The organism is Aneurinibacillus sp. REN35, from assembly GCF_041379945.2.
GTDB lineage: Bacteria > Bacillota > Bacilli > Aneurinibacillales > Aneurinibacillaceae > Aneurinibacillus.
On sequence record NZ_JBFTXJ020000012.1, the window covers coordinates 57,672 to 115,342 of the forward strand.

General features: G+C 43.9%; 57 protein-coding genes (1 of these 57 only partly in view). 6 read left to right on the forward strand and 51 right to left on the reverse strand.

Going from position 1 to position 57,671, the window contains the following annotated elements:
- Positions 1–33: 33 nt before the first annotated feature.
- The 18 genes from fliS to tpx all read right to left on the reverse strand — a co-directional run bounded on the left by fliS (position 34) and on the right by tpx (position 15,942).
- Complete coding sequence (gene fliS / locus AB3351_RS18530) at positions 34–426, reverse strand: flagellar export chaperone FliS (RefSeq protein ID WP_371148638.1); 393 nt, start codon at positions 424–426, stop codon at positions 34–36.
- Positions 427–581: 155 nt separating this feature from the next.
- Positions 582–1,691, reverse strand: a complete 1,110-nt coding sequence (locus AB3351_RS18535) for a DegT/DnrJ/EryC1/StrS family aminotransferase (RefSeq protein ID WP_371148639.1) — start codon at positions 1,689–1,691, stop codon at positions 582–584.
- A 15-nt stretch (positions 1,692–1,706) separates the two neighbouring features.
- Complete coding sequence (locus tag AB3351_RS18540; RefSeq protein ID WP_371148640.1) at positions 1,707–2,291, reverse strand: acyltransferase; 585 nt, start codon at positions 2,289–2,291, stop codon at positions 1,707–1,709.
- A gap of 1 nt (position 2,292) precedes the next feature.
- Positions 2,293–3,243: a Gfo/Idh/MocA family protein gene (locus AB3351_RS18545; RefSeq protein ID WP_371148641.1), complete on the reverse strand. Its 951-nt coding sequence runs from the start codon at positions 3,241–3,243 to the stop codon at positions 2,293–2,295.
- 17 nt (positions 3,244–3,260) lie between these two features.
- The gene (locus tag AB3351_RS18550; RefSeq protein ID WP_371148642.1) at positions 3,261–4,598 is read right to left on the reverse strand and encodes a nucleotide sugar dehydrogenase; all 1,338 of its coding nucleotides are present in this window, start codon (positions 4,596–4,598) and stop codon (positions 3,261–3,263) included.
- An 85-nt stretch (positions 4,599–4,683) separates the two neighbouring features.
- Positions 4,684–6,048, reverse strand: a complete 1,365-nt coding sequence (locus tag AB3351_RS18555; RefSeq protein WP_371148643.1) for a glycosyltransferase — start codon at positions 6,046–6,048, stop codon at positions 4,684–4,686.
- A gap of 14 nt (positions 6,049–6,062) precedes the next feature.
- Positions 6,063–7,991, reverse strand: a complete 1,929-nt coding sequence (locus AB3351_RS18560) for a glycosyltransferase (protein ID WP_371148644.1) — start codon at positions 7,989–7,991, stop codon at positions 6,063–6,065.
- A complete protein-coding gene (locus AB3351_RS18565) occupies positions 7,976–8,317 on the reverse strand; it encodes a hypothetical protein (RefSeq protein WP_371148645.1) in 342 nt (113 codons plus the stop codon). The genes AB3351_RS18560 and AB3351_RS18565 overlap by 16 nt, the downstream gene beginning before the upstream one ends.
- A 77-nt stretch (positions 8,318–8,394) precedes the next feature.
- A complete protein-coding gene (locus tag AB3351_RS18570; protein ID WP_371148646.1) occupies positions 8,395–9,546 on the reverse strand; it encodes a flagellin N-terminal helical domain-containing protein in 1,152 nt (383 codons plus the stop codon).
- A gap of 252 nt (positions 9,547–9,798) precedes the next feature.
- On the reverse strand, positions 9,799–10,050 hold the full coding sequence (gene csrA, locus AB3351_RS18575; protein WP_371148647.1) for a carbon storage regulator CsrA: 252 nt from the start codon (positions 10,048–10,050) through the stop codon (positions 9,799–9,801).
- Between the two features lie 9 nt (positions 10,051–10,059).
- Positions 10,060–10,521 carry a flagellar assembly protein FliW gene (fliW, locus tag AB3351_RS18580; RefSeq protein WP_371148648.1) on the reverse strand — a complete coding sequence of 154 codons (462 nt, stop codon included), beginning with the start codon at positions 10,519–10,521 and terminating at the stop codon, positions 10,060–10,062.
- A 27-nt stretch (positions 10,522–10,548) separates the two neighbouring features.
- A complete protein-coding gene (locus tag AB3351_RS18585) occupies positions 10,549–11,124 on the reverse strand; it encodes a DUF6470 family protein (protein WP_371148649.1) in 576 nt (191 codons plus the stop codon).
- Positions 11,125–11,136: 12 nt separating this feature from the next.
- Entirely contained in the window at positions 11,137–12,318 is a 1,182-nt protein-coding gene (gene flgL, locus AB3351_RS18590; protein WP_371148650.1) for a flagellar hook-associated protein FlgL, read from the reverse strand.
- Between the two features lie 11 nt (positions 12,319–12,329).
- On the reverse strand, positions 12,330–13,859 hold the full coding sequence (gene flgK / locus AB3351_RS18595) for a flagellar hook-associated protein FlgK (protein ID WP_371148651.1): 1,530 nt from the start codon (positions 13,857–13,859) through the stop codon (positions 12,330–12,332).
- A gap of 47 nt (positions 13,860–13,906) precedes the next feature.
- On the reverse strand, positions 13,907–14,413 hold the full coding sequence (locus AB3351_RS18600) for a flagellar protein FlgN (protein ID WP_371148652.1): 507 nt from the start codon (positions 14,411–14,413) through the stop codon (positions 13,907–13,909).
- Positions 14,414–14,459: 46 nt separating this feature from the next.
- Complete coding sequence (flgM, locus tag AB3351_RS18605) at positions 14,460–14,720, reverse strand: flagellar biosynthesis anti-sigma factor FlgM (RefSeq protein ID WP_371148653.1); 261 nt, start codon at positions 14,718–14,720, stop codon at positions 14,460–14,462.
- A 180-nt stretch (positions 14,721–14,900) separates the two neighbouring features.
- Positions 14,901–15,323: a flagellar protein gene (locus AB3351_RS18610; protein ID WP_371148654.1), complete on the reverse strand. Its 423-nt coding sequence runs from the start codon at positions 15,321–15,323 to the stop codon at positions 14,901–14,903.
- A gap of 97 nt (positions 15,324–15,420) precedes the next feature.
- Complete coding sequence (gene tpx, locus AB3351_RS18615; protein ID WP_371148655.1) at positions 15,421–15,942, reverse strand: thiol peroxidase; 522 nt, start codon at positions 15,940–15,942, stop codon at positions 15,421–15,423.
- Positions 15,943–16,178: 236 nt separating this feature from the next.
- On the opposite strand from tpx, the gene AB3351_RS18620 reads away from it, so the two are divergent.
- On the forward strand, positions 16,179–17,885 hold the full coding sequence (locus AB3351_RS18620; protein WP_371148656.1) for a transglutaminase domain-containing protein: 1,707 nt from the start codon (positions 16,179–16,181) through the stop codon (positions 17,883–17,885).
- A gap of 177 nt (positions 17,886–18,062) precedes the next feature.
- On the opposite strand, the gene AB3351_RS18625 is transcribed toward AB3351_RS18620, so the two are convergent.
- The 3 genes from AB3351_RS18625 to AB3351_RS18635 are packed head-to-tail and all read right to left on the reverse strand — an operon-like array spanning position 18,063 to position 20,659.
- Positions 18,063–18,824 (reverse strand): ComF family protein, encoded by a 762-nt coding sequence (locus AB3351_RS18625; RefSeq protein WP_371148657.1) that lies wholly within the window; start codon positions 18,822–18,824, stop codon positions 18,063–18,065.
- 14 nt (positions 18,825–18,838) lie between these two features.
- Positions 18,839–20,401 carry a helicase-related protein gene (locus AB3351_RS18630; RefSeq protein WP_371148658.1) on the reverse strand — a complete coding sequence of 521 codons (1,563 nt, stop codon included), beginning with the start codon at positions 20,399–20,401 and terminating at the stop codon, positions 18,839–18,841.
- Between the two features lie 3 nt (positions 20,402–20,404).
- The gene (locus tag AB3351_RS18635) at positions 20,405–20,659 is read right to left on the reverse strand and encodes an AbrB/MazE/SpoVT family DNA-binding domain-containing protein (protein ID WP_371148659.1); all 255 of its coding nucleotides are present in this window, start codon (positions 20,657–20,659) and stop codon (positions 20,405–20,407) included.
- 201 nt (positions 20,660–20,860) lie between these two features.
- On the opposite strand from AB3351_RS18635, the gene AB3351_RS18640 reads away from it, so the two are divergent.
- Complete coding sequence (locus AB3351_RS18640; protein ID WP_371148660.1) at positions 20,861–21,322, forward strand: tetratricopeptide repeat protein; 462 nt, start codon at positions 20,861–20,863, stop codon at positions 21,320–21,322.
- A 52-nt stretch (positions 21,323–21,374) separates the two neighbouring features.
- Here AB3351_RS18640 and AB3351_RS18645 read toward each other — a convergent pair whose 3' ends face one another.
- The 4 genes from AB3351_RS18645 to metK all read right to left on the reverse strand — a co-directional run bounded on the left by AB3351_RS18645 (position 21,375) and on the right by metK (position 25,211).
- Positions 21,375–21,758 (reverse strand): hypothetical protein, encoded by a 384-nt coding sequence (locus AB3351_RS18645; protein WP_371148661.1) that lies wholly within the window; start codon positions 21,756–21,758, stop codon positions 21,375–21,377.
- 126 nt (positions 21,759–21,884) lie between these two features.
- A complete protein-coding gene (locus AB3351_RS18650) occupies positions 21,885–22,601 on the reverse strand; it encodes a response regulator (RefSeq protein WP_371148662.1) in 717 nt (238 codons plus the stop codon).
- 15 nt (positions 22,602–22,616) lie between these two features.
- Positions 22,617–23,801: a sensor histidine kinase gene (locus AB3351_RS18655; RefSeq protein ID WP_371148663.1), complete on the reverse strand. Its 1,185-nt coding sequence runs from the start codon at positions 23,799–23,801 to the stop codon at positions 22,617–22,619.
- A 201-nt stretch (positions 23,802–24,002) separates the two neighbouring features.
- The gene (gene metK, locus AB3351_RS18660) at positions 24,003–25,211 is read right to left on the reverse strand and encodes a methionine adenosyltransferase (RefSeq protein WP_371148707.1); all 1,209 of its coding nucleotides are present in this window, start codon (positions 25,209–25,211) and stop codon (positions 24,003–24,005) included.
- 510 nt (positions 25,212–25,721) lie between these two features.
- Here metK and AB3351_RS18665 point away from each other — a divergent pair.
- The 3 genes from AB3351_RS18665 (at position 25,722) to AB3351_RS18675 (ending at position 26,753) form a co-directional block, all read left to right on the forward strand.
- Entirely contained in the window at positions 25,722–25,937 is a 216-nt protein-coding gene (locus AB3351_RS18665) for a hypothetical protein (RefSeq protein WP_371148664.1), read from the forward strand.
- A gap of 227 nt (positions 25,938–26,164) precedes the next feature.
- Entirely contained in the window at positions 26,165–26,296 is a 132-nt protein-coding gene (locus tag AB3351_RS18670; protein WP_371148665.1) for an anti-repressor SinI family protein, read from the forward strand.
- Positions 26,297–26,423: 127 nt separating this feature from the next.
- A complete protein-coding gene (locus AB3351_RS18675) occupies positions 26,424–26,753 on the forward strand; it encodes a helix-turn-helix domain-containing protein (protein ID WP_371148666.1) in 330 nt (109 codons plus the stop codon).
- A gap of 22 nt (positions 26,754–26,775) precedes the next feature.
- On the opposite strand, the gene AB3351_RS18680 is transcribed toward AB3351_RS18675, so the two are convergent.
- From AB3351_RS18680 to AB3351_RS18705, 6 genes are all read right to left on the reverse strand, one after another.
- A complete protein-coding gene (locus AB3351_RS18680) occupies positions 26,776–27,402 on the reverse strand; it encodes a sortase (protein ID WP_371148667.1) in 627 nt (208 codons plus the stop codon).
- A gap of 20 nt (positions 27,403–27,422) precedes the next feature.
- Positions 27,423–28,265 carry a TasA family protein gene (locus AB3351_RS18685; protein WP_371148668.1) on the reverse strand — a complete coding sequence of 281 codons (843 nt, stop codon included), beginning with the start codon at positions 28,263–28,265 and terminating at the stop codon, positions 27,423–27,425.
- Between the two features lie 21 nt (positions 28,266–28,286).
- Entirely contained in the window at positions 28,287–29,384 is a 1,098-nt protein-coding gene (locus tag AB3351_RS18690) for a TasA family protein (RefSeq protein ID WP_371148669.1), read from the reverse strand.
- Positions 29,385–29,527: 143 nt separating this feature from the next.
- Positions 29,528–30,220: a TasA family protein gene (locus tag AB3351_RS18695; RefSeq protein WP_371148670.1), complete on the reverse strand. Its 693-nt coding sequence runs from the start codon at positions 30,218–30,220 to the stop codon at positions 29,528–29,530.
- 104 nt (positions 30,221–30,324) lie between these two features.
- Positions 30,325–30,891 carry a signal peptidase I SipW gene (sipW, locus tag AB3351_RS18700; protein WP_371148671.1) on the reverse strand — a complete coding sequence of 189 codons (567 nt, stop codon included), beginning with the start codon at positions 30,889–30,891 and terminating at the stop codon, positions 30,325–30,327.
- A gap of 23 nt (positions 30,892–30,914) precedes the next feature.
- Positions 30,915–31,991, reverse strand: a complete 1,077-nt coding sequence (locus AB3351_RS18705; RefSeq protein ID WP_371148672.1) for a hypothetical protein — start codon at positions 31,989–31,991, stop codon at positions 30,915–30,917.
- A 273-nt stretch (positions 31,992–32,264) separates the two neighbouring features.
- Here AB3351_RS18705 and AB3351_RS18710 point away from each other — a divergent pair, with 273 nt between their 5' ends.
- On the forward strand, positions 32,265–32,594 hold the full coding sequence (locus AB3351_RS18710) for a helix-turn-helix domain-containing protein (protein WP_371148673.1): 330 nt from the start codon (positions 32,265–32,267) through the stop codon (positions 32,592–32,594).
- A 67-nt stretch (positions 32,595–32,661) separates the two neighbouring features.
- Here AB3351_RS18710 and AB3351_RS18715 read toward each other — a convergent pair whose 3' ends face one another.
- The 20 genes from AB3351_RS18715 to AB3351_RS18810 form a co-directional block, all read right to left on the reverse strand.
- Positions 32,662–33,351, reverse strand: a complete 690-nt coding sequence (locus tag AB3351_RS18715) for a flagellar brake protein (protein ID WP_371148674.1) — start codon at positions 33,349–33,351, stop codon at positions 32,662–32,664.
- A gap of 39 nt (positions 33,352–33,390) precedes the next feature.
- Complete coding sequence (locus AB3351_RS18720; protein WP_371148675.1) at positions 33,391–34,383, reverse strand: HD-GYP domain-containing protein; 993 nt, start codon at positions 34,381–34,383, stop codon at positions 33,391–33,393.
- 162 nt (positions 34,384–34,545) lie between these two features.
- Positions 34,546–36,291 carry a phospho-sugar mutase gene (locus tag AB3351_RS18725; protein WP_371148676.1) on the reverse strand — a complete coding sequence of 582 codons (1,746 nt, stop codon included), beginning with the start codon at positions 36,289–36,291 and terminating at the stop codon, positions 34,546–34,548.
- Between the two features lie 148 nt (positions 36,292–36,439).
- Positions 36,440–36,922 (reverse strand): hypothetical protein, encoded by a 483-nt coding sequence (locus tag AB3351_RS18730; RefSeq protein ID WP_371148677.1) that lies wholly within the window; start codon positions 36,920–36,922, stop codon positions 36,440–36,442.
- Positions 36,923–37,103: 181 nt separating this feature from the next.
- Entirely contained in the window at positions 37,104–38,564 is a 1,461-nt protein-coding gene (locus AB3351_RS18735; RefSeq protein WP_371148678.1) for a S41 family peptidase, read from the reverse strand.
- A gap of 129 nt (positions 38,565–38,693) precedes the next feature.
- Entirely contained in the window at positions 38,694–39,335 is a 642-nt protein-coding gene (locus AB3351_RS18740; RefSeq protein ID WP_371148679.1) for a phosphodiester glycosidase family protein, read from the reverse strand.
- Between the two features lie 141 nt (positions 39,336–39,476).
- On the reverse strand, positions 39,477–41,426 hold the full coding sequence (locus AB3351_RS18745; RefSeq protein ID WP_371148680.1) for an S-layer homology domain-containing protein: 1,950 nt from the start codon (positions 41,424–41,426) through the stop codon (positions 39,477–39,479).
- A 231-nt stretch (positions 41,427–41,657) separates the two neighbouring features.
- On the reverse strand, positions 41,658–42,188 hold the full coding sequence (locus AB3351_RS18750; protein WP_371148681.1) for a sigma-70 family RNA polymerase sigma factor: 531 nt from the start codon (positions 42,186–42,188) through the stop codon (positions 41,658–41,660).
- A gap of 196 nt (positions 42,189–42,384) precedes the next feature.
- Positions 42,385–42,885, reverse strand: coding sequence for a hypothetical protein (locus AB3351_RS18755; protein WP_371148682.1), 501 nt, complete (start codon positions 42,883–42,885; stop codon positions 42,385–42,387).
- A 159-nt stretch (positions 42,886–43,044) separates the two neighbouring features.
- Positions 43,045–44,802 (reverse strand): DUF4855 domain-containing protein, encoded by a 1,758-nt coding sequence (locus AB3351_RS18760; RefSeq protein WP_371148683.1) that lies wholly within the window; start codon positions 44,800–44,802, stop codon positions 43,045–43,047.
- A 143-nt stretch (positions 44,803–44,945) separates the two neighbouring features.
- Complete coding sequence (locus tag AB3351_RS18765; RefSeq protein WP_371148684.1) at positions 44,946–45,863, reverse strand: SLAP domain-containing protein; 918 nt, start codon at positions 45,861–45,863, stop codon at positions 44,946–44,948.
- A gap of 91 nt (positions 45,864–45,954) precedes the next feature.
- Positions 45,955–47,016, reverse strand: a complete 1,062-nt coding sequence (locus tag AB3351_RS18770; RefSeq protein WP_371148685.1) for an acyltransferase — start codon at positions 47,014–47,016, stop codon at positions 45,955–45,957.
- A 121-nt stretch (positions 47,017–47,137) separates the two neighbouring features.
- Complete coding sequence (locus AB3351_RS18775) at positions 47,138–48,217, reverse strand: TolC family protein (RefSeq protein WP_371148686.1); 1,080 nt, start codon at positions 48,215–48,217, stop codon at positions 47,138–47,140.
- Positions 48,218–48,323: 106 nt separating this feature from the next.
- On the reverse strand, positions 48,324–50,519 hold the full coding sequence (locus AB3351_RS18780) for a copper amine oxidase N-terminal domain-containing protein (protein WP_371148687.1): 2,196 nt from the start codon (positions 50,517–50,519) through the stop codon (positions 48,324–48,326).
- A 495-nt stretch (positions 50,520–51,014) separates the two neighbouring features.
- Positions 51,015–52,562 (reverse strand): O-antigen ligase family protein, encoded by a 1,548-nt coding sequence (locus AB3351_RS18785; RefSeq protein WP_371148688.1) that lies wholly within the window; start codon positions 52,560–52,562, stop codon positions 51,015–51,017.
- Positions 52,563–52,587: 25 nt separating this feature from the next.
- Positions 52,588–53,088: a tetratricopeptide repeat protein gene (locus tag AB3351_RS18790; RefSeq protein WP_371148689.1), complete on the reverse strand. Its 501-nt coding sequence runs from the start codon at positions 53,086–53,088 to the stop codon at positions 52,588–52,590.
- A 103-nt stretch (positions 53,089–53,191) separates the two neighbouring features.
- Complete coding sequence (locus tag AB3351_RS18795) at positions 53,192–54,619, reverse strand: sugar transferase (RefSeq protein WP_371148690.1); 1,428 nt, start codon at positions 54,617–54,619, stop codon at positions 53,192–53,194.
- Positions 54,620–54,690: 71 nt separating this feature from the next.
- A complete protein-coding gene (locus AB3351_RS18800; RefSeq protein ID WP_371148691.1) occupies positions 54,691–55,431 on the reverse strand; it encodes an N-acetyltransferase in 741 nt (246 codons plus the stop codon).
- A complete protein-coding gene (locus AB3351_RS18805) occupies positions 55,415–56,683 on the reverse strand; it encodes a glycosyltransferase family 4 protein (RefSeq protein WP_371148692.1) in 1,269 nt (422 codons plus the stop codon). The genes AB3351_RS18800 and AB3351_RS18805 overlap by 17 nt, the downstream gene beginning before the upstream one ends.
- Positions 56,658–57,671: the 3' portion of a glycosyltransferase family 4 protein gene (locus AB3351_RS18810; RefSeq protein ID WP_371148693.1), read on the reverse strand. The gene runs 183 nt beyond the window's last position; the window shows 1,014 of its 1,197 coding nt (coding positions 184–1,197); its start codon lies off the right edge, out of view; its stop codon occupies positions 56,658–56,660. Before AB3351_RS18810 ends, AB3351_RS18805 begins: the two co-directional genes overlap by 26 nt.

Here is a 57,671-nt window from a genome sequence, read left to right on the forward strand (position 1 = left end):
TTATATTCTACTTCATAAAAAAAAAGCAGACTATTACGCCTGCTTTTGCCCTTGCTGTTTTGTTATCATCATGACTTCTTTCCAAACATCTCTAAATTCGATAAAGAAACTTTCTACTTCATCTAAAATCGCTTTATCTTTATTCACATTTGCTTCAATCATTCGATTCATCATGTAATCGTACATTGTAAGAAATTGCTCTGAAATCTCTACCTTAGGATTCAATGTCAAAATCAACTCTTTTAAGATATCTTGAACACGTACGATATGATTATGAGCATACTGAAGATTATTCGCCTCGATCTCTTGTTTCGCTTGTTTAATAAACTTGATCGCTCCATTATAGAGCATAAATGTTAAGTCACCTTGTGTGGCAGTAGTTACCTGATTGGAACGATATGCTTGAGCAGGATTATGAATGGCCATGCTAACTTTCCCCCTGTACTATAATCTCCATCATCTTTCTTGAGCATTGCAAGTAGCAACCTACCCAAAAAGTTTCCCTGGGGCATTCAAACTAATTACTATTATATATATCGGGAGAAGAAGCAAATTTTTTATCGAATTATATATATTTTTTATTACAACACATCTAAAATTTTTTGCAGTTCTTCTACTACAGTTTCTTGCTGTACTCTTTTCATTTCCGGCCAGATAGGCAAACTGATAACTTCTTCTGCCAATTTCTCTGCCACTGGAAGGACGACGGGGAAATCTTGATAGATAGGCAGCCGATGAACCGGTACCGGGTAATATACCATAGAACCAATCCCTTGTAAGGCTAGTTCTTTTTGTATAATATCTCTTTTCCCATTACATATCCGAATCGTATATTGATGATAGACATGTTTGTTTTCCAGCAGTTCTTCAGGTGTTACAATGTTTGGAATTCCTTTTAATAATTTATTATATGTACTAGCAATTACTCTTCGTTTTTCATTCCATCTATCAATATAAGGAAGTTTAACACGAAGAATTGCCGCTTGCAGTTCATCTAATCGAGAGTTGTATCCAAGAATCTCATTGTAATACTTTTTCTTGGATCCATGTGTCCGTAACATCCGTGCTCTTTCTGCAATCTGCTCATCATCTGTTGTAATTAGCCCGCCGTCTCCATAAGCACCTAGGTTTTTTGTTGGAAAAAAAGAAAAACACCCTACATCTCCCACCGCACCCAATTTCTTATGTTTATACTCTCCACCAAATGCTTGTGCCACATCTTCAATTACTTTTAATCCATGTTTCTGAGCACATTCATTAATTTCGTTCATATTTGCTGCTTGTCCATACAAATGAACGGGAAGGATTGCTTTTGTACGTGTCGTAACAGCCCCTTCAATTAGGTTCACATCAATGTTATACGTCTGTTCATTCACATCTACAAATACAGGAATTGCCCCGACTTGGCTAATGGCTTCCGCTGTTGCAAAAAAAGTAAAGGGCGTGGTAATGACTTCATCACCTTTTCCAACTCCGGCGGCAAGCAGCCCAATTACAAGTGCATCGGTTCCTGAATTTACCGCTATCGCATACTTCGCACCTATATAGTTTGCTACTTCCTTTTCAAAAGCCGTTACATTCTCACCCATTATAAATTGTCCGGAACATAATACGTTATCTATTACTTGCATTAGTTCATTATGTAAGGTCTCTACTTGTGATGTTAATTCAAATACAGGAATATGGCTCATAATATTTCCTCCATTCTATTCAATACGTTGAACAGAAGATTTCTCACTCTGTAAGTATTCCCTATCGCATAAAGTACATATGGCCTTATAATCTGTAAATGCTAATGTTTCTCCACACTCGCATACCCAACCAATATGTCGGGCTGGTATCCCTGCCATCAAAGCATATGGGGGCACGTCTTTCGTAACAACTGCTCCTGCCGCAATGAAAGCCCATGAGCCAACTGTAATCCCGCATACTACGGTTGCATTGGCACCAATTGAAGCACCTCGCTTTACGACTGTCAGTGCATAATCTTCTTTCGTATTACGTGGAAAAGCGGAGCGCGGTGTTTTAACATTTGTAAACACCATACTAGGTCCACAGAATACGTCGTCTTCAAGAATAACTCCTTCATAAATCGAAACATTATTTTGCACCTTTACATTTGTTCCGATTTTCACATTTGAGGCCACAAATACATTCTGTCCCAAATTACAGCGCTCTCCAATCTCTGTTCCGCTCATAATATGAGAAAAATGCCAGATGTGCGTCCCTTTTCCAATACATGCTCCCTTATCCACATATGAAGATTCATGCACAAAATACTCTTGTGTCATTCTATATTCTTTCCCTTCTCAGCATACGTGACGCTTCCTCTAAAATACGAATCACATTTAACCCGTTATTACCATCAGAAAAAGGGCGTTGTCTCTCCTGTACACAGGTAAGGAAGTGCTGGCATTCCAATGTCAAAGGTTTAGCTTCACCACGATAAAGAAGGACGCTCCCTTCCTCTTTATTAGAAAGATCGGTATTAATTGCTTTACGATGAAGCACCACCGTTTGTTGTTCCTCATCATAGACGAGCATTCCCTCCGAGCCTGTCACCACAAGGTGCCGGCGTATCTCCGGCCAGTACCAGGATGTATGCAAATGCGCCTGCACGCCGCTCTTAAAATAAAGATGAAGATATACATCGTCTTCTATAGTCGACTGCACAATCGGCTGCCCTGTTACCTGAATCGAAGCAGGCTGCTCATCTGTCAAATATAAAAGCACTGCGATATCATGTACTCCAAAGCTCCATAGTACATTTTCCACTGAGCGGATCCTTCCCAGCTTCAATCGTTCCTGATGCAGCCCTTGTAGCGAACCGATCAGGCCGTCTTCAATTGCTTCTTTTATTTTACGAATAGCCGGCTGGTATAACAACAGGTGGCCAACCATAAGCAGGCGCTCCTGCTTCTCTGCCAAATCAACTAGTTCTTGTGCCTCCTGTGAACAAAGAGTTAACGGTTTTTCGACGAATACATCCTTTCCTGCAAGAAGGGCTGCTTTTGTAATATAAAAATGCGTGGGAGCAGGTGTTGCCACAACCACTGCTGGCGCATCATCTAAAAGTGCAACTTGCACATTCGGATAAAAATGTATCTCTGGGTACACTTCATGCAATTGTTGACGTGTGACCTCATCCTCTTCTACTACACTAGCAAGTGCGCCTAAATCATAAAACGTACGCACCAGGTTTCTACCCCAGTTGCCTGCTCCAATAACAATAACCTGACTCATCTTCTATTCCGCCCTTTTTATAACCGATACAATTTGTGTGCTATAGACATATTCTGCATAGCATTCCGCGTATCAAAAATAAGATGCGCTTTGCGTCCAATCATTTTATAATCAAAATCGGAATGGTCAGTGGTAATAACGATCAAATCAGCGTTTTCCACAGCTTCCTCCGTTAAAGCTACTCTTTCGTACCACTTCCCACGATAGGAAAAGGAAGGAATCCTCGGATCACTAAAAATAAGATTGGCACCTTTTTGTTCAAGAAGTTCAATAATTTCTAGCACAGGTGACTCTCGATAGTCATCAATATCTTTTTTATACGCTACACCAAGCAGATAAATAACAGAGCCCTTAATTGGTTTTGCTTCTTCGTTTAAAATGTGACCAATTCGCTCTACCACAAACTCTGGCATGCTGTTGTTTATTTCACCGGCAATTTCAATTAGCCTGGTATGGTAATTAAATTCTCGTGCTTTCCATGTCAAGTACCACGGATCAATCGGAATACAATGTCCTCCAAGGCCCGGTCCTGGATAGAATGGCATAAAACCATATGGCTTTGTTTTGGCCGCATTAATGACTTCCCAGATATCAATGTTCATGCGATTGCATAAAATCGCCATCTCATTTGCTAGCGCAATATTAATATTACGGAATATGTTTTCGTAAATTTTCTCCATCTCCGCTACTGCAGGGCTAGATACTCGATGGACTGCTCCCTCAAGCACCTGTTCGTATAACGTGGCAGCAACTTCTGTGCAGGCTGGGGTTACACCACCGACTACTTTTGGTGTGTTTTTCGTATTGAATTCCTTGTTCCCCGGATCGACCCGCTCGGGTGAATATGCCAGAAAAAAGTCGATTCCGCATATAAGTCCCGTACTTTCTAGTATAGGTTTTACGACTTCTTCTGTTGTACCAGGATACGTCGTGCTCTCAAGTACGACTAGCATACCCGGGTGAAGGTATTTTGCGATTTCTTCGGCAGATGCTTTGACATAGCTGATATCCGGCTGCTGGTAGTTGTCCAGCGGGGTGGGGACACAAATCGCGATTACATCTACTTCCCGAATGGCAGAATAGTCGGTTGTAGCTCGGATGGTTCCTTTTTCAGCTAAATGGCGAAGCTCGTCTTCGACAACGTCTCCGATATAGTTGATTCCCTGATTGACCATGTCGACACGCTTTTGCTGAATGTCAAAGCCGACGACTTGGAAGCCGACTTTAGCTTTTTCGACTGCGAGTGGAAGGCCAACGTAGCCAAGACCGATAACACCTAGTTCTGCAGAATTTATATAAATTTTTTTAATTAAGCTTTTAGCTTCATTGTTTAATTTTGAAGTGATATTCTCCATAAGAGTGCACCTTCTTAATTTTAGTTAAGAGAAGTATCCGGTTAATTCTTCGCTTATATCTAGCTCTAAAAATTTGCTTAACCTTTCAGCATGTTCTAGAACTAGATTCCTGTAATAAATTCATTATTATATTTAACAAAACTTCATTTTGTTTATCCGATGCATAATTTGTTTCAATAAAAGAACGGTATTCTTTTGACTTGTATTCATCTTCTTCTATTTTTTCAATCGCTTCTTCTAAAGTGTTAAATAAATAATCAGCAGGATAATGATCTTTCAACCCTTCACAATTATGCAAAATTGGTTTAATTCCTGATAACATTGATTCTGCAGCAGCATAACATAAGCCCTCATCAATGCTTGAAATCAATATATAATTAATTTTTTCGAACCATTTTATCTTATTTTCATGATCTTTCCAGCCCTCAAAAACAATATTGTCTTTAAGATTATGTTCATTAACAAAAAATTCAATATAGCGATAAGTTCGCTCGTCTTGAAACTCCCCTGCGAGAAAAAGTTTATAACGCTTATCTTTTGAATAAAGCTTCAAGAAAATATCCAATGTTAAAGGTAGATTTTTTTTAAAGTTAATATAACCTAAGTATCCAATATTAAAACCTCTGTTTTTTTCTTTAAAAGGGTATTTTGAAACTTCGACCCCACAATATACTAAATTTATTTTTGTACTTTTAAGTTTATCTGTATTAATCTTAGCCTTAAAAAGCTTTAAAATATGAGGAGCTACCACAATTAGTTGATCAACTAAGTTCCAATTTACTTTTGTAATATTAGGAGTATATACTTCATAGCCATGTATGCGGCAAATGATTTTCTTTTCTTGAGCAATTTCTATATTGCTAGCATAAATAATTAGCTCATCACACCATTCGAACCAGCATATATCTGCCCATTTCATGGCTTCATTAATCTGCGATAATTCTGTAACCTCAATTTTTATTACTCTATAATCCCGCTCTAATCCTGAAATAACGCTACCTAAAAAACTATCCATTCCTTGTTTTACAAAAAAGGCGATTTTCTTTTTCTGTACTAAAGAAGGCTGTTGTTCTTCAATTCTTTTGCTTGCCTGTCTAGCCTCATCTTTTTTATTCTCATCGTCAAATAACTCTGCTGCATCATAATAAAGTTCATAGGCTTGCTGGTAATTTTGCTGCTGTTCATGTGTATAAGCAAGGTTAAATATCAAATCAGGATGAAATGAAGCCTGTCGCAATCCTTCTGTTAAAATTAGCTTTGCTTCATCAAATTTTTGCTCAAGCAAACAAATAACGGCTTTTAAACTATATACATCTATATCATCAGGGTTTATTTGTTCATACTTGTAAATCGCTTGTCTAGCTTCCTCAAAGTTACCATTATATATGAATTTTTCTATTTTACTTTTTATTGTCTTTAGCTCGTTATAAATTTGTTGATCCTGCTCCATCTCTTTACCATCCTTTATATAACATCTGTAAATACATTTTTATGATGATTTTTCATTAACTCCGCCATATATGGATATACTTGAACAGCATCATAGTAGTGCTTTGTAAAAATACGGATATTTTTTTGTCCAAGTGCCTCATGAGCAAATTTTAAAATAATAAAAAATTTTTCTTCTTGATTGCCTAATGTTTGGTAAGTTAATCTCAGATGATCAATATTATATAAATAATTAATATAATTAATTCCATACTCTATATATAAATCAAAAATTAGTATGCAATCCTCTTTTATATTTGATTTATTTACTCTTGATTCCTCTATCTCACTTAAAAGAATGACTTGAGCTATTGCTATCGCAATTCGATTGCTCTGATAATCATTTTCTCTTATTTTTTCTTCTTTTAACTTTTTAATCAAGTACTCTTTTGCCTCGCTCCATCTATCAATCAATTCTTTTACAAGCATCTTCAATTGGACACTATTTATTTTTTTAAATGTAGGGAACAAATTCATTCCTTCCTGAATCGCCCTGTAAAACACTTCTCCATATAGCCTGATGGGGAGCTTACTTATATCGTTTTTTGTTATAAATTCTCTAATAAGAGGTTGTGGTTCCTCTATTGTTCTGATTTTATTTAACTTCGCATATACATCCTCACCATCAGAAAACACTTTTTCAATTTCCTGTTTTTGGCTGACTTCGATTCTCTCTTTTTCGTTCTCCAAAATATCGATAAATATATTCTTATACTGCAATTCATCCATATTTCGGTAGTAATCATATAAGTTTTCATACTGTTTCAAACAAATACATAATTTGATAAATAAAGGTATCTTTTTATACTCATCTTTAATAAATACAAAATAAGGAAAGGCCTCTCTGCTTTTTTCCTTATCATAAAAGTATTGAATCATTTTATATGCAGCTTCTTCTTGATATTTACTGTTATATGTGTAAATTTCCACCTTATTATATTTAAAATAGTCTACTTTCCCTGCATCATATTTCTCGGTAATTGTAAAGTAAGTTTGAATGGCTTTAAAGCCATTTTCATTTAATCCCAGTTCAAGATATGCACAGCCCATATAATAATAAAAATCAAGATAATCTGGAATAAGGGTAATGCCATGCTCGCATATTTCGATCACCTTCTCAAACCGATTAGAAAAGTAACTTATTCTGGCATACTCGACAAGCACTCCATAATATTTAAGTTGCATCTCTTTATCTTTTCCTGATAATAAGTTATACGCTTCCTGTATTTCTTTTAATGCATCCGCTATGTCTTTATGCATCAAATATGACCTAGCAAGCTGAAAACGATAATAAATGTGATTCGGATCTCTTTTTATTTCACGCTTTAGCATGGTTGCCGTCCGTTGAAACTTAGCTTCCATTAATTCTTTATCTTCATTGTTGTAGCCATAATGAATAATCTGAATCTTGCTGTTTACCAAAACCGGCTCCCAGAATACAGGCTGATTATGAATGGAACCTGTATACTTAAATTTTCCATCGTTTTTAAACAAGCGTTCTGTCAATTGATATGCAAATTGCTGAATAGTAGGCAGCAGCAAGCTTTTAACGGTAACACGTATTGTATTATAATGTTCGTTCTCCTTATTATCTAGCAAAGTTAGTAGGTTTTCAGGGTTTTCTAATTCTTCATCTGCATCTAAAATAAAAATCCATTTTCCCTTTGCATAAGAGATCGATATATTTCTCATATCGGAAAAGTTTCCGTTCCATTCATGAAAATATAAGCGAGCTGGGTACTCTTCAATAATTTTAACTGTGTTATCTGTTGAGCCAGTATCTACGATAATAAGTTCAACGTCTTTTCTGTTAATAATCGGATATAAGCTATCTAAACAGCGACGTAAATTTTTCTCCTCGTTTTTTACAATCATGCAAATACTTAGCATTAATTTTTGATCCATAGAATATCACTCCAATGCTCTAGCAAAGGTTTCAACTCATAATTTAATAAATCAGAGACAAAACTATACTCCTGAATTTCCAGTTTTTCTACGATAAGTTGCACTTTTTCGGTTAATTCTCCAATGTTTAGCTCTACATCTTCATAACTTGATAACGAATGAACTCCATCGGTAAGAGAGGCAAGATCTTCAGTTAAAAATATCATTCTCTTATTTGCTTCGTTTTCCTCCTTACCATATAGTTCTACAATTTCTTCAATACGTGTAACCAAGTTGTTTATCAATTCTCTAAGAGTTCTCTTTAATTCATATACTTCCTCTTGCATTATTCTAACCTCCATATAAGCTAGTAAAGCCGACTTCAAAAGTCGGCTTTACTGCTGTGTTCATTATAAAACTACGATTAACGGAGAAGTTGAAGAACGCCTTGTGGTGCTTGGTTAGCCTGAGCAAGCATAGCTTGAGCAGCTTGAGAAAGAATGCTGTTTTTTGTTTGATTCATCATTTCTTTCGCCATGTCTACATCACGAATGCGTGATTCAGAAGCTTGCAGGTTCTCAGAAGCTGTATCCAGGTTCTTAATAGAGTGTTCTAGACGGTTTTGGAACGAACCCAGTTTTGAACGTTCAGCAGAAACCTGCTCAATCGCACGGTTGATACCTGAAATAGAAGCTTCTGCTGCTTGAGCAGAAGTCACTTTAATTCCTGATACATTCAGAGCAGAAGAGCTCATGCTTCCGATGTCAACGCTCATAGTTTGAGAAGAATTCGCACCAATTTGGTATGTCAGAGACTTATCTTCTAATTTATTTACAGCTTTTCTTTGTGTAAAGGTTACTTCATCCCCGATATTAGCGGTTGTCAGCGCACCAAGCGTAACTTTTGCACTGCCAATAGTAACACTTCCACCTGCTGCCGCCACTGTTGCACTACCAGTTGCTCCCGATTTGTCAGTCCATTTAACAGTGTAACTTGTAGAAGTTCCTGATGTAGCCGCTTTTGTAATTTTTACATTATACGTGTTATCTGTAGCAATGGATGTTGCTGATGTACCAGCAGCAGCAATAGTTTTGTTGAATGAAGAGGTGTTATTTTCTTCAAACTTAACCCACTGAGCTTCCACTTTCACACCTTCACGTTGACCGTCTAACAACTTCTTAGTATTAAACTCCGTAGTGTTAGAAATACGATCAATTTCTTCAATCAACTGATCCATTTCTTTCTGTAGTTCGCCACGGTCTGTATCTGTGTTCGTATCATTCGAAGATTGAACTGCAAGTTCACGCATACGCTGTAGAATAGCATGTGTTTCGTTCAATGCACCTTCTGCTGTTTGAATCAGAGAGATACCATCTTGAGCATTACGAGAAGCTTGGTCTAATCCACGGATTTGGCCGCGCATTTTTTCAGAGATTGCAAGGCCCGCAGCATCATCACCAGCACGGTTAATGCGAAGACCTGAAGAAAGTTTTTCGATTGACTTGGATTGTGCAGCATTGTTGACACCTAGTTGACGATGAGAGTTCATCGCTTGCAGATTGTGATTGATAATCATGATATGTTCCTCCTTGAGTTTTACCCACCCACATCCTTGTGGTTGGAAAAGTTATATAAGAACACCATATGCTTGTGTCGCGCGCCACAATTTTGTATGTTGTTCTCTACACTTATAATATCGGATGCGCAGTTACTTTCTTTAGCCATTTAGATAAAAAAATAATATAAATCATATACTCATTCAAAAAGATGTAACAAAAAACAGTCTCTTCATAAAAAGAGACTGAATAGTAGTTACGTATGATTAGTATCATTTATTTTTTATTTGTAATTCTTGTTTTTTCAGGGTGATTTGCTTCAATACATTAATATCGAGGCTATTCTCACTTGCAAGATGGTTCTCCTGTTGTATAGCCTGATAGATTTCCTGACGATGAATTTCAATATGATGTGGCGCTTCTATTCCAAGCTTTATCTGATCTCCATCAATCCCGACGATTTTAACAATAATATCGTCCGCGATTACAATTGACTGTCCTACTTTTCTTGTTAATACAAGCATAGTAATCGCCTACCTTTTCTGTTCCGATACCGGCTTTACCACTTCTTCTTGCACGAATATAGGCTGACGTACTGAATAATTTACATTTTCTAGTACAAGCTGTGCACCTTGATGAGTATGTGTATTTAGGATAATAGGAGCTACCATATTAGCCCTTGATTCATGGAGTGGCTCACGTAATACTACAACCGAGTAGCATACTACCTGTTCTTCCTCTTCAATAGACAATTCAGTTATGAGATATTCTGGAACTGTAAATTCATAGTTAGGAAACGTAGAAAACGGATTAATCAAGAAGAAGTATTTATCCTCTTCAATCGAGTGTAAAACAGTAAACGGACTATCTTCTATTGTAAGTAGAATAAATTTTTTTAGATTTGAAAACCCTGGGAGCCCCTGTTTAAAATGATATACATCTTGCTCATTATATACAACTTCCCCCAACAAACTTGAAACGATTTTTGAAGACATAGTTATAACTCCTTTATATGCTGGTTATTAATAACCAGCATTTACATTACCGCCGACCATTTGAAAGTGCATCTCATTCTTCTTCTGCATCATATACGTAATTTTCCCTTTTTCATAATGATGCTGGAAGGGTGCGGTATGCACATCAATTGTAGTTCCACCCGTATTCCATTCCATACCCAGATCACCCGGTGTGAAATCCAAGCGCAAAGAAAAATTGCTGGGTACGTTACCATAGGTAAAGCTGTGCTCTGGCAGAAATCTGTTATCCATCGCCAGACTGCGGATCGTATTGCCACCGTGCTCAATCGCCCCCAACTGTTCGCCTTCTAGCGTGACCTTCTCGATATAGGCTAGGGCTTGCTGATGCCCGGCCGCCGCATCTTCAGCGATGCGGCGAAAAGTATGCTTCAAATCCATATCCGCCCAACATTGACTCTGATCAATCGTCAACTGACTTGGCGTACGATGCAGTACCATCTCGGCTGGCTGCTGTTGGATAGAGAGCTCGGCTCTTCCCGGCTCAAATGTGTAGCTAGGAGTCTGTACCTCCCAATCCAACTTCGCAAAGGTCTGCTGTATATCAAGGCGCGGCATGTTCATAAAAGTTCCCTCCTATCGAAGGAAATCAAGCAACGTCGGTTGAATAATGCGGGAGCCAGAAGCCAATGCGGCACGATGTACATTTTCATTGTTCTGTAAATCCATAATGACACGAGCCATGTCAGCATCCTCGCCGTTGGACATCATTGTCTCAAGCCCCATGCTTTGCGTGTCTAAACGGTCTTGAATTAATTGAACTCGGTTAATTCTTGCTCCGACCTGCGCTTGCATCTGCAGGAAGTTATCCATATGGCCCTGAATAATATTGAGATATCCGGTTAATTCCTTACCGTTTTTCGGGACAGCTCCATCTACAGGATCTGATAGTTTCACATAACTAGCATTTGCAGGAAGAGTAGAATCAAACTGAATGATCTTGGTAGGATCGTCTGGTTTGTATCCGATTGCTTTTGTTGGGTCAGTCGGTACATTCTCTAATGGTTTTTGTGCCGGATTTTTTGGGTCATAAAATTGAACCACACCACCTACAACAAGCGGCTCCCCTGTAGTAGCATCAGCAGCAAGCGTCCGGCCGTACTGATCCTGAACATATTCAGATGGTCCCAAATCATTGATAATTTTGCTCATGAGAGCGAAAATATCTGTTTTATATCCGTCCTCTTTTAATTTATCGCCCACTAACGAAGAATTTTGCTGGCCGAATAAAGAGGTGCCATCTACATTGATTGGCAGTTTAATCCCCTCAGACATCTCTAATTGAATATCCGTTTTGTTTTTATTTTGATAAGCATCACCTTGGAACGGAGCCGTGCCCGTATTCGTTCCGCTAAACAAGTACCGCCCATTCAATGTTGTATTCGCTACATTCCCAAGATGGCCGCGTAGTTGAACGATTTCATCTCTAACCTTCTGCCGATCACTTGGATTCAGAGTATCATTTGATGCCTGGGACATTAAATCCTTCAGACGTGTAAGTACACTTCGCCCCTGGTCTATCGCATCTTCCGTAGCTGTCAACCAATCGATTGCATCATCTGAATTACTGCGGTATTGAACATTCTCGGATAGATTTGTACGGTACATCATGCCTCGTGCGGCAATAATCGGATCATGGGACGGCTTTGAAATCTTTTTGCCGGAAGAGAACATATCCTGTAGGCGATCCATTCGATTCAAGCTTTTATTTAAATTACTCATCATTGAATTATTCAGCATGTTTTGTGTAATACGCATGATTATTCCCCCTATCTGCCTACGAGTCCCATGCCGTTGATAATTTTGTCTAGCATTTCATCCACGGCTGTGATCATGCGGGCTGATGCACTGTATGCGTGCTGAAACTTGATCATATTAGACATCTCCTCATCGAGCGAGACACCGGATACGGACTGACGGCGATTCTCCACCTCACCTGCGAGCAGGCTCGTGTTGTCCAGCATACGCTGTGCCTCGCGTGTCTCGATTCCAAGCTTGGCAACAATGCCGCGCGTATATCCATCAAACGAGGTCGTTTCTGAACTGCCAGGTGTTCCGAACTCAATATCGGACTTGTGTTTGAGTGCAGCGATAGCCAGGGCATTTCGATTATCCTCTTCACCCGGTGTTCCCTCGCTTGCATCTTTTTTAGCAGCGATAGCAATCTTTCGTACCGATTGCATAATATCAGGATTCACTTTGAAATCAGAAGCATTCGCAGGTGTGGCCGCTCCGCTTTTGGTTGTAAAGAAATCGACTGGAGTATGCGTACCATTTGCAATGTCATCGAGGTTATATCCCTGTCTATGCAGTTCATTAACCGCTTCAAACATAGATGAGGCTAGATTATTCATTCGTTCAATATAGCTTGGAATAATGTCATCCCGTGAAGCAAGCTGCCCCGCAAGCGCTCCTGTTTTGAATTCTACCTCTGAATATTCATTTGTCTTGTTCTCATCCGTAAATTTCAATTGATACATTCCGTTTGTATCTTTTTCGGCGAAAGCTTGTAAGCTCGATGTTCCTTGCACGAGAGGAATGGAAGAGCTGGTATTTCCCGCAGTCGGCCCTTTTGCGTTTGCAATGATGGATATATTTATCATCCCATTAGTCGATTCAGTAACCGATACGTCTACCAGCTTTGACAGCTTGTCTACGAGCACATCCCTTTGATCGTACAGATCATTCGGCTGATAGCCGTGCGGCACAACATCGCCAATCTGCTTGTTGAGGCTTGCGATCTGCCGAGCATAGGAGTCGATCTCTTGCGCAGTAACATTAACCTCTTCATTCATATTGGTCTGCATCTTCGTCAACGAATCGTGGATAAAGGTGAAATTCTCCGTCATAGCGACCGCATTCTGGCGCAGCGCCTCCCTTGTGGCTTGATCCTTAGGGTTCGATGAAGCTTTCTGCCACGAATTCCAGAATTGATCCATGGAATATTGGAATCCCTTATCGGATGGCTCATTTAGAAGCACTTCAATCTTCTCAAGGGTATCTGTCTTTTTCTCGTAATACCCTACCTTTTTATATTCATCTCGAAATTGCAAATCTAGAAAACGCTCACGCAAGCGCTCCAGGCTTGACACCGTGACGCCAGTTCCCAACTGCCCTGCCTGGCGGGCATTCGTTAAACTTGGATACGGATGCGCTGGTGTAGCTACCATCTCGGCGCGCTGGCGCGAATAGCCCTCCGTGTTAGCATTGGAGATATTATGCCCTGTAACCTGAAGCGCTCCCTGCTGCGCAAAAATACCTCGCTTTCCTATTTCCAATCCAAAAAATGTGGACGGCATGACTTTTCCCTCTTTCCCTGTACGAATTTCTTTACTCTCTTCCTGAGTTACGCCTTGCTGTCAAAAAAACCACGGTTCGCCTGCGTATACGGGTTGGCACGTGCATTCGTCTTCTTATATACATGTTCATCTTCCGGCGGTGCCGTTAATTCTTCAAGCGACATATTTACAAACGCCAGCGACTGTTCAATCAGCTTCTGATTCAGTTCGTTGGCGTGCTTCAATTCGGTAATTACTGTGCCAAGCTTCTGCTGGCAATCGGCGAGTGCTTTCTTCAGCTCCGGATTTCCGGTCATCTCGATCAAGTCGCTTACATAGCATGTTTCCTTACGAACACCCCGCTGCATTAAATAGAGCGAGATTTGCTTCTCTCGCTCTAATTCAAGGGATTGGATGGTGGTGATGCAGCGAGATTCAAATTGCAGGATGCGGGCCAGGTCATTGATGGCGCCCTTGATGAGGACGTCCTTCTTATGCCCGGCAAGCTTCAGCATCCGCTCATGCTCCACAATCAGTTGGTCAAGAATCTCTACAATTGTATATAAATCATTCATTGTGTTTCACCATCCGGTCTTTCTATATATTCTTTACTGTCAGCGATTACAGGCCTTTCTTAAGCAGCGCTTCCGCGATGATCTTCGCGTCTACGTGATACGTGCCATCCTGTACCTGCTTCTTCAAGTCCGCAATTCGCTCAGCACGTTCAGCGGCCGTCTCTTGTGTCCGCTGCAATTCCAGCGCCTCTGTCGATATCTCCAGCTGGTCGCGTTCCTTGCCTTTCGCTTTTGTCTCTTCCTGTTTCATCTCTTGCTGACGATACGGGTTGATTGGCTGAATATGGTTTGGTCTCTCGATTCTCATGTGTGTCACCCCGGCTTTCTTTCCAATTTGCACTGATATCCCTTATTCTTTCCTCATCCTTCATCGGTCTACACCAAATGGATTTCATTACCTCCGGCTGTTTGCGGCTATATAAAAAGAATGCCGACTACTTATTACTTAAGTAATCGGCATTCTTGACAGAACTTTTAACAATTTTCTTTAGTCGATTGGGCCACTTCGATATAATGCCGATCCTTCACGCTTCTTCTGGGCTTCTTCTTCCCGTTTCTGTTCGTCCTCTTTCATGTATCCGGCAAGCTTCTTCAAGTTGCCGGTACAGCTTTCACAGATCGAACCGTTACGGGTTGGCATACCGCAGCTACGACAAGGATAACTCATGTTAGGGTTATTGTCGATGCTAAGCCGCCCTTCTACGATGAACATGGTAATCTGGTTCATCGATACACCGGTCGCTTCACTCAATTCATGAATATTGCACGCCCGGTTTTCCTTCTTCCGCATGAATCGATAGCACTTATCGTACTCTTCATCAATCACTTTAACACACGCTCCGCAGACATTATGCCGTACTTTGCGAAATAGCTGCTGGCAGCGCGGACAGTTCTGCACATCAAAAGACAATAGACCCCTCCCCCTTCACGCATAACAAATATCATGCGTCTATTGTACTGTATTATAAGGAGGGTTTGGGGCCTATTTTTTAAAAAATTGTGTACGATTACTTCGCTGCGACTTCCTTCACCGCTGCGATGGCTTTGTCGTAATCCGGGTGATTCGTCGCTTCCGATACGTATTCTACATACGTTACTTTGTTGTCGGCATCCAATACGAAGATGGCGCGCGCCAATAGGCGAAGTTCCTTAATTGCTACGCCGAATGCTTCGCCGAAGGATAGGTCCCGGTGATCGGACAGCATCTTTACATTCTCAATGCCTTCTGCACCGCACCAACGTGCTTGAGCAAACGGAAGGTCGACGCTTACCGTTAATACCTCTACACCTTCCAATCCTGCTGCTTCTTCGTTAAAACGGCGGGTCTGCGCTTCGCATACCCCTGTATCAATAGAAGGAACGACGCTGATTAAGCGTACTTTTCCTTTTCCATCCTGCAGTGAATACGGTTGTAACCCCTGTGCTAAGACAGTGAAGTCTTTCGCCGTATCTCCCACTTTTACCTCTTCACCGATGAGCGTCATCGGATTGTTTTTGAATGTGATTGCTCCTTCTCTTTCCATTGCCATGAATAGTCCCTCCAATTCAAAAGTGGGTGTTCTCTTCTATATTTTAGAGGAGATACCTCGAAATTACAACACGTTCACAGTGTTTATAATGAATGTATACAAATGTTATGTACCAAAGCGCCTATATTACCATTCTTATACACTTACATTTTCATACATAAAAAGGTGCTTTTTCCTCTGTGGTTTCGCTTTGTTTTTTTATACATTGAAAAAATAGAGTAGGATAGGAGGACGCTATGAGAAGGACGGGACGCATAGTAGGGATGCTGTTGCTGGGTGGAGGTCTGCTGTTCACACAGGGCTGTGCTGCATTGTTCGCTTCCGGGGAAGAGAAGCAGCGGATTGAGCAGGAGAAGAAGGCAAAAGCTGAAGTAAAGCAATATGAAGAGGCGATGAAGAAAGAAAACGAAGCGTTGGAGAAAAAGCCGCTAGAGCTGATGAAATACGCGGAAGAAGCAGACGCTACATTAAAGGGTGCAGAGTACGAAGAATTTGCGGTGAATTCTTCATTCACGCTCTCCGGTGCAGCTAAAAACCATCAAAATTTCCGTTCAGCATACGCCATGATCGAGATACGCACGGTGGATGAAGGCGTTGGCGGGCGTTCGTTTACATATTACGCACCGCTAACCGAGGGTGCATTTGAGCAGAAGATCCAGCTTTTCAACGGAAAAGGCGACTATCGCGTTACCGTACGACTACCAAGTACTAAACAGGATAACTACTATTATGATATTGCCAACTTTAAGGTGCGTAATGTTAATCCAGCAATAAAGCGTGATATTGAAATGACACCGGCAGGGAAGGAAGCGGCACTCACCATTAACAAACCAGCGGCTGGATTTATAAAAAGCAGTGAATCCTTCGTATTGCAAGGCTCACTAAAGCCGCAGGGAAGCAAAAGCTACATCATGATTGCATTAGAGAAGGACGGCGAACGCTGGAAAAACCTTGTTCCTGTAAAGGACGGCGCTTTCTCAACTGATATCCCACTGTTTTACGGCAAGGGCGTACATAAGGTAACCGTGCTGACACCGAAGCCCGGTAAAGAAGATTATTATGAAAATGCGGCCATATTACGTATCGATAATACGTCAAATAAAATCGCAAAGCCTATTACATTCAGTAAGGAATATCAGGAGCGCGGACTTCAGCTCACCTACCCAAAGGCAGGTGGAGAGGAGACGCAGATGAAATATCGCATTGCCGGCACCATCGATCCGAATGCTAAAGATGCGGCCAAGACCACGCATCTAATCGTTCAGACGAAAAAAGGCGAGGACAAAGCAACCTACTTTATCCCGGTTACAAACTACACCTTCGATGACGAGTTCTGGCTTCGCTTCGGTCCAGGCGATTATGAAGTGACGGTGAATGTACCGGAGATTCAATATGAAAACCGCAACTACTATCGTTTTTTTGAAACGGCTTCATTCGAAGTGAAGAATACGGCGATCGAAGATAAACGGGATTTGCTGCCGTCACGGGGTATCCAATCGGATGCGCCGGAGATTAAGCAGCTTGCCGAACAGCTCACAGCCGGCAAGGCAGACGAACGCGCCAAGGCGCTTGCCATCTATGAGTATCTGGCAAAAACAATTAAGTACGATGTGCAGAAATTCGAGAACGATGAATTTAATTATGATGACAGCGCAATAAAGACGCTGAAGGAAAAAGAAGGCGTATGCCAGGATTATGCGTTTCTCGGCATTGCTCTGCTTCGTTCCATCGATATGGAGGCTCGCTTTGTTGAAGGGTATGCGCGTAGCCGTCATGCCTGGATTGAAGTGAAAGTGGATGGTACATGGCTAACGATGGACCCAACCTGGGGAGCCGGCTATATTCAAGATGGAAAGTTCGTGCCGAAATATGATGCAAAATATTTCGATCCAAAGCCGGAGGAGTTCAAAAAAACACATTCCCGCACCGGTACGGGGTACTAGCCTATAGCATATACAAAGGAGACCTTGTCCGATCTCAAGGTCTCCTTTTCTGTATCGCTAGTTTAGTTTGCTTTTAAGACGATGAATCTGTTCTCTGTTTTCATACGCTGTGTCGATTGCGTACCTGACTTCTCCCCGCATTTTATGTTACCACAAAGCCCTATTGCTTTTCGCTATCTACCTCGCCACTGTCAAGCCGTATAGCTGCGCGTCAGGCATTGCCTTTTTGATCGCACAGCTTGCTTCAGCGATGGTCGTACCCGTGGTGTACACATCGTCCACCAGAACAACAACCGGACACTCCGGAAGAGATACGCCATCCTCATTAGCAAAGACAAAAACATTTCGCATCGCCTGCAGACGCATCACCCGATCTTTTTTACTCTGCTTCTCCGTCGATTTTTTTCTCTGCAAAAGACCGTGTACCGGCACATCCACTCTCTCTCCTAATAGCTGTGCCATCTCCTCTGCCTGGTTAAATGTTCGCTCATATAAGCGTTCCTCATGCAGCGGAATATACGTAATCATGTCCACCTTCATCGCATCGTAGTGTATACGCCAAGCCCGCCATAGGAGATAGGCCATGACTTCTCCTAGCTTGCGATCACCCCGGTATTTATACTGCGCCATGTTCTGCTTCATTTGGTCATTGTATCGAACCGCGCTGCGGGAGTGGAGAAAGGGCTGCTCCTTCCGACGAATACAGTCAATACATGTCTCTTCTGAAGACCAGGGACGTCCACATATCGAGCAAATAACACCGGAGATGAAAGCGAATTGCTGCTCGCACATCTTGCAAAGAACCCTGTTCCCTTCACATAATTGATCTGCCCTGGAATGTGTATGCTGACGAACTTGCTGACCGCATACGATGCAGAGCGGCATGGGTGGATACACGATATCTAACAATCCTTCAAAGAACCGCCGCCACACTTTCATCTCTCATCACTCCTTTACTGTATATATCCCTGCCTATGCGCTAGACGATTCATCTCACGAATCTGACGGCAGGCCGCTTTCATTGCATCGGTCACTTCTTCCGCCATAAAAATCACCTGCCCGTCTGGTGCAGCCGCCGAACGCCCAGCACGTCCGGCAATCTGAACCAATGCCGATTCATCAAATACGGGCGCATCTGCCTGATACACCAATACTTGAATCCCCGGAAGTGTAACGCCTCGTTCCATAATGGTTGTCGTAAGAAGGATCTGCAGCTTGCCTTCTCGAAGCTTCATTACCTTCTCCTCTCTCTTTGGATCAGAGGCATGAACAGCCGCAATTTTTTCCTGCCAATTCGCGCGCTGGATGAGGATGTACTGATACAGTATGGGAAGCTGGCGGATCGCCGCAGCAAAAATAAAGGCAGGAACGTTCTCCTTTTCTACGTAATCCAGGAAAGAAAGCAGGGTTGCGATAGGTTTTTTGGCATTTAAACGATCGTTTAATTTTCGTTCCCGGCACATGCCTGGTTCCGGAAGCAGGTGTCCGTGGTAGCGAACCGGGATTTTGACATGAGGAAGAAAAGCCTTGTGGCTGCTGGGCTTTTGCATGCGCTTCTGATAATCAGAACGAGGAGTTGCTGTTAGATAGATGGTCTTGCCGGGCAATGTCCGGGCACGCTGCACAGCAAAAGACAGCATCTCGTCTGCCGTGTAGGGATAAGCGTCCACTTCGTCAATAATGACGGCATCAAACCAGCGGTAAAAGCGAAGGGACTGATGCGTTGTCGCAAGCGCGAATCCGGCAGGACTCCATTTTTCTTCAGCCGGGGTCTTTCCATGCAGCACGGCCAGAGGATAGCTAGGAAAGGCTCGACGCAAACGCGGCGCCAATTCAAGCACGACATCGCGTCTTGGCGTCGCCCATAACACCCGCCGTCCCCCCGCTAGCAAATAATGCAGCAGCGGAAACATTACTTCTGTCTTTCCAGCACCGCAGACTGCCCAGACGAGAAATTCACCTGCATCATCTCTCTCGTAGAAGGAAAGCATCTCACTGGCAGCCATACGCTGCGCTTCTGTTAACTGCGGATACGCATGAAGCGCCTCCATTGTACTTATCTTTCTTCCACTAGCTGGCGATTGCTGTAATGATGGAAATGTATAATAATTCACACAACAACTGCTGCGCCCCATCGTTATACAACGACGGCAATAGGCACATGGGCCATGACATCGCGCACAGTGTACCACGTGCATATTCTCTCCATCTGCACCACACCGGCTGCAGACGTATCCTTCTCTTGTTATCTGTTCTGCTTGCTTCATACCGATCAGGTTTTTAAGGCGATGAAAAAAAGGGAAAGAGCGCTCTTCCCCCTTCTCTCCCTCTTGTCCGGCTGCTCTCCTTACGGCAGGCATACATGTGATTCTTTGTGCAGCAACAAGATGCCCAAGCAGCGGAGCAACTTGGTGCGCCTCTATTCCATGCTGCTTTAGGGCATGCACAACCTCCTCTTCTCTCAATGCGCGTCCCTGCAATACGCGGCATATGTGTGCAAGTCTTTCATCGTTCATATATCACTCCGAACTCTTTACCGTTTTATCAGCCAGACGAACATATTCCTCTTCCTGCTCAGCCACTCGCTGCCTTCCAGTTTGCTCACAAGCCGGCTGCTCCTTAGAATTTCTGTACAGCCGTATCGATACGATTCCATCTTCAACCAGGTCAAATTCAACCAAATCCCGGGGTCCAATTCCTATCTCCTTCATCATTTCCTTTGGCAAAACCACGCTCCCGTCCTCATCCACCTTAATTTGTGAATTTTTTCTCATGAAAATTCACTCCTTCCCTTCATATGGTTTTTCAGCTCACTCATCAGCTTGTACTATGTATTTCGACAATATCCATTATTTTCCTCTTCATATTTTACATAATTTTCTATATATTCACTTTTTATTGTGTCTGTTTCGACACGAAATTACGTTTGACAAAACGAGGAAGCGGACAGACTGGAAGAAAAGAGGTGAATACATATGGATCATGATATTATACGCCGCACCTACTGCTCTCCTGCGCGGGAAGCGTTTCTGCGGCGAACCAGCAAAGTCATGCCTAATCGTCCCGGCAGCGCTCTCTATATTAACACAACCGATCCTTCCTATTATGAAAAGCGGCTGCGCTGCAACCGTCATGATGTACGTGCATTGTATTGTATCGGACGTAAGTATGAGCGGGCAGGAGCCGTTGTAAAAGCCAGAGAGTATTATGAACGGGCCACAGCAGTTGATCCGTACTATGAGCCTGCAGTTGGAGCGTTACTTATTCTGCGGCGCAAAGAAGAATACAGCAAGCGGCTGCGTGAGGCGAAAGCCATTCGTGAACGAGAAGCTTGTGCAAAAAGAAAACGAGGCCTGTCCTCCTTTCGGGCAATGCAGACGGTAATGATCTCCTACCTCATTATTCTGCTGCTTGTATTCGGTGTTCTCCTTAGGTAAAGAAGAAAAGAGCGAAGCCTGGGACTGCTTTTGCTCTTCTCTGGTATCAGCTTCATGTATGGCGCAAATCCAATACCCACGCTTCCGGGGGAATAGCTGCCCTCTCTAACTCTGCCTGCTCGACCTGCAGCTCAGGCCAGTGACGCCGAACGAGCGCAAGCATCGGGTGCATCTGCTCCGGCAAGGGCGACAGATAGATACGCATGGGAACTCCTTCTACAGCCGACGTCCAAACGGTATGTCGAATAGCGTATTCCAGTTGTTCTTCCGTATTTTCTAATAGAAAAAAAACAGGTAACGGCGCTTTTTTCCTGCGAGAAAGCAAATGCCAGTAAGCGGGAGTGCGATCAAACAGAAGGGCGCCAAACCATATCATAAGCCAGGTGCTGATCAGGTAGATCGCAGCGGTAATGCCTAAAACCGGCCATATCTCCATTGCGCATTCCCTCCCTTTTGTTTTTAGGATATGCGCTAAAACCTGACCATGTGACAGAAATGCGCCCAGCAAAGCGACCGCATAAAAAAGGCGAGCAAGATGCGCTCGCCTTTTTCATGTATTTACTTAGGACAGTTTTACCCAGCCGTTTTTGATCGACATAACAACCGCCTGTGTACGGTCCTGTACATCAAGCTTTTGCAGGATGCTGCTGACATGGTTTTTGACCGTCTTCTCACTGATGAACAGTTCTTCGCCGATCATGCGGTTGCTTTTGCCTTCCGCCATCAACTGCAACACCTCACGCTCACGCGGTGTCAGGGCCAAAATATTGCTTTCTTTATCATTGCCACCCAGCTCGCTCACATCACTGAGCAGGACATTCTCATCATGGCTGTGTTCAATGCTGCTAAGACGACGGAATTCGCCGATCAGCTTACCTGTTACTTTCGGGTGAATGTAAGCTTCCCCACGCGCAACCGAATTGATTGCTTCGATTAATGCGTCAGAATCCATCTCTTTTAATAAGTATCCAGCCGCGCCTGAACGCAGGGACTTGTATACATAGTTTTCGTCATCATGAATCGATAAAATAATGATTCGTGATTCAGGTGCACGCTCTTTGATGCGCTGCGTTGCCTGCACGCCGGTCATCTTCGGCATGTTAATATCCATGAGAATCACATCCGGCTGCAGGTCGCCTGCCATCTGGCATGCTTCTTCTCCATCCGATGCTTCTCCAAGAATTTCAAAGCTCTCTTCCATCTCCAGAATTCGCTTGACGCCTTCACGAAATAACTTGTGATCATCCACTAATAAAATTGAAATTTTTTGGTCCGTCATATTAACCTCCATTAATTAAGGTGTTGTTTGTTCGCTGCTATGATTGTTGTCATTCTCTTGAATACGCAGGGGTATGCTGAAGAAAAGCTTGGTTCCCTTCCCTTCCTCGGATTCGATTTTCATCTTACCCTGAAGCAGTTTAACCCGCTCCTGCATCCCCATAATTCCAAATTGAGGCCGTTCCGCCTTAGTCGACTGGTCGAAACCGACGCCATCATCCATTACAAGGAAGTTCACGGCGTTCTTCTTAAATTCCAGCCGAACTTCCACATGGCTCGCCTTCGCGTGCTTCGCGGTATTGTTCAGGGACTCCTGAATCAGGCGAAAAACGGCAACTTCAATCGAATTCTGTAATCGGCGTTCCGGAGTAAGCAGAGAAAGCTTCGCCCGTACTCCGTGCCGTTTCTGAAATTCCTCTAGATACTTACGAAGCGTAGGCACAAGTCCCAAATCATCAAGAGCCATCGGTCGTAAGTCAAAGATAATTTTCCTTACATCTACCAGACTTGCCCTTGTAAGCTCTTTTAATAACCGGAGCTCGACTTTTGCTTCGTCAATTCGATTCTGATTCAGCATTCTCTCAACAATCTCACTCCGCAGAGTGACATTTGCCATGGACTGGGCAGGACCATCGTGAATATCCCGGGCTACCCGCTTGCGCTCTTCTTCCTGCGCCTGGATGATCTGAATGCCAAGAAGCTGCTGCTGCTGCGCTGACTCCAGCGCAATGCCTACTCGCTTCAGATCTCCCTGGAGGTAGTTTAGCACAAGCCCCATCTGAGAAATCAAGTTTTCCGATTTCTCAATGGTGTGCAATATGTTCCGGTGGCGGCGCTCCAATTCATCTCTGCGCTGCCTAAGACGCAGTTCCTTATCTCGTGATAAAGATAGTTGAATCTGCATCTGACTAGCCTCTTCATATGCTTCACGGATATCAGATTCACTATATTGCCGAAAGCTGCGGCTGATGCTAGCAAGCTTCTGGCGCGCTTGCCTTGCTCTCAGCTCTAGCTGGTCCGTCTGTGTAATCACCCGTTCAATCTCATCCTTTAGGGCTTCCAGTTCGAGGCTGATGTGATTGCGCTCTTTATGCGCATTTTCCGCAATGTCAAATATCTTCTCTTTGCTTTGCTCCACGGATGAAACCGTTCGTTCCATGATTTCATCTAAGGCGTGGATATCAATATTCGCCTCGGGCATGTACATCCCCTTCCTTACCATTAGCCAATAAGTACCATCCCAATTGTTACCTTCTACGCTTCTCTTCCATTAGTTTTCTTCTTCTTGATCCTCTTTATAGGTAAGGAGAACAAAAACTCATTACCTATTGTACCATTCATCCCTACTAAACAAAACAAGACCCACACACTATTGAAGTGGTGGGTCTTAATTCCTATTTTATTAGCGAGCGGCGTATTCTGATGCTTCTTTCTTAAGAATTTCCGCCTTATCTGTTTGTTCCCATGGTACATTTAGGTCATTGCGGCCAAAATGTCCATAAGCAGCTGTGTTTCGATACATCGGACGACGCAAGTCAAGCTGCTTAATAATGCCAGCCGGGCGAAGATCAAAATGCTTGCGAACAAGCTGTACTAAGATCTCTTCATCCACTTTGCCTGTGCCGAATGTGTCGACGCTAATGGAAACAGGTTGTGCTACACCAATTGCATAAGCCACCTGAACTTCACACTTCTCCGCAAGTCCTGCTGCTACAATGTTCTTGGCCACGTAACGTGCCGCGTACGCGCCGGAACGGTCTACCTTTGTCGGATCCTTACCGGAGAACGCACCACCGCCGTGACGAGCATATCCGCCATATGTGTCAACGATAATTTTACGTCCAGTTAATCCGGCATCCCCCTGCGGTCCGCCGATAACAAAGCGGCCTGTCGGGTTGATGAAATACTTCGTGCTCTCATCAAGGAATTCCGTTGGAACGATCGGCTTGATTACATGCTCTTTCAGATCGTTCTGGATCTGTTCAAGCGTAACGGCCGGATCATGCTGCGTGGAGATAACGATCGTATCTACACGAACCGGTTTATCTCCTTCGTATTCAATCGTTACCTGTGTTTTTCCGTCTGGACGAAGGTAAGCGAGTGTGCCGTCTTTGCGAACTTCAGCTAAGCGGCGTGACAGCTTATGAGAAAGCGAGATCGGCAGCGGCATAAGCTCTGGTGTCTCGTTGCAGGCAAAGCCGAACATTAAGCCCTGATCCCCCGCACCGATCGCTTCGATCTGCTCGTCCGTCATCTGACCTTCGCGTGCTTCAAGGGCCTGGTCAACACCTTGTGCGATGTCAGGAGATTGTTCATCAATAGAAGTTAGTACTGCGCACGTATCTGCATCAAAGCCGAATTTGGCGCGCGTATATCCGATTTCACGAATGGTCTCGCGAACAACTTTCGGAATGTCTACATAGCAGCTTGTTGTAATCTCGCCTGCTACAAGCACCATACCTGTTGTTACGGATGTCTCCGCCGCTACACGAGCGTTCGGGTCTTTTTCAAGAATTGAATCGAGAATTGCATCAGAGATCTGGTCACAAATCTTGTCCGGATGGCCCTCGGTAACCGATTCTGATGTGAAGAGATGACGGCCTTTTTTCAGCGCCATATTCACGTACCTCCTTATAAACCATTATCATGGATGGTCTTACCAAGATACGGTACTCCCTTCCCAAACTAGTCGCAAAGCAGTAAAAAAACCTTTTCCATGTGAATACATGCTGGAAAAGGGTCGATTTTACTCATTCTTTGCCCTTTATCTTCCAGAAACAAGTATGTATGTCGCATACCGTTCTGCTGGTTAGCACCGTTCATCGCGTCCGGAAAGCGCAATCATTCACGAAGAAGCTTATATGCTTCGCCTCTACGCCTTCTTTCCGTTACATGATCGCAGTGTGGTTGCCGGGCTTCATCGGGCCAGTCCCTCCGCCTGCTCGGGATACAAGGGTCTTCCGTTCTAGACGAGCATATCTTATTTCTTTGGTCGTGTCAACCGGAAACAAAGCGAATTCCTTTCCTACTTTATGTTCTTTATTAAGTATAAAATACTATACATATTGTTCTTTATAAAGTACAATATATGTAAAGTTCGAAACAGAAATGAGGAAAAGAAATGGATGTAGACTCCTTTCTTCACCCCAGCCCCCACAAAAAAATGTATGAAAAGATGTTTGCGCTCTGCCAAACGAAGCTCGAACTCCTCACCTGCTATCGGGGACTGGTGGGGCAGGTGATGGACGGACATATCCCCTGCAGGGATAAAATCGGAGAAATCTGCACCATTGATGAATCCTTCTGTCATATACGCGATCAGAAGTTTCCCCGCTAAGCTTTTGCCTAACGTATCCCACACCTCGTAATAACAGGACGGCCTTTTCATTATTTTTTCCTGACTCACTACTTAAAACCCATATACTCACATAAATAACGTAGTGTTAGTAATAAAACAAACCATTTTCCAGTTTTCGACAACCTTTTTGTTTTTTATTTGCTATGATTTTCGTAACCGTATAGAGAAAGAAAATCATACGTATTTTATCGAAGCAGGGGGATGCGATGTCAGAGAAAAAAAGGGAGCCACTAGACAATGAATGGATCACTCTGATCAAAGCAGCAAAAGAAATAGGGCTGCGTCCGGAGGATATCCGAGATTTTCTGAGGAAAGGAGCGGTAGCTAAAAGAAATTAAACACTCTGACATAGCTTGTTTGCCTTTTGCATGCAATACAGCATAATAATTTCTGCTTCATTTTGACAAAGTATCTTTTCAGTCCTATTATAGAATGAGATACTTTTTAGAGAACCGGAGGAAGCGGATGATCGGAAGACGGTTGCGGCAACTACGTGTAGAAAAAGGGTTGTCTTTATCTGAACTAGCAGAACGGGCAGGAGTAGCCAAGTCATACATCAGCTCCATCGAACGGGACATACAGAAAAACCCTTCCATACAATTCTTAGAAAAGATTGCAGCGGTTTTGCATGTACCAACTGATTTCTTCCTGCATGCGGATGCAAAACCTGCTGAACAACTGGATGATGAATGGGAAGAACTCGTACGTGAAGCAATGGATTCCGGAATCACAAAAGAGCAATTCAGAGAGTTTCTTGAATTCAATAAATGGCGACTTCATCGAGAAAAAGAGTAAAAGAGCTGTGCTACAGGCTCCTTTACTCTTTTTTTGTAGACAAGGAAGCACTCAAGATAAGACGCTTTGGTGCAGGTCCTACATAGCTGAATGGATAACATGTAATCAAGGTCAGCACCGAATCATTCTCTCTTAGCGTAAGGGACCGATCATCCTCTTCTACAATTCTACGGCTCTTGACCTTATATACATATGTGCCATCGAGCGTCTGAACGCTCACCTCATCGCCGATGCCAACCTCCCCCAACTGCCGGAATACGCCATCCCGATGTCCGGCCAAAACAGCATTGCCTCTCGCTCCCGGCATGACACTTTCTTTAAAATGTCCCACGCCTTTTGCCAAATCCCCCATTGATGTTCCTTCTACGATCGGCATTTCTTGATGCAGCGTAGGAATGACGATTTTGCCGATGACCTCTCCTTCGGGAAATACGATCCGGGGGCGAGCTGTACTTCCCTGCGTCTTCTGCTCCTGTATAATGTCAGATCCGCTAAACTGTGCATGGGTTTGTTTTTTCTCCCACTGCTGCAAAGCCCGCTCGGTCATCCATGTCGAGGAGAGAATCTGGAGCACCGAGAATACACCCACACATAGCGAGAGGACAAGCGTGACTGCAGATATGCTTAAAACTACCGTACGCTTCCCCACCTTCTTCCCTCCGCTTCCACTTATTTCGGCCTCCCCGCTCTCCATAGACTGAAGCTTGATATCATCATCGCTCCCACGCTGAGCAAAAGAATATTAAACCAGGGACTTGCCGTATCCGGCAGTGGAATCCCTGTAGCAGCGGCAGGTGGATTTTTTACGCCCGTTTGTGGAGGAAGATCTGGGGTCGCGGGCGTAGGGGTCTTGATTTCCGTTATCTGTGGCGTATCGGTTGGCGGGATAATGGGACGATCCGTAATCCGTGTCTCTTCTATTAGATCAGGCTTCGTACTACTATCATCTACGGTACTCGGAGAATCACTGCCGCGATCACTTCCCGAATCTCCGTCTCCGCCCGTCGGCGGCTCAGCCGGATGATCCGGCTTCGTACCTGCTGTAGCTGCAAATACGAACAAATAGACAGCACTGGCCCCCTGATATTCGTTGCCCGCTTCATAAGGAAAGCCAATCGTTACCTGAAGAGCCTTCTCCTCCCCCGGTCGCAGCTTACTCATAGGAAAGCCTGCAAAGCGGTTCAACAGCCCCTCATACAGCGGCTGCCCTCCCTCCTCCACTTTTAATGTCAGAAGTCTATAGAAATCCTCTCTTCCGCTTGCAAACTCAGCCCCGGAAACATATGTTATTTCCGTATTTCCGTTATTTTTAACAGTCAAGGTGGATGTGACCGTATCGCCCGGCTTAATATTTTTTACATTCATGAATACTTCCGCCGGACTTAGTCCGATGTCTACCGTGATGTTTTCGGCACGAACAGGCTCTATACCGAAGCTGCCGGTCATCCACACAGCACACAACAGCAGGCAAAACAGCCGCATTCTTGCTCTTCGCATCGTGCACTCGCTCATCTCCGGATACGCTCCCTTTTCTTATTCTTCTCGTACCTGCATGAGTTCAAAGCCAAATACTAATGATACCGATGCACCTTCGTACTCCTTCTGCGAACGATTCGTATCGATGAATTGCGCTTCCACTTTCATCTTTTTGGATGTACCTGGTTTCATTACGGTGTTCAGGTTTACTTTGAAGTCCGGTTTCTTTAAGTGGCTGATGTATATATCTTCATCTGAGGCAATCCCTGCTGCTTCCTTAAATAAAGGAAGCGTATCATGTCCATCAATGTATATGTGATGAATTTTGATTTGCGTGCCAAGATCCACTTCTTCGGAAGATACGGACGTAATGGCGGCTAACCGCTGCTCGAACTCACTCTCAGACATGGTAGTCGCGCCAACCGCTACAGCGGAATCGGCCTTCATCTCCGCTGTGCAGGAGGCGATAACAGCCTGCCCGCTCCATGCTTCTCCCTTTCCCGGATGACCGGGGCGCTGCATTACTTTCACCATATATTTTCCTTGCGCACCATTCGGATTACTTCTTGGCTGATACGTAATCGTATGGCTCTGTCCGCTTGTGAGCGGCCCATAGCTGCCCTGCGCCACAATCTTTCCATCCTTTGCGTTTCCTTTGTTCGTGACAGGTACCCAGTATACGTAATAGTCCGCCGCCCCTTTCATATCACGCGCATCACGGCTATTTGTGACAACCGTTCTGATTTGATCGCAATTACCGGTAAGAGCGCCCACCTGAATTGAGCTTTTGTCCCAACTTCCCGCTCCTGGCTCTTCCTCGCCAGGTTCTTCTCCTCCCGGATCTTCGCCATGCCCTGGAGGATCTGGCTTTTTAACGGAAGTAGAATAGTGAGACGTGCGGAGGGAAAGGTAGCCATCTAATGAGCCCACATTCTCTAGATAGAATGTATGATCAAACCTTTGTCCGGGCTGAATGTTATGGACTTTGAACTCCTGTTCCACAACGCTATCATTCAAATTGACATGACCGGCTTCAAATTCTCCCGTCGTCTTCTCTTCATCATAAAAGTGCGCAACCGTGCCGCCTGTTGCCAGAAGCGCGCCAAGCAGCAGCGAAAACAGCATAAGATATAGCTTTCTCTGCAATGATTTCATCAGACAACCTCCTGTTTCCCACCATGATTTTTACCAGGAGGCAGGGCATGGATTCCAGCCTCTGCCTACATTGTGGTGTACGCGCAAATGATAGGAAAAAAAGGCGGGTGATTTCACCCACCTTTTTGCTGTATACGGCCTGCTTATCGTCTTTCGGTTTGTTCCTTATTCAGCTTCTCAATATTGTCGCCATCATTAAACTTCGTACCAGCGAATTGCTGTGCGATGAATTCAAAGTCGATTTTCTTAAATTCATCTTTCATGTATTTGTTGTCCGCATTTTCATTGAATGTTAGGGTGATGCTCACCGGATCACTATCCACCGGAAGGGCCGGCAGGCTGTGATTTGGTGTCGGATCGGTCAGATCTGCCGTTTGCGAGAGCAGATTCAAATCCTTCAATGTGCCATTGTATATATCCCTTGCTAGACCACCCTCTCCGGCTCTTACCTTCACATTGATTTGGCTTGCGAATTCATCAGCCGTATTTACGCCGCCAAGATCAGCATCTCCATTAATGTTCGCGCCGCCATCCGTATAGCCCGCTGCACTTCCGTCGTATCTCACTTTTAAGAATACGTCTTTAATGGAGAGTGTACCGCCGTTTTTCAAGCTAAATTTCTTCTCAATGCTGTCGCCAGGCTTCAAGTTTTTGAGCGCGGATTGATACAAGGCAGACCCGTTGACACCATTGAGCTGAAGATCAAGCACACCGGCCGCATACGAATTGGACACTTTCTCCGTGTCAGTAAATGCCGCCCACGTTCCTCCTCCGATTAATGCAGCGCCCAGTGCTGTCGATGCCATTGCCATGCCAATCTTCTTTTTGATACCCATTATTTTCTCCTCCTTAAATTATGTGCCAGTATGTAGGCGAGTGTATTTTTGAACCTCCCAGGCTCGGTATGCATCCTAGGAAGTAGTCAAACGAATGAAGCGTGCTAGATTTTGATGGTCGCGTCCTTCTTCTCCTTCTCGTCTTCCAGACGGGAGAGCAGCTTCCACATATCAAATACTTGATAGAGAATGATGAAGGCTCCAGGTACCACAGTCAGAAGCAGAATCCCTGCTTTCGATGAGGCGTAGGTGAATACATACCCGAGATAAGGGACTGTGATGTTCTCGTATTTGGCCACAACATTAGCTGCTATAATCGGTTCAGGGTCCTGCGTTTTGTTGTTATCGCCTTTGGTGATAAATTGGAGCGTATTGCCTGAGCCCAGCACTTCTTTAATGCGGTGGGTTACCTTTTGTTCCTGCTCATTGACAAATGTGATAATATCTCCGGCTCGTAAGGTGGAAGGGTTCGTTATCGAGGTTACAGCAATGATCGATCCTGTCTGGAAGGTCGGTTCCATCGAGCCTGACAGAACATTTAGCACCTCATAACCAAAAATGGTCGGTTTGTTGCCCAATAATTTGCTAGAAACCGTAAAGTAAGCAAGCACAAGCAAGATGAGCATAAGGAGTATGGTTATACTCGTGCTGATCCATTTTTTGATTGTCACATTCATCCCTGCCTTTCTTTCCTCTATGGATTGGCAGCTCCGTCGCTGCCTGAGTCTGTATCAGACTGCCCGCTCTCCGTTGTCTCTTTGGCGCCTTCGTCTGAAGAAGAGCGATCTTCTTTCACTTCCGCATCATCACTGTCCCTTTCAGGTTGTGTATTCTCACCTGCAGGTGTGCTGCCTTCTTCCGCTTTGCCTGTATCGGACGCAGGCACGTCTTGGGCTGGAGCGGTATGTTCTCCGTCCGGTTGAGCAATATCCGGTGCCGGTGAAGTACCGCCGCTATGATCCGGCGCCGGGGCGGGAGCAGTTCCTCCCCCTCCTCCCGTGGCTGGAGCAGAGCTGTCACCTGAGGATGTGCCACCTCCACCTGAAGGTACACCTGTACTGCCACCGCCAGGAGGCGGAATCGGCTGTATTGCTTCTGCCGTAGGCAGTACTGTCTGTTCCTTTTGCGCAATCACCCTGTCGGCACGTTCAGAGATTGTCTGAATGCTTGCTATATTTTTTCTAATGGCCGCTGCGGCATTCGCTGCCGTATGCTGCGCCTGTTCAATATCCGACTGGATTTTCATCGCATATTCAAGGCTTTGCTGAAGTGCTTGGATTTTCTTATCCTTATATAGATCCTGCCCTCCGTAATTCTTCTGTGCATCTGCTACTGCTTTCTTCGCATCCGTAACCTGCTGCTCCGCTTCCTCCCTGTATCTTTTCAACTCCTGTATGATCGCTTCGACCAATTGTTCTTGCTGAAGAACAGAGAGAAGTCCTACATCAATAGAAGAAGATTTGATCGCTTGGGCTTCCAAGGCTCCTTGTGCGCTTTCGCAAAGCCTGAGGCGTTCTTCGGCCAGGGCTTCTACGCGGCTTGCTTCCATGCGTGATCTCATCGCTTCCTTTACTAATCCATTCAGCGTCTTCTCAAATACAACGGATGCAATGATCTGTACATCATTCACCTTCTGATCAGAGAAGTAGGCGAGTGCAGGCGATGCATAGTGAGAGATGCTTAAGGAGAGAAGAGAGAATAAACTTACCATCCTGCGTACTCTTCGCTGTCTTCTCTTTCTTCTCAATCTCGCTTTTCTCGTCTGCCTCATATGCCTTCGCCCCCCATCTATTAGTGTTTTTGTTCTTTATAAAGAACAATTAAGATGAGTATACGGTGTGCGTCAGTTTTAAACAAACTTGTATATCTGTTGTTTTTCGTCGTTTACAAAGGATTATCACCGTTTAATTCTTTATAACGCACGATTTCTATATATTTTCGTTCTTTTTAAAGAAATTATTGTTTTGTAAAACGAACGTTTTTCATATTAAAATAGTGTACATCCACTTTTTCTTGTTGGTATCCTGATACAAAGGAGATGCAAATGATCGGGAGACGTATTCGTCACTTGCGCAGGATAAAAAAACTATCCCTCTCTCAATTAGCCAAGCGTGCAGGTGTATCTAAGTCGTACCTAAGCTTTATCGAACGCGATCTCTCAACCAATCCATCCATTCACTTCCTTGAAAAGATCGCAAACGTACTGGATGTATCCGTCAATTCCATGCTTAGATCCGAGGCGGAAAATACGAAAGAGGCAGATGTAGAATGGCACGAATTAACGGCGGAGGCCATCTCTTCAGGCATCAGCAAACAGGAATTCCGCGCTTTTATTGAATGTAGGAAGTGGAAGAAACAGTCGCATGAGGAGTGAGAAGCGGAAAACACAAAAAGCCTTCCGGTTGAAAAAACAACCGAAAGGCTTTTTGAATGGGTAGGGCTTATGCATTGGACATACGATGCAGTTCAATTTGTTTGCGGAAGCAGTATTGAATGAGCGCTTCTTGATCACGGTTCGCAATCTTTGTAAACCTAACACCGAAGATCATCTCTTCTTTCTTTACATCAGAAGGCAGAATATTAACGATGTCTCCTTCGAACAATATCTCGGTGACCGTATTTTTATCCTTCTCAAAATATAATGTTCCCTTCATGAGTGTTCCTTGTCTCAAATCAGGGTGCGGTGCCGCTGAGAAGCGAAAGCCCCCGCCGCTAATATTATGGGTTGTAAGAAGCATATCGTGTTTTTTTTCATTCAGATTTTCCCGTGCAAAAAGAGCGACACTCACCGTAAAAGAAGCAGGAATCCTAAGGAATCGTCTGCGCTGAATACGGGATATCTCTTCTTTTGGCGGCTTCTGAAGCACAATATGTGGAATGTGTCCCGCCGCTTTCCCTACAACCGTAGTCATGAAAGAGTACATCTCAATCCCATGCTTCGCTTCATGGGTGAACACTACCGCAACCCGGTCTCCATTCATCAAAAAGTGAATCTTATTCGTCGCTTCATCAATAGGAAAATTAATAATAATAGCCTGTTCATTCACATCAAGCACTGTAGCCCGCAGGTACTTTTTTTTGGCACCTTCACCCGTTTCAAGATGTATGGTTTGCGAAAGGTTCGGATACAATTCTCTCACCACTTTCTATTGGATGCATATTCCCGGGGGTTATTCCAATATAATTTTTTGGATTTGTATGAATGGATCTTTATGCAGATCGATATATTCACTGCCGCTTTCGATAATCGGCAATGTAGGATGAGAGGGATGAATGAAACGAACGATCCCTTCTCTGCCATCAGAGAGCAGAACAGGTCTGCCGAGCAGGGAAAGCATCATCCGATGGATGAATACATGCAGCAGCTCCGGGTGCAGCTTGCCAAACCGCTCCTTGTGCATCTCATTCATGACTTCATAGAATGGGATCGCCTCCCGGTATACCCGCTTGGAGGTCATCGCATGGAATACATCCGCAATCGCTACGATCTTGCTAAAGAAATCAATCTGAGCGGATGGAAGTCGATGCGGATATCCTGTGCCGTCTTCACGCTCATGATGCTGTAACGCGACAATGGCGTAAATATCGGGCGCAGCTTTTGTATTCTGCAAGATTTCATATCCGTATACGGCATGTCTTTTTATGCATGCATATTCTTCATCCGTGAGCTTGCCAGGCTTATTCAGGATTTCCTCCGAGATACGTACTTTTCCTATATCGTGGAGAAGCGCTGCAACCGTTAGGCTCGATAACTGCTCACCTGTTAGATTCGTCCATGTTCCGATCATAGCTGAGAGTACGGCAACACCAATATTATGGCGGTATGTATAGTCGTCTTTTTCTAGGAGATGAGAGAGAAGGGAAAAAATATCATGATTGGACGCTAACTGTTGTACGGTAGGTGCCATGACGTCTTCGATTTCCTGCAATGGAACCTGATTGCTATCCCGTGTAAATTCAAAGATTTCCTTCATCTGTTCTGTGGCTTCCCGTATAATCGATTCCTCTTGATTGATCGTATCTTCTTGTCTGAGGAAAATACGGTTTCTGACCAACAGTGTAACGTGATCCTTTTGCAGCAGTGTGCCTTTTTTCAGCAGACAGACACCGTTGTACGCCACAATATCTTCCTTTACGATTTTCCCAATCAAATTATCGATCATCTATTGCTCTCCGCTTCTCCTTTCACCCTCAATCCTCTCTGCAAGCAAACATATCACCTTATAATTTCTAAGTATAATTTTACCATGATACACTTAAACATCAAGTGCTAAATACCTATAAAACAATATACGCATAGGGATAAAAAACAAAAGATGCAGGACTTATGATTCCTGCATCAGCGTATCAAGCTTACGGAGTACATCGGCCTTTATTTCCTGCAGCAGCGCTTGCGCTTCTTCCATCGATGCGGCCTGCATACCAAAATAAAATTTCATCTTCGGCTCTGTACCGGAAGGACGAAGGCAGAACCATCCCCCACCTTCAAGCATATATTTCAGCACATGAGCAGACGGAAGCGTAAGACGCTCATCTCTTCCCTCACCGATCCATGTGCGCACCCCTGTACTGTAATCTTCTATCGCAGTGATCCGCTTGCCCCCTGCCTCTGTCGGCGGCTCATTGCGGAAAGCCTCCATAATCGCCCCGATTTTTTCCAATCCTGCTTTGCCTTTGAGCGTGAGCGAGACGAGGTCTTCTAGATAATAGCCGTACATGCTGAAAATCTCCAGCAAGCCTTCGTACATCGTCATTCCACGCGACTTATAATAGGCTGCCACTTCCGCCGCCAAGAGACAGATCTGTACCGCGTCTTTATCCCGGACATCATCACCTGCAAGATAGCCATAGCTTTCTTCATATCCGAACACAAACGTATGACTGCCTGACACCTCGAATTCCTTGATCTTCTCCCCAATGAACTTAAATCCTGTCAGCGTATCCATCGTCTCCATGCCAAATGCTGTGGCAATCGCGCGGCCGATCTCTGACGTTACAATCGTCTTCAATACCACGCCATTACTAGGCAGCGTTCCTTGCGCCCGCTTCTGCTCAAGCAGATAATGCAAAAGCAGCGCCCCGGTCTGGTTGCCGGTCAGCACCACGTAATCTCCGGCTGTATTCTTCACCACTACACCCACACGGTCCGCATCCGGGTCCGTGCCAAGCAGCAGATCCGCATCAAGACGCCGTCCATATTGAATCGCCAGCTCAAACGCCGCATGTTCTTCCGGATTTGGAGAAGCGACCGTCGAAAATTCGGAATCCGGCTCCTCCTGCTCTGCCACAACGGCCACCTGCGTACAACCAAGCGCTGCAAGTCCTTGGCGCACAAGCCGATTCGATGTGCCGTGCAGTGGCGTAAATACGATCTGTACCTTATCACCCATCTGCCGCAGCAGCTCAGGGTTCGGACTCAGTGCACATATTCTCTCCATATAGGCGTCATCGACTTCGGTGCCGATCCTATGCAGCAGTCCTGCCTCGCGAGCGGCTCGCTCCTCCATCACATCAATGGACAATTCATCACGTATTTCATTCACGTACGCCGTGACAGCATCCGCTTCTAATGGAGGCAGCTGCCCCCCATCCGGACCGTATACCTTGTATCCGTTGTATTCAGGCGGATTGTGGCTTGCCGTAATCACGATGCCCGCATATGCGCCAAGATGACGCACAGCAAAGGACAGCACCGGAGTAGGCCGAATATCATCGAACACATACGCAGGAATACCATGCCGATTGAATGTTAAGGCCGCTTCTAACGCAAATTCACGCGATTTGCGGCGTACATCATAGGCAATGGCTACGCCTCGCCCCGTCGCTTCTCTGCCTCGTGCAGTCATATAGCGCGCCAGACCTTCTGACGCTTTCCGTACTGTATAGACATTCATTCGATTTGTGCCTGGGCCGATCTCGCCGCGCAATCCTCCGGTACCGAAAGCAAGGTTACGATAGAAGCAATCTTCAAGCTTCTCAGGATAAGCGGTCAAAGCGCTCAGTTCCTTTCTCACGTCTTCCGGTAAGTCAGGATGGGATAACCATTGCTCCGCTTTCCGTCTCCACTCCATCTGCTGCATCCTCCTTTTTTTCTACGAATCGGTCGTCTTTTTACTATTATATGTTATTACGCTTATCGCTACATAACGAAAAAAAGCGAAGGCTATTCGTATGCCTTCGCTTTCTGTATTCACGTATGGATTGGCTCTTTTGCTATCGTCACTGAATCGTGTAGCTTCCCCGAATCATCACGTATGCTGGGCCTTTCACGATTTTTAGGCCGCGCGAATCATTCTGCGGCAGCAGCAGATGATGATTCGCAGGGACGGATTGCCCCTTCGTAATATTGGTTCCTGAAGTTAAATCCGGCAGCCCGTATCCGTCACCAGCCGGTGTATGGGCGGTCGCCTTGCCCGTCCGCAGAATGAGTTCGGTACCGGCATAGCCGATTACAGTCTGTCCTTCCTCTACCTTCTCAACGACAAGCGTAGACGAGCCTGCTGGCGCTGTCGGCTTCGTATCCGAACCGGAATTAGATTTTATCTGACCCAAAAGCTCCTGCTTAACTTGTTCCACATAGCTTTTTGTTACAACCGGATCCATATCAGAGCCAGGATCAGCCGGCGCGGCAGCACCTGTTGACAGCGTGCCTACGACCAATGCCAAGGCCGCGCCAACGACCCCGTATCCCCACTTTTTCATGTCCTTTCCTCCCCTAAGCGTGTTTTCTCATTATAGTATAGACGTACCAGGACAAGAAATGTTGTGAAAATATAAAAAGAGCGGCAATTGTCTCCCGCTCCGATACACCCAGATGTTTTGCCGATCTGGCCTTGACGATATACAGCGGCTGTATAGCCGCCTTGTAAGAAAAGCTTGATCTTTATTTTACATGGACGAGGATCGTGTTGCCCCGCTGTTCTACATAGATGGATGGGAAGTCGCTGTCCAGCTTATCAAGCGCCACCCATAGGACTCCCTTTTCATTGCGTACGTACGTATTGTTTTTAGTTGAATACTTGCGCATCGTATCACCGGAGTGCAGCACTGCCTGCTGCCGCGCATTATCCCAATAGATCTGGTAGCCATATAATCCGGCAAACGGACGCAGTGCGATAAACCACTTATCACCGATCTTCTTGGCGATCGTCTTCCCTGCTGAGAATCCCGCCACACCGGCGGTTCCATTTGGATACAGATGCAGTGCGGTAGAGCCATGCAGATACGTGATCGCCTTCAGCAGCTGAGCATCCGAATCTTCCACGATGATATCCGGTGTAATGCCCTGGCCGTTGATCTTACGCAGCTTCGGCGAGAAGTATTCCTCCACCGTCAACTTCAGAATCCCGCCCTTCTCAAGCGGACGCAGCTCCTGAACCACACCTTTGCCGAATGTCTTCGCCCCGATCAGCGTACCTATCTTATGGTCCTGCAGAGCACCCGCCAGCACTTCCGATGCGCTGGCCGTATATTCATTAACCAGGACAGCCAGCGGAACATCCGTACCGCCCGATTTCGCGGCAACCTCTGTCTGCTTGCCTGTGCGGTTCTTTACATTGACGATCAGTCCTTTATCAATAAACAAATCCGCAATGGCAATGGATGCATCAAGATAGCCGCCTCCGTTATCCCGCAGATCAAGGATCAACCCCTTCATGCCGTCGCGCTTTAGCTTGTTCAGGTGCTTCTCGAATACTTCCGCGCTATTTTCAGAGAAGGTGTAGAGCGCGATGTAGCCGATTTTATTATCAAGCATCATGCTATCGACCGGAGAATACTGCATGATCTCCCGCTGGACAGTAATGCTTTGCTCCTGTCCGCCCCGCTTGATGGCAAGCGTAATACGAGAACCCGGCTCTCCCTTCATCAGCTCTGCGGCTTGATCTGCAGGCTTGCCGGCCATCTGTTTACCGTCAATGGCGATAATCTCATCTCCTGAGCGCAGTCCCGCTCTCTCCGCTGCCGACCCTTCATAGACACTGTCAATGACAAGCATATCGTCCTGCTGCTGTATGTAGATGCCAATCCCAGCGAATGTTCCCTCTAACTCATTATAGAACTCTTCGAATTCTTTCTCTGTAAAGTATGTAGTATACGGATCGCCCGTCTCATCCAGCATCCCCCGGATCGCTCCGTCTGTCAGCTGTCTGATATCGAGCCGGTCATTCAGATGCTCTTCCATTACTTTCTTCATGACTTCATGAATACGTGCTTCCTGGTCGGCATACGGATACTTATCAGCTCCACCAGCTGCACTTTCTGCCGCTTGGACAGGCAGAGCGACACCGGCCATACTTGTCAGCAGCACACCTGAGGCAAGCCATTGTTTTATTCTCTTTTTCACGTTATTCAACTTCCTCTCCGATATTGAAGCACGGGAATGAGCGACTTCACTCACTCCCTGTAGATCCCCATCCAGCATCTACTCTATGTTAGATTCGATATACACAGGTCGATATCCTTTTTTTTCCTACTAATATATTGCCAATGCGGCAAATACCTTGCGCCGCATCCACTGCCGATTCATCTGCTTGCCATCCACCACCAATTGGGAAGAACGTCCGCCGTCCAGATTGAGTGCTGTACGACATCCGAGTCGTCTCATATGAGCGGCAAGTTCTCTACATGTCAACCCAGCAGGCCTACCATCCGTTACTGCTAGAATCATATGCTCCTCCGCAATTCCGATGGCTGTACGCGGATGCGACTCGGCGGCAATGGTCGCCTCCATCTGTCCACTCGCCAAGAGATCGGGCAGGAGAAGCGGAGAGGATTCCAGCGCCCAGCGCATGGATAGGAAGTCTGCAATTTTTTTGCCTTTTTCCGTATTGATGTTCACCTGTCCCGTCTGGTCACAATAGACGAAATATCCGTTCAACGAACGCTCTATCACTGTCCCGTCACTGTACTTCATCCCGGAGATAGAGTAGCCTCCCTCCAAATGAAAAAAATTCGCGTTCACCATACTTATCGGCAGATCGGCTCCTTCTTTTTTCAAACGATTGTATGTATGAACGAGAAGTTCCCCTTCCCGCAGGCACGGAATCAACTCCATCCGTCTTTTCTTCTCGACTTTTACAATATGCAGCCCGTCCTCTTTCCAGTACTCTAGCAACGTCTACTCCTCCCTCCAAGCAAAATGAACAATAGTTCTCGCTTCCTTCCTCTCTATCCTACCCGGCATGGCAGCCAATTTCCACTCACAAAAAATAAGGACAGCACGAAATGATTCATGCCGTCCTATCTTCTCATTCATTTATTGTCCTGCTGCTTGGCCTCCAGTCTCTGGCTGTGCAGGAGCAGTCGGTGTTGTATCATTATTTAACTTCGTATTTTCTATCGTATACGTATTGCCTTTTTTATCGGTTATTTTAATGACAGCCTTGGTTGGAACCACTGTTTTCTCACCTGTCCATTGACCATATGTCCAATGGTTATCCGTGAGTTTTCCTGCAAGATCAAAACGCGTGGAAAGCTGCTTTTCACTTCCCTTTTCTGAAAACATCCGGTCCTTGCTTGTGTTCGTCACAAGCAGCTTATCCCCGTTATACAGACTTACTTCAGCTTTTGCGACCTCGCTTGCAGGGAACTTCTTCAGCTCAAAGCCCACATTATAGCCATCTACCGCATCGGTTTTCACTATGCTGAAGTCCTGTGCCGCTACATACTCCGCTGCTGCCTCCCCGGTATAGTCCTGCGGTACAATCGGTTTCGTATCACCGGTTAGCTTCGTATTTTCCACTGTATACGTATTGCCCTTTTTATCAGTTACCTTGATGACGGCTTTGTTCGGAACATCCGTCTCGCTTCCCTTCCATCCGTCATATGTCCAGTAGTTGTCCTTGAATGCTCCCTTCACATCAAATGGGGAGGAGAACTGTTTATAATCAGGGTATTCACTGAACAGCTTGTCTGTACTCGTGTTAGTAGCAAGCAGCTTATCATCTTTATATAGGCTGATCTCTGCCTTTGCGATCTCGCTAACCGGAAGCGCCTTCGTCTCAAAACCGACCGTATAGCCTTTTACACTGGCATCATTTCGTACACTGAAATCCTGCGGCGCAATATACTGAAGCGCCACATTTCCATTCAGATCACTCGTATTGATCGTACCTGTATGCTTCGCCACAATATGATCCGGCGCACCGTACTTCTGATCCACATCAACTGCGGTAAGCGTCAGCGAACGCTGCCCCGGTACGGCGATCACATAGACGTCCGTTACCGGCTGCGTCCCGAGCGTAAAGCCTTCTGCAGCTCCCCAGCCTGTCTGGTTGATGTCCTTCCAGTTGCCTTCACTGTCTTTTGCCCATAGCTGTACGCCTTCCGCCTTCGGTGCTTCAATCCGCACCTTTCCGTCATACGCTTTTCCGTTCTGCTGACTCACAGCAAGCCCGATCTTCACAGGGGTCACACCAGGGAATACGTCCGCAGGGTTCGTATTTTTCTCAGGGGCCGCCTTCAGCAGCTCACCCGCTTTGACATTCGTATCCAACCCTTTTATATCAAATGCATAGGTGTGATAGGAACCCGATTTCTTGATCTGTGCAGCCAGATTAACCGCCATGACCGCCATCTCCTGGCGCGTCGCCGTATCTCTTGGACTAAAGTAATTATTATAGCCAACCATCAGACCGGATTCGATCGCTGCCTGCACATACGGCTTCGCTACCGGCCAGATCCGCTCCTTATCCTTGACGCTTAGATTGTCGCCTTTGTCTTTCACATCCATTTTTGCCGCTTTTACGAGAATAATAGCCAGCTCCTGACGCGTAATCTTTTCATCGGGATTGAATTTTCCCTTCTCGCGTCCCACCATAATTCCGGCTTCCTTTACCGCTTCAACCTCCTTGATTCCCCACTTTTTCACATCACTGTAAGAGGACTCACCCTTATTCGGCAGCTCTAACTTCAGAGCGCCGGAGATAATGATCGCTGCTTCACGACGGGTAAGATTGTCCAGCGGACGGAACGTGCCATCCGGATATCCGCCAAGCCATTTCATCTCTTTTGCCTGCACGATCTGCTCTCGCGCCCAGGAGGCAGCCTTCCCTATATCCTTGAATGCCGGAGCCGCAGTCTGCTCGACCGCAGCGGAAGTTCCAGGTGCTTTCGTGCCATCTTCAGCTGCCCATACTGCACCTGGCGTTACTACCATTGAAAGAGCTACAGTGGTTGACAATACTTTGTTGAGTTTTGCTTTCACTTTTTCCTCCTCCAGTACAAAATAGTAGGGTATGAAACTATTTAATTACAATTCATACCTTACCACCGCATCTTTGTCATAACTTGTCGAATTTTCTATTAATCTCTTCTTTCTCCTAATTCGAATCCAACGGCCTATGCACTCACTCATTTTTTCTCTCCTATCACCTACGATTTTGTACTCATTCATAGAAAAGCGGTGAATGCAGGCAAACGCACCACCGCTCGATCATTAGCTTTTTCTTTCTGTCTCTGCTATCAGACGAAGCTTCCGTAATGCCCGCTGCTTCTGTTTCTTCACCCGTTCATACGGTACGCCCAAGCACTCCGCTACTTCTCGCAGCGAGAGCCCATGCCTAATATGCAGCGTCAGACACCTTGCCTCTTCCATGGAGAGCGGTTCCATCCACGCCTGCCACATGAGATTCTCTTCCATCTCGTATGCGTCCATGCCGACAAGCGTATCTGACCAATTCTTCGCCTCTTCCTCCGGTACTATCTGTGCTGATGGCAGGCAATGCCTCTCCTGCCACCGCCGCTCTCTCGCATACCAATTCGCAAGCCCCCCTCTCATCACAAGGAACAGGTACGAAGACAGCGCCATTCCTCTGTCGGCATCATACTGTGCAAGCCTCTTCCAGCACGCAATACGTGCCTCCTGCTTCGCCTCATCCCGTAATGGACCCGGAGGAAATCGGGAAACACACTTGTCAATCCAAGCATCATACTCCGCAAAAAAGCTTGTCCATTCCCTCTCTTGCATCCTTCTTCCTGCTATCTGCAGCGACCGGTCCTGCGTAGATTACGCGCACCCTTATCTTACTGGCTTTTCGGCTTATGCACAGGGAAGTATCTGTGGATACGAAAGACGAATGTACTTTTTTTCACATAAAAGAAAGGCCGTATGTGAAGATACGTACAATGCTTGGTCTGCTATCCTTCGATACATAACAATTACATTACGTAAGATCCGGGAGTCTCATTAGATAACGGTTCCGCAGGTGCTCCGCATTGCGCAGCTGCCGTGTTAACTGCCTGCGTGAAGCAGTTAGTGCAAACGATTGCCCCCCTTTCAGAAGCAGAGTACAGGAGAGATTATCTGCGTTGACTGTGTACGTCTCGATTGATGAACGATACGTATAAACGGTACGGTGTGAAGGATTGCCAAAGAGCGGATAGTGAAACGGAATGAGAACCATCTCCGGATGCAAAAGCAGCGGCGGATGCTTGCGCTGTCCAAGCGTCTCATAGGCGAACCGGCGCACCAGCTCCTCATCAATAAGAAATGCCTTGATTAATTGCTTACAGAACTGTGAAACCGTACAGCCCGTATAATACACCTCCGCCCCGATATACAGGACCGTCACTTCTCCAATTCCATGCAGCTGTCCAGGATGAAATAAATGTCCGCGCCGCATAAACAACTCTTCTGCTTTGGCCTTCTCGATCAATTCAGTCATACATTTCCTCCTTTTGATACAAATTGTAGAATAGTCTCTACACTTGTATTATATTAGTATTTTTTGTAAAAAACGGATGTTTTCATCGCAAGTTTCGAGTTTATTTTACAAAAAAACCCCTTCCGTCCATATCGACGAAAGGGATGCTGTGCATATCTATCATTTATATTCTAATAAGTAGTCAAATAAGTCTTTGCGAATCGAGGCAAATCGGTCATCAAGCTGAAGCAGCGCCGCATCAATTCCCCCAATGCCATCATATACAAGCATGCTTGGTTTATTGGCTCCAAATTCTCGGCCACGATCAATATACGCCTTCAGATACGGCGTATTCTCAGGATCCTTGCGCAGACTCCAGTTCCACTCCAGCATCGTTCCGCCGCCGGTCTCCCGCGCCATCGTATAGGCCATCCCCAGCATATCTACGCCGCGGAACTTCTCGCGCCCGTCTTTAAAATAGTAATTCGGCTGGAACCAGGCGAAGTCAATCCCCATCGTCTTCCACTTCTCCGCATTCGCAGCGCCTAAATACGGCGCCCAATAGAGCTTATATCCCTTCTGATGAATGAGGTCGGCCACCTGGGTAACCACCTGCTTATTGCTGTCAGGGATACTCTCCTGCGTCCAATAGAAGCCTGCTAGACGCAGCCCTTCCGGCTTCGCCTTCTCCCAATTCGCTACCGCCTTCTCGATATACTGCCGATGCACTTCGAACTTACCGTCATTCACAAGCGGAATGTTCTTCTTCTCCACCGGATAGGGAAGTGCAAGAATCACATTGATCGGCTGCTGATCGCCCATCTGCTTCTGTGCTGCAAGCGATGCCTTCGTCAGCGTCTCGATATGATCGCCCGGCTTATATATATCATCAAGATAATCAGTCAGGGACGGCGAGTCACCCACCGCATATTCCATCATGTTAAAGCCGCGCTCAACCATCGCCAGCGGTGCAATAATAACCGTCTCAAACATACGCTCCTTCTCACCGCGCACATCTGTCACAAACCGCTTCGCCAGCGTCTCCACTCTCGTCGGCGGAGGCGTCATGAACAGCGCGTGACCCAGTTCGCCGTTCTCCACGGTCTTCTTCTCCGTAAAACGTGTATATACGGACTGCACCTCTCCGTTGGCCGCATACAGCCAGTGGAAGCGTCCATTCTGCTCCACTTGATACCAGTTGCCCATCCGCGCATAGGCCACCGTCTCACCGGCATGCTGCCATGTACCGGTACTGCGTGACTGTGGATTCGGATACTGATACAGCGGCAGCGCCTCCTGAATGTTTATCCGCTTCACATCAAGCGCCTTTGCTACATAGCCTCCATCATCATACAGCCAGCCCTCACGCTCACCGACCTTGACCTTGTACCATGTCGTACCCTGCTGCTCTACCACTTGAATGCGCTGCGGTGCAAGCGCCGTCACCTTCTCTGATTCCGGATCTGCTTCCTTGTAGACCGGAAGCGGATGATGCAGGTACATATAGTTCTGTGACGAAGGGATGACTTCGCCCTTCAGCTTCGGAACCTGGCGGGCATACACCGTTCCCGGTGCCTGCTTCACCCATACCTGCTTCGGGCCATATTGGATAAGGAACCAGTCGCCTGTTCTGTTGAGCGGCTTAAGCGGCATGTTCTGAGCGACGATATAGCCTGCCTTCTTCTCCTCTTCCTTCGGCTCCGCATAAGCATACGCATTGCCCAAGAAGAACAATTCGTATCCTGTCATATCTACCTGCGGCAGCGGCGGTGGCGTCTGTACCGGCGGCACAGCAGCCGGCTGTACGGTCTGCTTCGGTGCAAGACCCGGCTTCTCTGCGGCCAGTACGCCATTACCTCCTCCAATTTCCCCAACAGCCAGTATACATAGCGTACAAGCTACGACCTTTGCTATGCTTTTTTCTCTCTTTCTTCCCACTTCACTGATCTCCTCTCTCGTTGTTATGTATGCAAAATATCCTACCTATACTACTCTTTCCTATATTTGGCTTGGAGTCAAGCCTTTATTGTGTAAAAAAAAAGGATGTGCGCCATATGACACACATCCCTTTATTTTGAGTTTCACTTCTCTATTAATGCCCATTCCTCTAATGAATCGCCTGCAACTTGTACCGACTCTTTAGGGAATAGCAACGTATAAGGCGATGCAGAATGCGGTGGCAGCTCGATATGCGAAAGGTCAAATGTGTGGGAAGCGAGTTCATTTCCCTGCGCGTCTACCAATGCAAATACAGTGTTATCCTCTAGATATACGGCTTCATCCCGATCATTGCGCAGCGCCACCATCGCATCAATCCCGCCATCCTGCCGTACTGCGGCTGATAGCCCGAGGATATGTACCATTCCTTCCGTCTGTGCCAGTGCCTTCTGAATCCCTTCCATGACTTCACTATCTACCTGCTGGCTCTGCTGCTGCCACGATTGATCTGATGTCTCGAAGTTGAGATCTGTTATGCGTGTATGTGTTTCTCCACCCTTCATGTAGAAGGCTACATGCCAGGCCGACAGATTACCGTTGCTTGTAATAAATGAAGGATACGGGAATACGGAACGCCACGGAACCATACTATTCTGAGGTATACGCATCGCTTCATCCAGCTCAAATACATGATGAGCAAGCAGCTTACCGTCCGCATCCTTTAATACGAGCGGCAGCTTATCAATGGTAACATCATCAGCCATCGTATTCCGTATGAAAGCCTGCACGGAAAATCCTTGAAACTCCTGCTTCAGCTTAAATCCATCAATCGCCAATACGCCCTGTTCAATCTCCGGCAATTCACTAGAAGCAAACTGCAGCACATATATATCGTCCTGTTCGAATGATGGTCTAACTGACTCGGGAAAAACAAGCTGCATACGCGCTGGCTCTTCTACGGCGACCTCTTCTTTTATTTCATGTATTTCTTCCTGTATAACAGGCTGCTCCTGCTCTTCTTTATTACGGTTGGAACGCCACTTCTTCAAAATTGAAATCATTCTTTTTCCTCCTAAACGGTATAGCTTCTATTATATAGTTTGACCAAGCATAACAAAAGAAGTTGCTTACAATTACAGCCTTAACATCTTATCACTTTTTTCCACGTCGTACACCGCCAAGAACTGAGGCAAGCGGTGTAAAGCTAATCAGATATGTCATACACAGTGTAATCACTATCGTCGCCAGGGACAAGCCAATCATCCCCAGGCTACCGTCCCAGAAAGTATCCTGCCCGTACCACCTCGGCCATAGGCGCAGCATCGTCAATACAAACGGATGCAGCAGGAACACAAGGAATGATTGCGCGGACAGCCACAGGATAAACCCTGGACGCGCTGTATCTGATCGCTTTCTGCTCATGCATACATAATAGAAGAGAAAATAACTCGCAATCGTATACAGTACGACGGTTGGCTTAATGGAAGCCCCGTATGTTCCGGTAACGTGACTGTCTACAAGCAGGAGCAGCACAGCCGTAATCCATACTCCAACAAGCATAATGCCCCTCTGCTTCAGCCGCCTCTCCCAATTCTCCTTATGATGGGCCGTATACATACCCAAGATGAAGAAGAACAGCCATACAGGAAAAATCCGCGTCACATACGGAATCTGTACTCCGATCTTCGTTATGTCATGAATATAGGCCCATGTCTGCGCAAGAAACGTCAAAAGAAAGGACAACACAAGTGCCTGTCTCGGTGCACGCCTGACCCATAGCCTAAGCAAAGGATACAACAAATACAGTTGAAACATGATAATCAAGAAATACAGATGAACAAACGCGGAGCCGTCAGGCAAATACGTTAGCACCGCCTCCCATACGTCCGGCAGAGCCTCCGTTCCCTTCTCCGCCACTACATCACGCAGCTTAAAGCACGTATAGAATACCGTCCAGATCACATAGGGGATAAAAATCTTCGTAACCCGTTTCTTCATAAACGGGCCGTATGCAAGGCGCTCCTTCTTCCGATCCGCGTAATACAGCAGGAAGCCTGACAGAATAATAAACAGCGGAACCGCATAGCGCATCAACTGATTCCATATGAATCCGGCTGTCTCTGTGGTCACATACGGTGCTGTAGTGTGGATCGCAATGACTGAGAGCGCCGCAAATGCTCGTATCTCATCAAATTCATATAAACGTTGCTTCATATCTTTCTCCTTCTTCGCAGCCCTAGCTTCTATACTAAAACTGTATCATGACATTATACAGCCACAAAGAAAAATATAAAAAAAGAAGCCATCCAATGAGGACGGCTTTCTGTGATGTTTATTATTTTGCAGCATAGGCCCATGGCATTTTGAAGGCAAGAACAAGGTTATCGTGCTGTACAGCCAATCCGTGCAGCTTGGCCTCCAGATCCTCTACATTCTTTTTCGCTTCCATGAGCTCGGCCTTCGTATTCAAGCCTACATCAAACTGTGTTTGGGCTAGCTTGAATGCTTGTTCAGCAACAGCAAGATTTTGCTTAAGAGCATCGTAGTTATCTTCGATCTGGCGGATGTTATTGTATAATGCACGTACCAGCATAGAAACCTTATCTTTTGCATCAGAATACTCTAACATAGTTTTATCTACTTCAAGCTCCTTAGAAGAATAAGGGACACTACCTGGAAGATTAAATGTATGCAAATTTAGATTCGATATAGCTACATCAATATTCTTTTCAGCAAGCCATAGCTGTGGACTTTGGTCATTAACCCGGGTAATATATGCTTCGAGATCAACCTCAGGCATCTTTTCAAAAGCTACTTTATCTGTTAAAGTAGGCCTTTCATTTGCCGGAAGCTTAATTAATTCATTCAGCTTTTGATATGCGGTAGTTAAAGCTGTTTCTGCAGACTTTTGCGTTTTTTGTGCTGCAACATACGTTTTTTGTGCACGCTCGTTCTCAAAATTGCTTGCCAATCCATACATATATTTATAATTTGTCGCATTGACCTGTGTATAGGCATTCTCTACAGAGATATCTGCAGCTTTTTTATCTTCAATAGCTTGAAGAATCGTATTATAAGCCTCATGTACACTATAAGCAATCTTGTCTTGTTCTAATGTATATTGACGCTTACTCATTTGCCAACCGATATCAGCTTGTTGGACACCTGCATAGGCTTTAGTAGCATTTATATCTCCGCCACTAGTTGGAGTATATGTTAGGTCACCACCAAGTTTATTACGAACCTCTAAAGAACGTTCAATCTCAACTTCAGCCTTTTGTAAACTATAACTTTTATCAAGAGCCCGCTCAATTGCCTGTTGATACGTAAGTGTAGTAGTATCTGCTGCAAAAGCAGTACTAGCAAATGCAGATGCTAAAAAAGCTCCTGCTAGAAAAGTAGGTAATTTCTTCATTAATAGTCTCCTCCTTAGTGGAGAAAGGATTTTATTGTATATCCATGTTGTAGATGATAGAGAAAAGGACTCCCGATCGGGAGTCCTTTTCAGGAACAATTGCTGATTACTTATTGATGATAACTTCTTGAGTATCAGCTTTCCACTCAACTTTAGCACCCATAGCTACTGCGAAGTGAGTGTAAGGAACCATTACACGGTATCCAGTGTGTTGGCCATACATTACCGGAGCATCAGTTGGGATTGCTGTACCGTTTACTACGATTTCCTTCTTACCTGCAGTTGCAGAGATTACTGTAGAACCAGAGAATACTGTTACAGTTTTAGCAGCTTCATTCCAAACCACTTTCTCAGGAGCTACGTTCAGGCTTGCTGCAACGTGGCTAACCGGTACATACGTACGGTTGTAAACTGCATGTACGTAAGGAGCTACGTCCATTTCTCTTGTCTCGCCGTTAACAGTGTAAGATTTTTGACCGATTTTGAAAACAACATTTTGTGCTGTTGTTTCACCTGGAGCTGGAGTAATTGTATTAGCAAGTACAACTTTTGCTGCACTGCCAGTATTGAATTCACCAGCATCTAAATCGTTAGAATTTCCGCCTGCTTTAGCGGAACTCAACCAACCTTGAGCTGATCTGCTGTTTTCTACTACTGCATCGCCACCAACTTTTGCTTCGATTTGACCTTCTGGAACAGTACGGTCAACTGTCAGCTTAATGTTAGAAAGCTTAATCTTAACCGGCTTAATGCTTTCAGATTTAACCGGAATAGAAAGTGTATTGTTGTTGTTAATGCGTTTAACGTTATTTACATCAACAGCACCGTCTCCCTCAACAACAGCTACAGTAGGAACAGATGCAAAAGTAACTCCATCTGGAAGATCTACTTCAATTGTACCGTTAGAATTTCCAGCTTCAGTTTGCTTTTCAAGCGCACCTTTTTTCGTTTCAGTGATGATTAAGTTAGGAGCATCTTGTGATTGAGCACCGATTTTCACTTTAGAAGCTTCGCCTTCAATAGCTGCTGTTACTGGAGCAACCGCTTTGGCAATTACCAGTTTTTGTTCAGGCACGCCTGCACCACCGATAATGGCTTCGATATCACCCGTCTTATCTCCTTCAACACTTAATTCAAGTTTGAATTCGATTTTTGCTTTAGAAGTATTTCCACCCTTGCTATTCACAGTAAAGCTGAATTCGTTATCTTTACCATCAATTTGTTCAGCAGAAGGAGCAGCACCGCTGAATCCAGAATATGTCGTTTCTTTAATACCAGTAACTTTTACCCAGCTTGGTAGTTCAACATCAATATCACGGTCAGCAATGAATGAACCTGGTACAGATTCTTCAATTGTGATTTTTGCTGTTTTTGTATTTTCATCAAATTTACCAGCAAGTACTTCGTTTACAGCTTCAATTTTGGCGTTAACGCCCCAGTCAGCATATTTAGCTACCACTACATCTGAATCAGAGAAGTCTGTGCCGCTAACGTTAACAGTGATATCCCCATAGCCAGCATCTTTACCAGCTTTAATACCAGGAGTTACATAAAGTGTACCACGGCCACCTGTAGATACCGCATCAACTTCAAGTGTCAGTGTATTGCTATTACCAGTTGTTCCGCTTTTGATTACAGCATTAGCAAACCCGCCACTAGCACTTACAGTAGTTTCATTTGTCCAAGTATAGTTGGAAGGTAATTTCAATGTTACAGTTTTTGTGCCATTCGGAATCGCATCAAGAGCGTTCTCTTCAATGCGGATTACGCCACCTTTACCTGTGCCTCCGATTGTTTCTACAGTTTCAGCTACAGCAGTTGTATTTCCACTACCGATCACCGCGAAAGTGTAGTCTCCGCCAGTAATTGTGCTATCCATAGCATCAATACGAGCTTTCAATTCGCCAGTAGCGCCATTAACTTTTACCATCATAGGTACTTTAATAATATCATCTGTACCTGGTGTTAAAGTAGTAGGTGTAACCTCGATAACTTGCGCGCTACGTTTTACGATAGTCGCATTCGGTGTAGCAACATCTAAGTCAGTTTCATTATCCCATTCAACACCGGAAGGAAGTGTTACACGGAACGTATCGTTTGTTGTAAATGCAATGTCATCTTCCTGAACAATCAAGTTGTTGTAATTCGCACCAGCAGTTGTAGAATCATAGTTGCTAGATACTTTCAAAACTTTATCAACAAGGTTAGAGCTGTTTGCGCTAACCGGTGCTGCAAAAGGAGCAGCTACAGATGCAAGCATTGCAGAAGTAGCAAGTACTTTAAGAGCTTTATTCTTCTTCACGTCTTTTTCCTCCTAAATTTAGGCTAATAGTTTTTTGCGGACAGTTGCATCATTTACTTATCCGGGCCTTACCATATCAGCAAATATGCAACCCGTATTGTGAAGGAACTTTCCGCTTTCATTTGGTTGAGAGTATTGCCTATCTATATCTTGAGTCTCTAACCCCATTATGTACCTTCACCCCCTCTCGAGGGCTAGAGCTCTATATGTATACGTTTTGTAATAAACCTTGAATGAGAATAATATACTAAAAACCTGGTAGAATATACTATTTTCATTCTCACAAAGCACAGTATACAATGGCCTGTAATAAAAGTAAATAGCTTGGGTGTCAAAAAACCTACGACATTGTACTCCATAACATTAGACGTAAATCCCTGTAAAAAGTTGCACTGTTTTTTATTTTTTTCTTTAATCGTCTTTCAGTGCATTTGATTTACAATTAATTAGACGATAAGTCAGTTAAAAAGTTGCTTCTTTTTCAAAAAAAATTTTTTATTGATTACTCTCTTGCAGATCCTCTCTTATTATCGAGACACTAATACCGAATAAAATCCAAAAGATAATAGCTGTACCAATAATAGAGTCATTAAAAAGTGCTTGAACGAGATACGCACACCATGCCAATAACAAACTTAAAACTAGAGAATATCTCCCTTTATTACCTATACTTTTAAACCATTTGATGTGTTCCCATAGATGGCGGACAATAAGCATAAGAAATGCTGCTAAGGAAATAACCCCAGCACCATAGGCAATTCCAAGATACATATTATGTGGTTTATCTACAACTACATTAGAATCATTCAAATTTGCCGCTTTCTCAGGATCATCCTGAGGAAAATAATAAGCCAGTGTATCAAGCCCGTAACCAAGTATTGGCTTTTGCTTAATGAGTTCAATCGTTTTTATCCATTCATATACTCGCCCAGTTCCCGCTCCGGTACCTATTGTAGGTAAATCAAATTCATTAAATTCCTTAACCGACTCTTCAGCAAAAGCTGCCGGAATCGTGAACACTTTTTTTATAGCTGGATAAGGAACCGGCTCTTCAACAGCCGATTGTTTTAAAAAAAAGCCTATACTTTCGTCATATATACGTGGATTGTGTCCATTAAGAATTGTTAAAATCCCTGTAAAGATCATAACAGCACCGATTAACGTTCCTATTGCTTGCTTGCGATTATTAGCAAAAGCACAAGCAGCAAAAATAATAGGAAGAACAACTACAAATGTAAGAAATCCACTTGTTGATAAGGCAGTTAACAACATAGCAAAAGAAATACTAGCAAAAAACAGATTCACGACCTTCGATTTTTTACCTTTATCTAGAGCGGCTTTCGTCAAAAACAAGGCTACAAGTACACTCGAAATCCCACTTACATAGTTCGGATTATTAAGAGTACTACTAATATAAGACCCTGCAGTAATAGAACTCTCTGCAATGCTGGATGGGAATACAATCATCTTAACAAAGGAGTTTTTAACCAACTCATATCCATAAAAGTGAAGAAGTCCAAAGATAGCATTTAACAGCGTTAGTGGATATAGGGCGTAGAAAATCCATTCCACTTTCTCTTTTGCGAATCGTGTGTTAGCGGCTATAAAGAACAAAGCAATATAGCCTATATAGGTTAATGCACCGTCATGCCTATTATATTGCCCGAACAGAGCTATTGTTTTGTATTGGGCAAAGAGAGTAGAGCCTAAGATAATCAGTAAGAAAATAAAGATGGGTTTATTTATATAACTATCTTGTAATTCATAGCCTTTCCCTAACATTTTATATAATAAAAAAAACAGTAAAATAAAAATAAAGATAAACATGGAAACAAACTTATAGTATGTAAATATATCCGTTTTTAAACCACTGTCCAACGAGGTTCCTGTGATCACTGGGCTAGAGAATTCAATAAATGCAACTCTTACTAATAATGGAATAAAAGCAATAACCATCAGTAACAGAGCCGCCATTTTACTATCTATGCTTTTTTGTGCTTCAAGCAATAAAATCTCATCAATGCTCTTCTTTCTTTCGCTCATTTTACATTCAGCCTCCAAACTAACACTACTTTAATTTCTTTTGAGTATCGAGCAATATTGCCTCTATCACTGGGGAAGAAGGAGAACCTGCTTGTATACTAATTTTTTGACTTTCTATCAGATATCTTTCTGCTTTCTTATAATCACCTGACCTATAAAGACTTTCACCATACTGAGCCAGAAATTGAGGATTTCTCAAAAGAAATGGTCGAATTTCCCTTGCCTTTAAAAAGTACTGATTGGCTTCCTTATATTTCCCTTGACCTGATAATGATAAAGCATATCGCCAAAGCAATATATAACTGTTTGAATGTTTTGTAATCAGTTGATTGTATACTGATTCGGATTTGGAGAAATTACCTTGTTTTAACTCATTGTTTGCTTGGTTAAATAGTTGACTATCCTGAGCAAATCTCTTATCTTGCTTCTCCCCTAATATAATCGATGTTATAACTCCAGCAAATAATGTGGAAAGAAGCACGTAAAAAACAATATTACGCATTTTCCCTGCTGTTTTTTCTTTCATTTTTAATCCTCCTGCCAATTACTTTTCAGACAACTGTCTATTCGACATATCTCTTTTTTCTCCTGCACAAAAAAGTAAAATACCAGGAGTTATTCCTGATATTTTACTTTTTCCAATACTTTTGATCTGCCTGACTTGAGGCAACTTCTGAATATCCAAATTGCTTTAAGATTACTTCTTGTTCATCTTGGTACTCTTTACTTATCCCACGTGCTTGTTCACTTTGAAATAATACCCGAATAGTCTGTAGTAAAATCTTGATGTCTAAGGCAAAAGAATAATTCCGAACATACATTAGATCAAATCGTAACTTATCCTCTGTATTTGTACTATATTTAGCCATTATTTGAGCTAAGCCTGTAACTCCTGGTTTTACAGACATACGATACGAATAATCCCGAATCGACCGTTCAAATTGCTCAATAAAAAATTGACGTTCGGGTCGCGGACCTACCAAGCTCATATCACCTTTTAACACATTAAATAGCTGTGGAAGTTCATCTAGACGTGTGGCCCTGATGAATCTCCCAAAAGAAGTAATCCGCGGATCTTTATCTGTTGCAAAAATAGGACCTGTAAGCTTTTCGGCCCCCTCTACCATGCTTCGAAATTTATAGATCATGTACCTGTGACCATTTTTACCCATTCTCTCCTGCTTAAAAATAGCCTTCCCTTTTGAATTTAACGGGACAACAATATACAAACAAAGCATAATTGGACTGAGAATACAAAGTAAAAGGCCTGAAACCACAACATCAAAAGTACGTTTCATAAAGAGCTGCGCTGGAGTAAGACCTGGAGGTTGAATAGATAGTACAAGCATATCATCAATTTGTTGGGGTTCTGCATCTAAAATAAACAGCTCGAAAAGTTCTGGAACAATCAACACTTCTTTGCGGCAGCGAGCGCAATGGCTTAAAATTTCAGCTTTTTCATCCTTGACTAGTGAAGGACTTAAGAGAACAACATCAACCTCTTCAATCATACTGGTATGCGCTCTCCACTGTTTCACAGAAAGAAACCTGTGAACAACAAACCACCCTGCAGCATGACTAAGAAATTTATGGGCAAAAACGACGCCTCTTTCTAAGTCACTATCTATGATTAGTACCTTTCGTAAACCATAACGTCGCTTGGCAAGCCACCAAATCGACATACGAGTCATAATCAGAAATATAACTTGAAGGAGCATGGAGAGAACAATAACACTTCTCGGGAAGGAAAACCCTCGATACCAAAAAGTAAGAGCCATAGTGGAGAGACCAAGCGTTGCAACAGCTAGAACAATTAGATAGATAAGATTGTATAAGCTCTTTCTTCTCCAGTTAGAGTAAAGATCAAACATATAAAAAATTATAAGTGTTACAATTGAAAGCCATGGTAAAACACTCGTATATGAATTCCAGTTATAATCCGGAACTTGTGTTCCAAATTTAATCCGAAAAGCCAATATAAAGGCTGCATTGACTAGAAATAAGTCTAGGAGGGCAAAAAAACTTTTATAAACTTTTACTCTTGAATTTCTGGTCATAAATCTTCACTTCTATCCTCTCTATCAACAATTCCTGAAGCTAACGACGAGAATAGTACATGAGGAGACAATTATGAATTCAAAAGCTGCTCAGTATCTACTTTTCGAAGTTTCTTTGCCGGTGTTCCTACAACAATCCATTCCGATTCAACTTTTCTTGTGACTACGCTTCCGGCTCCGATTACTCCTTCTTTTTCCACGGTAATTCCAGGTAAAAGCGTTGCATTAGCTCCTACCCTTCCCCCATTTTCAATTGTACAGCCCTCAAATTCACTAAATCGTCTTTCTGTTCTTCCCATATAATTATCATTACTAGTTACAACCCCTGGGGCAATAAATACGTCATTACCAATTGTAGAGAAGGCCGTTATATAAGCATTCGTTTCAATCTTACAGCGTTCCCCAATTGTACACCCATTTTCCACAGCTACACCACGACCAATAATTGTTTGGGTACCAACTGTTACCTTCTCCCTAACCGTAGCCAAATCAGCAACGAAAACTTCACTTTCTATATATGCTCCTCTATAAATCACAGTATTTGTTCCAATAGTACACCCCTCACCTACTATAGTAGGTTCAAGTTCCTTTTGTTGTTTTAAGGCAGATCTCTTAGCTCGCATCGGGAGCTTTCCAATTACAACATTGTCGTGAATTTGGCAGTTGGCACTGATAACACTTCCCTCATATATGATTACATTATGTCCAATTCTGACGTTTGAACCTATCACCACACCCTTTTCTATTATGCAGTTGTAACCAAGAACCACACTTTCTTCTATTTGTGTATTTTCATTAATATGATTGTTCATTTTTCTCTCCCTTTACACGACTAATTAAATTAGCTAACTGGATCGCCTGTTTTTCTCTACTATAGTATTCCTCAACTATCTGTCTCCCCCGACCATCCATATTAATTTTTCTTTCTATTATCGCTGAGGCTATACACCTACATAAATCAGGTAGGTAATTTTCTCCTTTTTCTTTTATATTACCATATACACCGAGCTTATGTTTCTCCAGCAATGATTTTATTTCTCCTTTTACTGTAGTTACGATATACTTATTTTGAATTAAGTAGTCAAAAAGCTTGTTAGGAAGGGCATCGGTAAAAAGAGGAATATCCTTAAGGCAAATAATAAATGCATCTGCACTAGACAAATACATATTGATTTGAGACTTAGGAACAGCTGATTTAAACAAAACATTGGAAAGATTCAATTCATTTACAAGTTCTATTAAAGAAGATTTATCTACACCCTCACCAACCAAAACAAATTTTATATTCTTTTCCTTTCGAAGTTGCTGAGCTGTGTAAATAATTTGTTTTAAATCATTTGCAGGACCATGAGCACCAGCATACATAAATATAATATCTTTATCGCTTGCACCCAGCTCTATTCTTACTTTTTTTCTCTCTTCCTTATCACTTGAAAAAGAGGTATCATGCAAGTCAATTCCGTTAGGTAAAAAGAAAAGCTTTTCCTCACAGACCCCTTTTGCTTTTAATCGTGGTGTCATCCCCTCCGTAAGAGTAATAATTTTTTCTGCGTTACAGTATAAAGTTCGTTCCATCCATAACAAGATTTTCACCATGATATTATTACGACCTTTTCCACTAATCTCTATAAGGGAATCGGGCCATAAATCTCTGACTTCTAAAAAAAAACTTGCTTTTCTGTACTTAGCCAATAGCATTGACGAAAACGCAATAAAAAGTGTAGGTGACGATCCGATAATTACGGAGGGCTTGTCTCTTTTGCATATTCCCACAATAAGTAAGGTTAAAGCAAATACCAACATATTCAGCATACGAGAGATACCATTATCCTTATATGGAAGTGCACCTACCCAGTTTATTACAAAAGTCGGCTTCACTTGCTCCTTTTTGACAAGCGTCCATGGGGAAAAGCGATATTTCTTATTATGGTGTATAAAATTGCTACCCCAAAGTTCCACTGTAAAACGCTCAGATAAATACTTTGCCAGCTCATAATGCCTAGAGCTGGCTGGATATTCAGGTGTCGTGCTGTATTGATTAATGATCCATACTTTCTCTTTCATTATTTTCCCCTAGTAAATCTTCATATAATTGTAATATTTTAACACTTTCTTTTTCCCAATTTCCTTCAGTCATCGCCCACTCTATTGCTCTTGCCCTTCTTTCCTTTAAAGCCTTTTGGTCTTGCGTTAAGCTAATAATAGCTCTCGCAATGCTCTTAGGGTCATACGGATCAAATAATGTTCCAAATCCTACTTTCTCATTTAACTTTCGAATTTCCGGTACATCACTTGCTGTTACAGCCAGCCCAGCCATCATATATTCCGATAGTTTATTAGGCAAACTATAGTAATTGTTTAAACATGTAGGCTTATAAGGAATAATACCGATATCGCACTCGCTTGCCTCTTGTACTAATTCCTTCATAGAAACAGGTGGGCAAAATTCAATTTTTCCTTCCTCTATATATGGCTTAGCTAATTCTTGTAAATATTCTTCAAGAGGACCAAACCCTCTAAAGCGAATAAGTATGTTATCAGATAAATATTTCACTGCCTTTACTACTTCTTCAAGTCCCCTATCTTTTAGATATCCTCCATGATACAGAACTATTATTTTCTCTCTGGTTTTTGAATCAATAGATAATGAAGAATTTATAAGCGCTTTGCTTTTCGTAAAGTTATGGACTACAATTGGCTTTCTAGATAAGGCATATCTTTTTTCTAATTCTTGTGCAATTGATTCATTAACTGTAATTACTCGTTTGGCCCGCTTAATAAAAAATCTTTCAAGTAATTTTATATTCTTTTTAAATAACCTTGGAAAATCAGCTCGCTGTTCTACCCAAAGTTCATGAGAATCGTAAACAAATAAACCGCCGTTTACTTTGGAGGCTATGTAAGCAACGGGTAGCATTTCAAGATCATGGGCATGATAAATATCTGCCTTAGTACGTAAAGCTAAGCGCGCAAGCTTATATAAACCTAAAATTTTGTTTAAACTAAGCTTTATCAAGGTCATAATGTTAAGTTTAGAACTATCAATTTCCCT

Bases quoted from the DNA above. Each gene is read 5' to 3' on its own strand.
- AB3351_RS18540 (WP_371148640.1), bottom strand. From the start codon at position 2,291: ATGACACAAGAGTATTTTGTGCATGAATCTTCATATGTGGATAAGGGA.
- AB3351_RS18585 (WP_371148649.1), bottom strand. From the start codon at position 11,124: ATGAACATGCCGCGCCTTGATATACAGCAGACCTTTGCGAAGTTGGAT.
- AB3351_RS18770 (WP_371148685.1), bottom strand. From the start codon at position 47,016: ATGAAGCAACGTTTATATGAATTTGATGAGATACGAGCATTTGCGGCG.
- AB3351_RS18665 (WP_371148664.1), top strand. From the start codon at position 25,722: ATGGATGTAGACTCCTTTCTTCACCCCAGCCCCCACAAAAAAATGTAT.
- AB3351_RS18555 (WP_371148643.1), bottom strand. From the start codon at position 6,048: ATGGAGCAGGATCAACAAATTTATAACGAGCTAAAGACAATAAAAAGT.
- flgL (WP_371148650.1), bottom strand. From the start codon at position 12,318: ATGCGTATTACACAAAACATGCTGAATAATTCAATGATGAGTAATTTA.
- AB3351_RS18640 (WP_371148660.1), top strand. From the start codon at position 20,861: ATGGATCATGATATTATACGCCGCACCTACTGCTCTCCTGCGCGGGAA.
- AB3351_RS18795 (WP_371148690.1), bottom strand. From the start codon at position 54,619: ATGACCAGAAATTCAAGAGTAAAAGTTTATAAAAGTTTTTTTGCCCTC.
- AB3351_RS18625 (WP_371148657.1), bottom strand. From the start codon at position 18,824: ATGAAAGTGTGGCGGCGGTTCTTTGAAGGATTGTTAGATATCGTGTAT.
- AB3351_RS18705 (WP_371148672.1), bottom strand. From the start codon at position 31,991: ATGAGGCAGACGAGAAAAGCGAGATTGAGAAGAAAGAGAAGACAGCGA.
- AB3351_RS18635 (WP_371148659.1), bottom strand. From the start codon at position 20,659: ATGAGAAAAAATTCACAAATTAAGGTGGATGAGGACGGGAGCGTGGTT.
- AB3351_RS18805 (WP_371148692.1), bottom strand. From the start codon at position 56,683: ATGAAAGAGAAAGTATGGATCATTAATCAATACAGCACGACACCTGAA.
- AB3351_RS18675 (WP_371148666.1), top strand. From the start codon at position 26,424: ATGATCGGAAGACGGTTGCGGCAACTACGTGTAGAAAAAGGGTTGTCT.
- flgM (WP_371148653.1), bottom strand. From the start codon at position 14,720: ATGAGAATCGAGAGACCAAACCATATTCAGCCAATCAACCCGTATCGT.
- AB3351_RS18790 (WP_371148689.1), bottom strand. From the start codon at position 53,088: ATGAAAGAAAAAACAGCAGGGAAAATGCGTAATATTGTTTTTTACGTG.
- AB3351_RS18550 (WP_371148642.1), bottom strand. From the start codon at position 4,598: ATGGAGAATATCACTTCAAAATTAAACAATGAAGCTAAAAGCTTAATT.
- AB3351_RS18565 (WP_371148645.1), bottom strand. From the start codon at position 8,317: ATGCAAGAGGAAGTATATGAATTAAAGAGAACTCTTAGAGAATTGATA.
- AB3351_RS18775 (WP_371148686.1), bottom strand. From the start codon at position 48,217: ATGAAGAAATTACCTACTTTTCTAGCAGGAGCTTTTTTAGCATCTGCA.
- AB3351_RS18620 (WP_371148656.1), top strand. From the start codon at position 16,179: ATGAGAAGGACGGGACGCATAGTAGGGATGCTGTTGCTGGGTGGAGGT.
- AB3351_RS18545 (WP_371148641.1), bottom strand. From the start codon at position 3,243: ATGAGTCAGGTTATTGTTATTGGAGCAGGCAACTGGGGTAGAAACCTG.
- AB3351_RS18695 (WP_371148670.1), bottom strand. From the start codon at position 30,220: ATGGGTATCAAAAAGAAGATTGGCATGGCAATGGCATCGACAGCACTG.
- AB3351_RS18630 (WP_371148658.1), bottom strand. From the start codon at position 20,401: ATGAACGATGAAAGACTTGCACACATATGCCGCGTATTGCAGGGACGC.
- AB3351_RS18730 (WP_371148677.1), bottom strand. From the start codon at position 36,922: ATGAAAAAGTGGGGATACGGGGTCGTTGGCGCGGCCTTGGCATTGGTC.
- AB3351_RS18645 (WP_371148661.1), bottom strand. From the start codon at position 21,758: ATGGAGATATGGCCGGTTTTAGGCATTACCGCTGCGATCTACCTGATC.
- AB3351_RS18535 (WP_371148639.1), bottom strand. From the start codon at position 1,691: ATGAGCCATATTCCTGTATTTGAATTAACATCACAAGTAGAGACCTTA.
- AB3351_RS18710 (WP_371148673.1), top strand. From the start codon at position 32,265: ATGATCGGGAGACGTATTCGTCACTTGCGCAGGATAAAAAAACTATCC.
- AB3351_RS18755 (WP_371148682.1), bottom strand. From the start codon at position 42,885: ATGACTGAATTGATCGAGAAGGCCAAAGCAGAAGAGTTGTTTATGCGG.
- csrA (WP_371148647.1), bottom strand. From the start codon at position 10,050: ATGCTTGTATTAACAAGAAAAGTAGGACAGTCAATTGTAATCGCGGAC.
- AB3351_RS18670 (WP_371148665.1), top strand. From the start codon at position 26,165: ATGTCAGAGAAAAAAAGGGAGCCACTAGACAATGAATGGATCACTCTG.
- AB3351_RS18765 (WP_371148684.1), bottom strand. From the start codon at position 45,863: ATGATTTCAATTTTGAAGAAGTGGCGTTCCAACCGTAATAAAGAAGAG.
- fliS (WP_371148638.1), bottom strand. From the start codon at position 426: ATGGCCATTCATAATCCTGCTCAAGCATATCGTTCCAATCAGGTAACT.
- AB3351_RS18750 (WP_371148681.1), bottom strand. From the start codon at position 42,188: ATGCAAGAGAGGGAATGGACAAGCTTTTTTGCGGAGTATGATGCTTGG.
- tpx (WP_371148655.1), bottom strand. From the start codon at position 15,942: ATGGCAATGGAAAGAGAAGGAGCAATCACATTCAAAAACAATCCGATG.
- flgK (WP_371148651.1), bottom strand. From the start codon at position 13,859: ATGCCGTCCACATTTTTTGGATTGGAAATAGGAAAGCGAGGTATTTTT.
- AB3351_RS18800 (WP_371148691.1), bottom strand. From the start codon at position 55,431: ATGAACAATCATATTAATGAAAATACACAAATAGAAGAAAGTGTGGTT.
- AB3351_RS18600 (WP_371148652.1), bottom strand. From the start codon at position 14,413: ATGAATGATTTATATACAATTGTAGAGATTCTTGACCAACTGATTGTG.
- AB3351_RS18685 (WP_371148668.1), bottom strand. From the start codon at position 28,265: ATGAGCGAGTGCACGATGCGAAGAGCAAGAATGCGGCTGTTTTGCCTG.
- AB3351_RS18655 (WP_371148663.1), bottom strand. From the start codon at position 23,801: ATGCCCGAGGCGAATATTGATATCCACGCCTTAGATGAAATCATGGAA.
- fliW (WP_371148648.1), bottom strand. From the start codon at position 10,521: ATGTCTTCAAAAATCGTTTCAAGTTTGTTGGGGGAAGTTGTATATAAT.
- AB3351_RS18650 (WP_371148662.1), bottom strand. From the start codon at position 22,601: ATGACGGACCAAAAAATTTCAATTTTATTAGTGGATGATCACAAGTTA.
- AB3351_RS18690 (WP_371148669.1), bottom strand. From the start codon at position 29,384: ATGAAATCATTGCAGAGAAAGCTATATCTTATGCTGTTTTCGCTGCTG.
- AB3351_RS18720 (WP_371148675.1), bottom strand. From the start codon at position 34,383: ATGATCGATAATTTGATTGGGAAAATCGTAAAGGAAGATATTGTGGCG.
- AB3351_RS18785 (WP_371148688.1), bottom strand. From the start codon at position 52,562: ATGAGCGAAAGAAAGAAGAGCATTGATGAGATTTTATTGCTTGAAGCA.
- AB3351_RS18560 (WP_371148644.1), bottom strand. From the start codon at position 7,991: ATGGATCAAAAATTAATGCTAAGTATTTGCATGATTGTAAAAAACGAG.
- AB3351_RS18570 (WP_371148646.1), bottom strand. From the start codon at position 9,546: ATGATTATCAATCACAATCTGCAAGCGATGAACTCTCATCGTCAACTA.
- AB3351_RS18725 (WP_371148676.1), bottom strand. From the start codon at position 36,291: ATGGAGTGGAGACGGAAAGCGGAGCAATGGTTATCCCATCCTGACTTA.